Origin of the sequence: Metabacillus sp. KUDC1714 (assembly GCF_014217835.1) — a bacterium.
GTDB classification, from domain to species: Bacteria; Bacillota; Bacilli; order Bacillales; family Bacillaceae; genus Metabacillus; species Metabacillus rhizosphaerae.
The window spans coordinates 2,412,843-2,470,513 of record NZ_CP055263.1 but is presented as its reverse complement, the minus strand read 5'-3'; the positions used below and the strand labels follow the sequence as shown (position 1 = coordinate 2,470,513).

Below are 57,671 nucleotides of genomic sequence, written 5' to 3'. Positions count from 1 at the left end.
CGAGATTGGGATTATAACCTTAAAATTCGATTATTTGGTGAGGCCTTGATGAACATCACATTTTGGATGTTTTTTCCTTTTCTAACCATCTATTTTGCTGATGCATTTGGAAAAGAACAGGCTGGATTATTTCTTATCATTTCTCAAGTTTTTTCTGTCCTGGCTAATTTAATGGGTGGTTATTGTGCTGACCGCTTTGGTCGAAAAACAATGATGGTTCTTTCAGCCTTTGGACAAGGATTAGCGTTTATTATATTTGCCTTTTCAAATTCACCGTGGCTGGATTTACCCATCCTCGGGTTTATCTGTTTTTCTTTCGCTGGTGTGTTTGGTGCTTTTTATTGGCCGGCTTCACAAGCAATGGTTGCAGATGTTGTTGATGAGAAAGACCGTAGTAGTGTGTTTGCGATATTTTATACATCAATTAATATTGCAGTAGTAATTGGTCCAATTTTAGGAGCGATTTTCTATGTTCATTATCCATTTGAGGTTCTGCTAATTGCAGGTATTGTTTGTATGCTTCTTTCACTTTTATTGGCCAAACAAATTCGTGAAACTGCACCTGTTTTTCAAGCCAAGAGCAACGAAGCATCTGGAAAATGGTATTATGCGATAGTCCAGCAAATTCAAGACTATCGTATTATCATGAAGGACAGCACTTTTTTACTCTTTATTATCGCTGGTGTTCTTGTAGCCATAACCTTTATGCAGCTTGATATGATCATCCCTGTTTATATTACGGATATGGTCCACCATCAAGAAATGATTAAACTAGGGGACTGGTCGTTATCACTAAACGGCGAGCAAGCATTCGGAGTCATTCTTTCAGAAAATGGTCTGCTTGTAGCACTATTCACCATTAGTGTGACAAAATGGATGGGCAAGTATCAAGAAAGAAATGTTTTTATTCTTTCTTCAATTATTTACGGATTATCAATTATTACATTTGGTCTTTCAGGATCCATATGGGTCTTTATTGTTGCCATGGGATTATTCACTTTTGCTGAGCTAATGACAGCAGGAATTCAACAAACGTTTGTTTCAAAAATTGCTCCTGATCATATGCGCGGTCAATATTTTGCAGCTGCAAGTCTCAGGTATACGATTGGACGAACAATTGCACCGATTGCAATACCAATGTCACTGTGGTTTGGCTATCCGATTACGTTTGCGCTACTTGGAGCTTTAGCTGTTTTTAGTGGAGCACTATATTATCTAATGTTCCAGAAGGTTGAAAAAAAGACTCTTGAACATGCTGAATCTATTTAGGCAAAGCTATATGGTCACTATGCGCCATACAGCTTTGCCTATTTTATCAAAATGCAGTATGCCTTACTTTCACTAAGACTATTTTCATATTTTCCAAGGATTTTGTTATAAGTCTGACAAGCAGGGTAGAGTACTGAAAGTGAATATAAGATTGATTCTGTTCACCTTGCTAAAAATGAAATGGGGGCTTTCAGATGTTTGGCTTAGACGACTTCCTTGTGTTTTTTCGAGCCTTTTTCATTGTCTTTCCGATCGTTACACTCATTCATGTGCTTGGTCATTATCTGTTTGCTAGAATCAATGGCTGTCATGATGTTTTCATTATTATTGGGTGCGGAAAAAAGCTCTTTACCTTCCGAAAAGTTGAAGTTCGAAAGTTTTACTTTTGGTATGGTGGCTGTGAGTTATCACATATTGAGGTGAACAATAAATTTCAGTATATATTGATTTATTTTGGTGGAGCTCTTTTTAACATGTTAGGTATATTCATTGTCCACATGTTTATTAAGCTAGATCTAATAGAGGCTTCAAATATAACCTATCAATTTATCTACTTTTCCATCTATACCGTTTTCTTTGCCTTAATACCAATGGATTATCCTGATGGGAGTCCTAGTGATGGAAAAGCGATTATTCGTATATTTAGAGATGAAAAAGTTAATAAATCTACTGACTGTCATAATAAATAGAAAAGCAGGACTTAAACCATTTGCTTAAGTCCTGCCGATACTTAATTTCCCTGCTCAATCTCTTCAACGAGAAGAGATAATTCTTCCCAACGTTCGATAGTTTCCTCCAGCTTTTCCTCAATCTGCTCTTGTTCCTTATAAAACTCCTGCACCTTCCCTAGGTCACTTCCAGCAGCTGCAATTTCTTGCTCTAACTGTTCTTTTCTTTCCTCAAGGCTGGCAATTTTATCTTCAATTTGTTCCCATTCCTGTTGTTCTTTATATGAAAGACGTTTTTTCTTCTCTTTTTTATAGCTTGCTTTATCAGAGACTGTCTCTTTATCTTGCTTCAGTTCTTGTGACTTAGTTTCTTCCATATAGTCTGTGTAACTACCTTGGAAACGACTTATTTGCCCATTTCTTTCAAAAACGATTAAATGATCAACTACCCGATCTAGAAAATAGCGATCATGTGAAACAGTCAAAACAACTCCCGGAAATTGATCTAAATAATCCTCTAAAACACTTAACGTTTGTGTATCAAGATCATTTGTTGGCTCATCAAGAAAAAGAACATTTGGTTCTTCCATTAATACCTTTAATAAGTAAAGGCGTCGTCTTTCTCCACCAGATAATTTACGAATATACGTCCATTGAGCTGATCTTGAAAATAAAAAACGCTCAAGCATTTGCTCTGCAGTAATTACCTCGCCATCGATTGTATGGACGATCTCTGCTGTTTCCTTAATGTATTCAACCACACGAAGATTTTCATCCATTTCTTCATGCTCTTGTGTATAGAATCCAATTTTTACAGTTGTACCCATATCAATCGAACCTTGATCAGCCTTAATACGACCAGCCATAATATTTAGTAGCGTTGATTTCCCACTACCATTTGGACCAATAATGCCTAATCTTTCACCTGGTGTAACTAAGTAACTAAAATCATTAATCATTTTCTTTCCGTCATATGCTTTGGAAATATGTTCAAGCTCAAGAACCTTTTTCCCTAAGCGTGTAGAGCCGATTGCAAAATCAAGATCCTTACTTAAGGCTGGTCCTTTTTGCTCCTGAAGCTCTTCCACTCGACCAATTCGTGCTTTCTGCTTTGTAGTTCTTGCCTTTGCACCACGGCGGAGCCAAGCAAGTTCACGTCTTAATAGATTTTGTCTTTTCTCTTCTGAATTCTCAGCATTAATTTCTCTCTCTGCCTTCTTTTCCAGAAATACTTCATAATTTCCTGAATACGTATATAAATGCCCTTGATCCAACTCAAAAATTTGATTTGTGACACGATTTAAAAAGTAGCGATCATGTGTGATTAAGACAATCGAGCCTTTATATTGCGCTAAAAATCCTTCTAACCATTCAATTGTTTCATTATCAAGATGGTTGGTAGGCTCATCTAGTATTAATATATCTGCTGGTTGAATGAGTGCCTTTGCAATCGCAACTCGCTTCTTTTGGCCACCTGATAAATGAGTAACTGGGCTAGAAAAATCAGTTATCCCAAGCTTTGTTAACACAGTTTTCGCAATTGTATTCGCTTCCCATGCATCCTGCTGATCCATTTTTTGCTGCATATTCATTAACTGCTTTAACTTTGTTTCGTTTTCAGGATCTTTCTCAAGCTCACTTAACGCAAGTTCATACGCTCTCATTACCTGCATTATCGGTGCATCACCATAGTAGATTTGCTCAAGTACAGATAAGCCTTTAGTTAGCTCAGGGTCTTGAGGTAAATATTCAATCCGCATTGAATTTGCATGAGTGATTTCACCCGAATCCGCAGTTTCAAGACCAGCTATTACTTTTAATAATGTAGATTTCCCAGTACCATTCACACCAATTAAACCAATTCTCTGCTTTTCGGCGATAGCAAAGGAAATATGATCAAATAATATTTTCTCACCATATGTTTTATATAAATTTTCAACATGTAAAATACTCATTGTTTATCCTATCCTTTTACACAGTATTGTTCTATTGTATAGCATAACAGGACTCTATGCTAAAAAAATAGTCTATCCTATGTTTTTCTACTCTATATTTGTGGTAAATGAAAACATAGACATGAAGGTGGTGATAAGAATGAAGGCATCTAATAGAAGAAAAGAAACTGATCATCCTGAGCAATATAAAACAAAGGAAGAGACTCTATTTGACCGTTTTGAAAGTGAACAAAATGTAGACCCCATCCCAATGGAAGATCTAAAAATGGAATTACGTGAAGAAAAACAAAAACACAAAACAAAAAATAACTCATCTAGTGAGGAAAAATTCAAATAATGAATACTTTTACGTTAGTCAAGAACACATCCTTGAGGGGTTTTGCCATCAATCCTTATGAACATGGCAAAACCTTTTCCTTAAATCTTCCAATATCCCTGTATAGCTAACAAAATTATTCTTACAAAAAAAATCACTCTTATTATGCAATATCCATTTTAATTTTCTCACGATACGGTTGCAAAGAATGAAAAATAACTTCCTCAAATATACTATAGTTAATCCCAGCTAAAAGAGATTCAGCATACCGCCATGCATTTTCTTCAATTATTAAGGCAATTTTATCTCTTTCAGATTGAGTCCTGCATTCATCTAGCTGATCACATAAATCACCTAATTGCTGATCTTCTGCATGACCAATTTCATGAGCAAGTACAATTGATAGATAGTCAATGAAATATTTATTAGTAGAAAACAACTGTTCACACTGCTTTTTTATTTCATCAATGTATAAGGTAATGGTATGAGTTCCCAAGTGATATTTGCCCCCTACTAAACGTCCATCTGGAAATGTTGATTCCACTTTAACTTTAACTAATGAACAAGACCGTAGCAGTAATTCATTCACAACAGATTCAATTACTCTATGCTGCAATGTAATGATTCACACCTTTCTTTCACTAATGTATATATCCTAACCCTTCTCTTAATATCATCTCATATTCCTGACAGCCAAATGTATTATTTTTTCTAATTATTATCATTGCATTTTCCCTTTTTATCCTATACAATTTAACTGTACTAACAATATTAATACAGTTAATACAAAGGGGGTAACTTATGTTTCAATTAGATGTAAGAAGCAGGAAACCCATTTATGAGCAATTAGTCGATAAGATTAAAGAGCTTATTATTAATCGGATTCTTAAGCCTGACGAACAATTACCTTCAGTCAGAATGCTTTCTAGTCAATTAACAGTAAATCCAAATACGATTCAGCGAGCTTACCGCGAACTCGAAAACCAAGGGTACATTTATTCTATTAAAGGCAAAGGTAATTTTGTCGCAGCAATTGAGCTAAAACCCAATGAACAGAAATTAGCCGAACTTAAAACAGATTTAAAAAGGCTTATTGCAGAAGCCATTTATTTAGGTTTAACAAAAGATGATATTTATGTACTGTTTCATGAAGCACATCAACAAACAAAGGGGATAAACAGTGATGATACAGGTTCATTCCGTTAGTAAAAAATATAATAAACACTTTGCTGTAAATGATCTTTCACTGACAGTAAATAAAGGGTCAATTTATGGTTTACTAGGCTCTAATGGAGCAGGTAAAACCTCTCTTTTAAAAATGATTGCAGGAATTAACCGTCAGGATAAAGGGACGATTAAAATTGATAACATAACTGCCTATGAAAATGTAGCAATAAAAGAACGGGTTGTTTTTATTCCAGATTTGCTTTATTTTTTCCCACAAGCTACTGTTGCACAAATGGCTTCCCAATATAAAGAATATTATCCTAGCTGGAGCCAAGAGCGATTTGAACAACTTACGCCTGCATTTAATATTGAATTAAATCGAAAAGTTCACCGCTTATCTAAGGGAATGAAGCGTCAGGTAGCATTTTGGCTCGTACTATCCGCAATGCCCGATGTCTTAATTTTAGATGAACCGATCGATGGACTTGACCCTGTTATGAGACAAAAAATCAAAAACCTACTATTTCAGGATGTTGCTGAGCGGGAAATGACTGTTCTCATTTCATCTCATAACCTTCGTGAAATTGAGGATCTATGCGACCATGTTGGTATCATGCACCAGGGGAAAATCATTATTGAGAAGGAAATTGATGATTTAAAATCTGATACACATAAAGTCCAACTTGCATTGTCAGATCCTACTCATGAAGAGCACCTTTTAAATAAATTAAACATCTTACACCACGAAAAAAGAGGAAGTGTTTTGCTTCTTATTGTTAGAGGCAATGAAGAACAAATAAAAAAAGCTATACATTCTACAAGTGTTATTCTATTTGATCTATTACCATTAACACTTGAAGAGATATTCATTTACGAAATGGAGGATGTCGGATATGAAATCGAAAAAATCCTTCTTTAAGAACGGCATCATTAAACAAGACTTCAGACAGCACGGATGGATTAGTATTGTTTATTTTATCTGTCTAATGTTCGCTATACCTTTAGAGCTAATGCAGCTAGCAACCAGAGACTATGTTGTGTTCGAAGATTACAAGAACTATTTATATGTAAATACAGAACTACAAATACTTTTCCTATTCACGATCCCAGTCGCAGCAGGTTTACTACTATTCCGATATCTACAGAACGAAGCATCAGTTGATATGATTCACAGCTTACCTATTCGAAGAGTGACATTGTATGTAAGTCATATCATAAGTGGATTAATATTGTTATTGCTCCCAATTGTTCTTATGTCATGTGTGACATTTTTTGTTACACAATCAATTGAAGAATTTCACTCAATCCTGACGCCTTCAGAACTATTATCATGGACAGGTATTATCACTTTACTAACATGCATGGTGTTTTTTGCTACTGTTGCGGTCGGAATGATGACAGGTATGTCTAGTGCCCAAGCAATCTTAACATATATTTTTTTCTTTCTACCAATTGGAATGGTTGCAATGGTAAGCTATAATTTATCCTTTTTGCTCTTTGGATTCTCTTCTATATTTATTGATGAGAAACTTACCTACTTATCACCATTTCTACGATTCGTTGATATTTGGAATACAAAAGATCCGTTTTCGACCCTTGAAATTTTCATCTACATTATCATCGTCATTTGTTCCTTCTTTATTGGTTTAGGCCTTTATAAAGCAAGACAGCTGGAAAGTGCAACCGATGTAATTGCTTTTCCATTTTTAAAGCCTGTTTTTAAATACGGTGTGACATTTTGTAGCATGACTTTAGGTGGTTCATATTTTTCTGTTACAGGTACACTTAATTGGGGTTGGATCATTTTCGGTTATATTAGTGGCGCACTAATCGGCTATGTTGTAGCTGAGATGATTTTGCAAAAAACCTGGAGGATCTTTCACTTTCGTGTATTTACTGGGTTTATAGGTTACAGTATCATTTTTATAATCATCCTTTTTAGCATTAAAACTGATTTAATTGATTTTGAAAAGAAACTCCCTCGCATGGATCAAATTAGTGAGGTTTACTTTGGTGATAAATATCAAATGCAGGAATTGTTGAGTGATGATATAGAGGTTTACTCAGATTCAAAGCTCTATATTCAGGATATAAGAAATCTCCATGAATATATTATTGGTCAGCAGGATCTTATTGAAGCCCAAACTGACGAGAAATATAGACAAGATATGGTAATCGCTTATCGTTTAAACGACGGTAGAACATTTATACGTGAATATAGATTGCCAGTTGAATTGATGAAAGAAAAATTAACGCCTGTCATGGAAGCTGATTCATACAAGAAAATCCTCCCAGAGTACACACAATTACAAGAAAATATCCTTTCAATTAAAATTGTCCCTAATGGTCCTGTTGCAACGCAGGTTATGCTGACAGATCAAAAGGAAATTGAGGAATTTAGCAATGCAATTGAGAAGGATTTACTCTCACAGACATTGGATGATTTAGTTCAATCCACAAGTCCATGGGGCTATATTGAAATTTCTTCAAAAGCAACATTTGAAGAGCATTTATATGAAGGCTATCCAATTGAATGGAAGAAATCATTTGATGAAACTACTAAATGGCTTGATGAACATGGGTATTTAGACGATGCCAGAATAAATATTGAAGATCTCTTAAAAGCCGAAATTACTAAAGTGAATCTTCCAAAGGACTTGGAATACTATAACCCTGATGAACTATTCAATTCGGGAGAACAATTCTCCACAATAACAGATAAAAAACTCTTATTAAACGCACTTGAACAGTTTACTGAGTATTCGGAAGACCATACGTATTTTATTAAATTTACTTTAAAAGACGGAAATGAATGGTATGGTTCTATTCCAGCTGAAGCTATTCCGACTGATATAAAGAATAAACTTAAGTAAATTAGAAAAGCGCAAGCGCCTTGTTCAGACCCGACAGGCATAAGACGCTCAGGAATAGAAGACGTTCTTTGTCTTCAATTCCTGAGTGGCTTATGACCCCGAGGGGCTAGGCGCTGGATGTCAAAGCGCTTATACACTGTACAAGAAAATTATTATTACTATAAGAAAACAAGAGGCTGAATCGCTAAGGGACCTTAGCCTCTTGTTGTCTTATAGCTACTTCTTATTCACTTGTTTTCCACTTTTCTTTTGACTTTGATTCTTGCTGTTTCCTACTTGCATATCGCTACCAAATTCGATATCGTTTCTACCCTGCTGTTTTGCAATTTGTTGACTAGTTTGTTCAGCGTTTTGTTTACCTTGTTTAGACATTTTGAAACCTCCTCATGTTACGATCTTTCTTAATATGTACTGTTTGTAGGAATTTCTTTCAAATTTTCATTTTAAACGCAAAAATAGGTTGACCGAGATGACGGTCAACCCATTTTTTAAGATGCTTGATCTTTATCTTTTTTATATTCTGTTTCCCAATAGTCAGCATTTTTTATTCCTAAAGCTTTTGGATCAAAGACTGGATCAAGTCCTTGTTTCCTTTGTTGTTCGTAATCTTTTAGTGCGATTATCGCTGGTTTTGCAAGGATAAGAATGGCTATAACATTGAGCCACACCATAATTCCAAGTCCTACATCACCTAATGCCCATGCTAGTGATGCTGTTTTTACAGCCCCATAGTATGTTGCAGCTAAAATTACAAACTTTAATATTAACAATGACAGCTTTTTATTGCTACCACGAATTAAGTAAGTCATATTCGTTTCTGCGATATAGTAATAAGCCATAATGGTTGTAAAGGCAAAAAAGAATAATGCTATAGCTACAAATCCTGCACCGAATCCTGGAAGAACACTGTCAATTGCTGCTTGTGTGTACCCTGGACCAGCCTCTACACCTTCCAAATTATTCACAATAAATGATCCATCTGGTGCTTCAGTATTGTACATTCCAGTAAATAAAATCATAAAAGCTGTAGCAGAACATACGAATAAAGTGTCTATATAAACAGAAAATGCCTGTACTAATCCTTGTTTTGCCGGATGTGAAACTTCTGCAGCAGCCGCTGGATGCGGACCAGTACCTTGTCCAGCTTCATTTGAGTAAACCCCACGTTTTACTCCCCAAGCAATGGCCATTCCGATTAATCCACCGAAGGCAGAATCTAATGCAAAAGCACTTCGGAAAATAAGTGAAATCACCCCTGGTAACTCTTGAATATTCATTAACACTATAACAACAGATAAAATAATATATCCTAAAGCCATAAAAGGAACGATAATTTGAGCAGCATGTGCAATTCGTTTAACTCCACCGAAAATAATAAAAGCTAATAAAAGGACAATAACAGCACCCGTGATGTATTTCGGAATTCCAAATGCATTTTCTACTCCAAGTGCAATAGAATTAGATTGTACACCAGGCATTAATATTGCCATTGCGATAAGAGCTGCAAAAGCAAAAAGGACAGCAAACCATTTCCAACCAATCCCCTTTTCTATGTAATAAGCAGGCCCTCCACGATATTGTCCATCCTGTTTTACTTTATAAATTTGTGCTAAAGTTGATTCGATATATGCACTTGATGCACCGATAAAGGCAATCGCCCACATCCAAAAAACGGCACCAGGACCACCAAAAGCAATTGCGGTTGCAACACCTGCAATATTACCTGTTCCGACTCGTCCTGAAAGGGCAATTGAAAGTGCCTGAAATGATGATACACCTGCCTCGGAGCTCTTCCCTTGAAACATGAGTACAACCATTTCCTTAATATGCCTCACTTGAAGAAAACGAGTTAAAATTGAAAACAATAAACCTACACCAAGTAAGATATAGATCACTGGTGTACTCCATAAAATCCCGTTTAAACCTGTAACAAATTGCTCCAAAAACCTTACCCCCTTCTTTGAATGCAGAATTTTCTATCTTTTAAGATTATAATCAATATGTCCCTATAACACAATAGCAATGTTAGGAAATCTCACATTTTATTTTATTATAATAAAAATAAGAGGCTGAACTTTTAAAGTCCAGCCATTCGGCTCTTCTAATAAGAAGAAATCATGGTAGTTGATCACGTGAAATACCCTATATTGATATAATATTAACAAAACCTTTTCTTCTATATTAAGATAATCAATCCTATCATATTAACTAGAAAAATGACCCTTGAAGAAATTCACCTTCAAGGGTCACCTTTATTTGTTATCTAGTTACCTTGCTTTTTATTCGCGACCTCTAATGCACGATTTGTTTCTTCAGCTGCCTGATCTAACGCTTTCTTTGGGTCCATTCCTTGATATAAGCTTTCCATTGCTGATACAACCTTTTGACGTGATTCAGGGAATACAGAAATCAATGCACCTTGTGTAGCTGTACCTTTCTTAGTTTCACTGAGTTGATCAACTGTAACCTTTAACTGTGGATACTTTTTCCACTCTTCTTTTACGATATCTTGATCATAAGCAGCAGGGTTGATTGCAAAATAACCTGATTTCACATGCCATTCTGCTTGCACCTCTGGAGTTGTTAAATACTTCATAAACTCCCATGCAGCCTTTTGCTTGTCTTCATTAATACCACTAGACATCCAAACTGAAGCACCACCGATAATAACTCCTTCTCGATCAGCATCATCAGGGATTGGCAAGTATGATGCACCTACTTCAAAATCAGAATTATCAACCATCGCTTTAATACCTGCTGAAGAATCTAAATACATGGCAATTTTACCTGATTGGAACGCAGCACGCATATCATCCCAGTTTTGTCCTACATTAAAGAATGTTCCCTCTTTGTGCATGTCACTTATTAAATTAAATACGTTTAAACCTAGTTCATCATTAAACGTTGCTTTTGTTGCATTACCACTACGGCCATTTTCATTATCCACATAATGACCACCTTGCTCTGCTAGCATCTCTTCAAAGAACCAACCGTAGTTTAAGATAGAAAATCCATATTGACTTGTTTCTCCACCTTCAGTTTTTGTTAGTTTTTTTGCAGCGTTCTTCAATTCACTATAAGTCATAGGTGCTTTTTCAGGGTCTAAACCTGCTTCCTTAAATGCATCTTTGTTATATACAAGGATTGGAGTTGATGAATTGAACGGCATTGAATACTGCTCACCATCTACTGAGTAATAATTTGAAATATTTTCTTCCCATTGTGAAGTATCATATTTATCTTCATCTATAAACTTTTGGACTGGCTGTACGTGACCACTATCAATCATGTATTTTGTACCAACCTCAAAGGTCTGCATAATGGTTGGAGCATCTTCTGTACCAGCAACTGTGTTAAATTTCGTTAGAGCCTCTTCATATGTACCTTGAAAAATTGGCTTCACTTCAATATTCTCTTGTGATTCATTAAAGTCAGCAACAATATCATTTAAAACTGTCTCAAGCTCTCCACTCATCGCATGCCAGAATACAACCTCTTGCTTTCCTGCCGTTTCCTCTGTGTTTGTTCCTTCACCTTCTGCTCCAGATCCATTTGTACCAGCATTTGTACTAGAGCAAGCACCTAATATCAATAAAAGAAATGCGGATAAAACGATAAGAAATTTTTGTTTCATGGATAACGCCTCCTTTTTTTACTTAATGACTATATTTGCAAGCCTCTTTCAAAAGCAAGTTACTCTATAAGTCTTCATTTGATTGCACCTTGTGTTAGTCCTTTTTGTAGGCTTTTTTGCCCTAAAAACAATAGAATGAGAGTTGGGAGTATCACAACAACTACTGCTGCCATCACCACCCCCCATTCAGTTAAAATTTCTTGTGATTGTAACTGCTTTAAACCAATTTGTACTGTTCTCACACTTTCATTGTTTGTTACGAGCAATGGCCATAAATACATATTCCACGTTGTTAAAAAGCTATAAATTCCTAATGTCATTAAGCTTGTTTTGGAAACAGGTAAGACAATATTCCAAAAGAAGCGAAATCGACTAATCCCTGCTACCTGTGAGGCTTCAAACAATTCGTTTGGAATTGTTTTGAATTGCTGCCTCAACAAGAATGTTCCAAAAGCTAATGCGAAAAAAGGAATGGTTAAACTTGCAGGTTGATTTATCCATCCAAGCTTTTGAACCGTTAAAAAGTTAGGAACCATCGTTGCTTCCCAAGGAATCATCATCGTTGAAATGAATAAAAAGAATATAATGTCCCTTCCCCTAAACGGTATGAATACAAATGCAAATGCCGCTAAGCCTGAAATTAATAATTGTCCGATCATAACAACCATTGAAACGTAAAAGCTATTCCAGAGATAACGAACAAGCGGTACCTTTTCAAAGGCTGATATATAATTATCCATTGTCAAGTTATCAGGGATAAGATTTCCTTTTAGAACCTCCCCACCTTGCATAAAGCTAATCATAAACGTGTAGAAAATGGGGAACATCATGAACACAACAGAAATGATTAAAAGTCCATATAAAATGATTTTTTTCACTATGCTCATTGATAATGCACCTTCCTTTCTCCAAGCTTAAATTGAAGAATGGTAATAACTAATATACAGAAGAAAAGAATTGTTGCTTGAGCACTGGCTGATCCGACATTGTAATTAATGAAGGCATCCTTGTATATGGAATAAACGATGACATTTGTTGATTCTACAGGTCCGCCCTTTGTTAAGATGTCTATTTGACCAAAGGTTTGAAAGGAATTTATTAATGACACAGTGATGATAAAAAAAAGTGTTGGTGATAGCATTGGGATTGTAATCCTTCGCAGTTTATACCAATAGCTTACACCCGCAATCTCTGCATTTTCATAGAGATGCTCATCGATATTTTGTAACCCACCTAATAAAATAAGAAAAGCAAAACCAGTGTTCATCCAAATTGTTGATATCGACACTGAAATAAGAGCAAACTTTGGATCTAGTAGCCATTGAATCTCTGAAATTCCTACAGCACTAACGAGTTTATTTAAAATACCAATAGATGGGTTATACATAAACATCCAGATAACAGAAGACGCAGCAACACTCATTCCCATTGTTGAAGAAAACATTGTCCGAAAAAACCAAATTCCTCTAACCTTTTCATTTGCAATAAGCGCTAAAAATAGAGCGAGAATAACTCCCATCGGAACCGTATAAACAACAAAGAGCATTGTTGCCTTTAGGCTTTTTTGAAAGCTAGTAGATTGTAATAGATAAGTAAAATTTTCAAGACCAATGAACGTAATCGGCACCCCTTGACCATCAGTTAAGAAAAAACTTAAATATAAAGTCCGAAGCATTGGATAAAAGAGAAAAAATCCAAATAAGAAGATAGATGGTAATAAATAGAGTAGCCCTACAAGTACATTAGGCAACTCTTTTCCTTTACCTAGTGACCTTTCCTTCACCTTTATTGGAGGATTGGAGACATTTGGTAAACTACTCATAACACAGCCTCCTTAAGAGTTCGTTTATCATCACCTTTTGTTTGGTACCAAATACATTCCCCATTTTCTGGTTCAAAAAAGAATAAATCTGATTCATGAATAAATAATGGCACCTGTTCTCCAATTTCGATATTCCATTGGCCGTTCCATTTTGCAACCCATTGCTGTGAACCAACTTCAAAAGTAATAAGTGTTTCAGTGCCAAGAACTTCTACATTTACTGTGTCAGCAAAAAAGCTTTTTTGACCGTTCTTTGCAAGCTGAATGCTCTCTGGACGAATTCCCATTGTTACTTTTCGGCCCAAAGGAACCGAGCTCACAATCTCCTTATTTATCAAAATTGAGAAATTATCCTCTAGTAAAAATGAGTCCTCCACCATTTTTCCATCAGCTAGATTCATTGGCGGAGCTCCAATAAATGAGGCAACAAACGTATTAGCAGGAACGTTATAAATATCTAAAGGTCGTCCGATTTGCTGTACTTCTCCGTTATGTAAAATCATCATGCGATCTGCCATTGTCATTGCTTCAGTCTGGTCATGTGTAACGTAAATCATTGTAATTCCTAGTCTACGTTGAATTTGGCGAATCTCCGATCTCATCTTTGCACGAAGTTTTGCATCTAAATTTGATAAGGGCTCGTCCATAAGACAAATCGGTGAATGAGTAACGATCGCTCGAGCAAGTGCAACCCTTTGTCGCTGTCCACCTGATAATTGTCGCGGTTTTCTATCCAATAATTCAGTTAAACCTAACATGTCAGCTGCATCTAAACACCTTTGCTTTTGCTCCTTCTTAGCTATCTTTTTTGTATGTAATCCAAAGGTAATATTTTGTTTAACACTTAAATGTGGATACAGCGCATAATTTTGAAAAACCATAGACAAATCTCGTTGACTTGGCTGCAGATTATTTGCGACTAGATCACCGATAGACAGTTCTCCTCCAGTAACCTCCTCAAGTCCCGCGATCATACGAAGCATTGTACTTTTCCCACAACCAGATGGTCCAACTAATACAAAGAACTCACCCGGCTCTATTGTTACATCAATCTCTTTAATGACATTTTCCCTTCCATCGTAGGATTTTGAAACTCCCTTTAGCTCTACACGTTTCATTCTTTATTCCTCCTCTTAGACTGTCCTTTAAATTTAAAATAGAAATTAAATATGAGAAGGTACCATCGGAATGCAGTATCTGTCATAATAAAAACCATAAAAAAACAAGAGAGTTACGCATGTAAGTCACCTATTCCTTTTTTATGGTTTCTCATATTCACAGCCTAGTATAATTCCCCTTTTCTTCACTGCCTTATCTTACTAATGGAATATAAAGCCTGTATAAACATTATGTATATATTTGTTAATAATTTGTTTTAAATTGTAAATTTTTGTCCCATTGAAGTTAGGTAGATAAAGTGAAACATCATTTCAGTGAGGTTTTTTCGGGTGGCAATCTTACGTCCGTTAAAAATGGGATAAAAAAGGCAGTGAAATCTATTAAGATTACCACTGCCTAACTTTAAACTATTCAAATTTCACCAATTCATTTAAGATAGCGATTTTGAGTAATAACGGGTTTAGGAACCAATCTACAGTCTATTTTGAAGCTCAAAATAAAATCCTCTCTGCCGCAAAAGTTCCTTATGTGTCCCACTCTCAATAATCCTTCCATCTTTTAAAACAAGAATTTTATCCGCTTTTTGGATTGTGTTTAGACGATGTGCAATCACAAAGGTCGTCCTACCTGACATTAAACGAGTCAATGCCTCTTGAATTCGTAATTCCGTAACTGTATCTATACTACTTGTCGCCTCATCTAAGATTAATATTTTAGGGTCAGCAAGCATAGCTCTAGCAATTGCTAGGAGCTGCTTTTGTCCGTGACTAATTCCATTTCCATCATAGCTAATCATAGATTGGTATTGATGTGGCAGCTTGCGAATAAATGAATCAGCATTTGCTAGCCTAGCCGCTTCTTCCACTTCCTCATCTGTTGCATCTAGTCTTCCATAGCGAATATTTTCTAGAATTGAACCTCTAAAAAGAAATGTATCCTGTAACACAAAGGCCATTTGCTTTCTAAGACCATCACGGCGAATTTGATTAATATCAATTCCATCAACAGTAATCACTCCAGTATCAGCATCATAGAATCGTGATAAAAGATTGATTAATGTTGTTTTCCCAGCACCAGTTGGCCCAACTAAGGCAATCGTTTCACCTGGAGATGCCTTTATACTAACATGCTCTACAGTTTGTTTGTCCTCTTTCTCTTCATATGAAAAGGAGACATCTGAAAAAACAACCTCTCCTTTTATAGAAGGAAGCTGATTAGAATCAATTTTTGCATCTCTTTCTACCTTCTCATCGAGGATATCAAACACCCTCTCCGCACCGGCAATCGCAGAAAGAAGGGTATTAAATTGGTTAGCAAGGTCATTTAATGGACGAGTAAATTGTCTAGCATATTCAGCAAAGATTACGATGACCCCAATTGTTACCATACCATTAAGCGCCAACACCCCACCTATCCCCGCAATCAAGGCAAAGCTTAGATTGTTTAACATGTTCATAACCTTTGGAATAAAGCCTGATATTGTTTGTGCCCAAAAGCCTGATTGTTTAAGAGTGTTACTCTTCTCAATAAAACTAGCAATCACTTTTTCCTCTTGAGAGTATGCTTTAATCATTTTTTGTCCTGAGATGATTTCTTCAATATAACCGTTAAGTTCCCCTAAGTTTTTCTGTTGTTGCTTAAATAGTGTACCTGTTCGTTTTGTAATCCACTTCATCCCAAGGACCATTAATGGAACAATAAGCAAAGTAATCAAAGTTAATAATGGACTTAGCAAAATCATGACCGAAACTGTACCTATTAACGTTAATATACTTGAGAAGACCTGAATAACAGAGCTATTTAACGTAGAGCTAACATTTTCAATATCATTTGTCACACGGCTCATTAATTCACCATGCTGTCTTTTATCGAAATAGGAAATCGGAAGCATATGTAGATGCTGAAACAAATCTTTCCTCATTTGATTTACTGTGTACTGTGAAATGCCAATCATCCAGAAATTTTGCAAAAACAATGATAGTGAATGAAAAGCAAAGACGACAATAAGGCCACCTAACAAAAAGATGATACCTTCGCTTTCCCGAGTAACAATATATTCATCAATCGTTGTTCCGATTAGATACGGACCAAGTAAACCTAGACCTGAACTTGCCACTACCATGAATAGTACAAATGTAAATTGAGCTCGTTTTGCAGATAAATACGCCCATAATCTACGTAATGTTTTGAAACCACTTTTAACATTTACCTTTTGTTTTTGCTTAGTTTTAACATTTGTTTCTTGGACTGCTATTCTTTCATATTTAAATGGGCTAGTTAGTTGCTTTAACATCGGTTAGTTCCTCCATCATCTGAGAGTGATAGATCTTTTGATAAAGAGATGATGTTTTTATTAATTCTTCATGACTACCTTCTGCAATCAAAACACCATCGTCTAATAGCAGAATTTTATCTGCTTCCCTTGCAGAACTAACTTTCTGCGTAATTAAAAATATCGTACAAGAATAATCACGTAACGCCGTTAACAGCTTTATTTCTGTTTTTACATCTAATGCACTTGTACTGTCATCTAATAAAAGTAGCTTAGGCTTTCGAACTAATGCTCTTGCAACAGACATTCGTTGCTTTTGTCCTCCTGATAGATTTACTCCTTTTTGTCCTATCCTAGTCTCATATTTAGCAGGTAGTTTTTCAATCGTTTCATGAATCTGTGCTGCTTGAGCCGCTTCGATTATTTCTACGAAGGACGCATGCTCCTTCCCCCACGCAACGTTTTCCTTTACTGAACCGGTAAACAGGACAGCTTCTTGAGGAACAAGGCCGATTTGCCCTCGCAGGTTCTGCATATTAATAGAATCAATAGAGATATCATCAATATAGACTCTCCCTGAATCTACTTCATAAAGCCGTGGTAACAGCTGAAAAAGTGATGATTTACCAGAACCTGTCCCCCCCATTACAGCAATTGTTTCTCCTGCATTTGCAGTAAATGAAATATCCTTTAGAACAACTTGATCTGTACCTGGGTATGTAAATGAAACATGTTCAAAGGTTACTTTACCATGTTTGAACTCGTGTACATTTTCATGACTTTCAATATCAATCTTAGTCTCTAAAACCTCTGAAATCCGCGATGCTGAGGCATGAGAGCGCGAAAGAAACATAATAATAAATGAGAACATCGACAAGGCTGAAGTTATTCTAAGCCCATAATTTACAATCGCAACTACTTCTCCTACCTGAACATTGCCGTTTACAACTTGTGCTCTCCCAGTCCACAATATAAAAAGAATCGCGATATTCATGATGAACAATAAAATAGGCATTGACGTTTCAATCATCCGTAAAGCAGTAACCGTGGAATCTCTTAATGAATTAGTAGCAAGTGAAAATCTTTTTATTTCATGCTCTCTTCTGACATAGGCTTTAACTAATCTCATCCCAATTAAATTTTCGCGTAAAACATCATTTACATTATCTAACATTGATTGTACTTTATTAAATACATGGCTACCCCTTTTCATAATCCAAATAAGCATCATTATAACTACAGGAATAACAAAAGCAAAAACACTTGCTAATACTGGGTTTACGAAAAACGACATAATCACCGATCCAATAACAAGGAGAGGTGCTCTCAACATGATTCTTAGCCCCATAAATAACGTGTTTTGTAGCTGGGTTATATCATTTGTCATCCGTGTAATAAGAGAGGCTGCTGGAAAACGGCTTAAATTTTCAAATGTGAATTGTTGTACCTTAACAAAAATTTGCTTTCTAATATCAAACCCAAAGCTTTGACTTACATGTGCAGCATAAAATGAATTGATCATTCCTGAAGCAAATGCAAAAAGTGAAATCCCAATCATTACTCCGCCCCAACGTATGACAACGGATAGATCCTCTTGAAGTATACCTTCATCAATAATTTTCGCCATTAAAAGTGGATGAAGGAGTTCAACCGCTAATTCAGTAAGCATTAATAAAAGTGCGATTGACATTGATATTCGATATGGTTTAAGAAATGAGCTAAACTTTAACATATGAGTCCTCCAAGCTATTAGTTGCAGAAAAATAGTATATAAGTAAGGGCTTTCATTTTAGTGATCACATCATAAAGTTCCATTATATTAATAGTTTTCTATGTTAATAGTTTACCAGTAAATGAATTGAATGCCGAGCAGAATGCTTGGTTTCTAAAAGCATCCGCTTTTAATCCATATGTTATTTGGCTTTAAATTATTAAAGCTGTAATCGTCCACTTTTCAAGAAACGATAACAGCTTATAATCTTATATAGATATACTTACCTTCGTATGAATCGTTTTTCCAGGGTGAATCATTGTTAATTCATCTTTTTTATTTAGTTCATCGGTTTTCGCCATCCATGGCTCGACACAGACAAATCCTTGACCTTCTTCTGACCAGAGAACAATATAAGGAAATTCCTCATCATAATTCATCGATACTAATTTATCTATTTCTTCCAGTGGAAAACGAATCGACCTGATATCACTTTTTAATACATATGATTCCTTTTGGTCAATGCTGATAACTCCCTCTATTCTCTTCTTCTGCATGTCATTATAATCAAGATAATCACTTGCATCAGTTTCAAACTTAAGCTGTTTATTCTCAGTTTTAAAATAAGGATGGAAGCCAGCATAAATCGGCATATCTTTTGTAGATTTATTTAGATAAGTTTGATCAATAATTAACTCATTTTCTCGTAATATGTATGTAAATACCAACTCGAACTCGAATGGATAGACTGTTTTCGTCTCATCATTACTTTCAAGCTTTATTTTTATTAAAGCCTCTTCCTCGTAAGTATTTATTTCAACAACTTCCCAAGGCAAGTCACGAGCAAAACCATGGTTTTTCATTGTATAAGTTTTACCGTCCCACTCATATTGCCCATTTGTAAGTTGACCAGAAATCGGGAATAGAATCGGGATACCACCTCTAATGTTTTTATCTACATTATGTAATGTTTCCTCATTGATAAATAGTAACTCTTCACTATGAATCCCTAGACTCGTAATGATTCCTCCTCGCTCAGGAACCACTTTTAACCATGAAGAATTTTCTTCACTGCGAAGTTCTATAAATGTCAGATTTCCTTCTTTGTACTCTTTCTTTATATACATTTCGTTCCTACTCCTTGTCACTTTATCATTTGATTTACGTTTAACTATACAGTTATTTGTTTTCCTTATCTAGTTTGGATAAAAGATTGATTCCTATCCTTGATTGAGATATATAAAATAAGTACAACCTATAACTTGCTTTATTAAAGTTTTGTAAATTTCCTTCTCTTTGCTATGATAATAGATTTTCAACTGGTATAATTTCAATCGAAACACATTATCGGTTTCCGATATTGGATTTCGATATTAAAAGAAGGTGAGCTAATGGAAGATAAAGTATTACGAAAGCTGTTTCTCGGATTTATTCATATCCACATCCTTCATCATGCGAGGGAACATCCAATCTTCGGGTTATGGATGCTTGAAGAATTAAAGGAACACGGTTATAACATAAGCGCTGGCACTCTCTATCCTATTCTCCACACTATGGAGTCAGATGGTCTTTTAGTAAGAGAAGATAAAAATGTAGAGGGGAAAATTAGAAAGTATTATTCCACAACTGCAAAAGGAAATACAGTGTTAGTAGAAGCTAGGAAAAAAGCCTATGAACTATTCAAGGAAATAAAAGAGTAAAAGGAGCTCAAAAATGAACCAGAAAAATACAACTTTAAAAACACTTTTTGAAATACTTATTGTTTCTTCAAGACTTGGCTTCACATCGTTCGGTGGACCAATTGCTCACTTAGGGTATTTTCATGAAGAATATATTCGTAGAAGGAAATGGATGGATGAAAAAAGCTATGCAGACTTAGTTGCTCTATGTCAATTCTTACCTGGTCCAGCAAGTAGCCAGGTCGGGATCGGAATCGGAGTCATGCGGGCTGGAGTTCTAGGTGGCATCATTTCTTTTATTGGATTTACACTCCCTTCAGTTCTTGCACTTATTATCTTTGCACTCGTTTTACAAGGGTTTAATATTAGTGATGCTGGTTGGCTACACGGACTAAAGCTGGTTGCAGTCGCAGTTGTTGCCCATGCTATTTTAGGTATGTCCCAAAAATTGACTCCAGACTTAAAAAGAAAAGCAATTGCTTTATTTGCACTAGTGGCAACGCTGCTTTGGCAAACAGCCTATATTCAAGTAGCAGTTATTTTAATAGCTGCAATTATCGGATTTTCCCTTTATAAACATCATAAAAGTGAAGAAGAATCGACCATAAGTTTTCCAGTTTCTCGTCGCTTTGCAATAATCTGCTTAATCTTATTTTTTGGATTATTGATTCTACTACCTATCTTAAGTGAAATGACTTCAGTTAGTTGGATCGCAATGTTTGATAGCTTTTATCGTTCTGGTGCATTAGTATTCGGTGGAGGACATGTTGTTTTACCTTTGCTTGAGAGAGAATTTGTTCCAACTGGGTGGTTAAGCGAGGAAGCCTTTCTGACTGGCTATGGTGCTACCCAAGCAGTCCCTGGTCCATTATTTACATTTGCTGCGTATATTGGCGCAGTTATAAATGGCTGGCAAGGCGGATTATTAGCTACACTAGCAATATTCTTACCAGCATTTCTGCTTATTTTAGGTACATTACCTTTTTGGACAATTTTAAGTAAGAACCCTGCAATGAAGGGAGCATTAATGGGCGTAAATGCAGCAGTTGTAGGGATCTTAATTGCAGCATTTTATCACCCTATATGGACAAGCTCAATTTTAGATCCAATCGATTTTGCTTTTGCTGCAATTTTGTTCAGCATGCTTGTTTTTTGGAAGCTTCCACCTTGGGTAATTGTAGCATCTGGTGCTGTTGGTGGTTGGCTGCTTTCATTCATTAATATGTAATTTGGTTGCTCAGATGATTAATCGAAAATATCAACTTCCGATAGACTGTCTTTTATTGGTATTTACTAATAAAGACAGTCTTTTTTTAGTATTTTCAAACCCTCTCAACTAATACCTTTGCAAATTATGATTATATTTACATTTATTTAACAAAACAAGAACCTTGCCTTTACCTAGTCTTAATAATAAATCAATAGACTAGTAACTACAGGAGGTAAGTAGCAAAAGTAAATGTACATACCCTTTCCATTTTTTACTATTCAAGATCAAAACTGAAACTTCACCATTTCTAGGAGGGAACTAAACATGATCACAATCAAAAAAACATTCAGCTTTGTAATCATTTTTTTATTTTTAGTAGCTTGTAGTAGTAATGATTCAGAACCAACAGGGGCTGAAGAAGGAACTGAAAACAACGAGCAAACAGCAATTGAAGGAGATTTATCTTTTTATACTTCACAGCCTGACGAAGATGCTCAAAAACTTGTAGATGCCTTTAAAGGAAAATTCCCTGATGTAAATGTAGAGATTTTCCGCTCTGGCACTGAAGAAGTAATAAGTAAAATCCAAGCAGAAAATCAAGCTGGTGAAGTACAAGCTGATGTTCTATTAGTAGCAGATGCTGTAACATTTGAGAATTTAAAAAGCGAAGACCTATTGTTATCTTATAAATCCGAAGAAACAAGTGAGATTCCAGAAACTTTTGTAGATAAAGATGGAATGTATACAGGAACAAAAGTTATGGCAACGGTTTTAGCGGTAAATACAGAAAAGGTTACAGACTTACCAGATTCATGGAATGTTTTAACTACTGAAGAAGCTAAGGGACAAAGTATTATGCCTAGCCCATTATACTCTGGTGCTGCTGCTTATAACCTAGGTGTTTTTACTAGGAATGACGAATTCAATTGGGATTTTTATGAGAAATTAAGAGAAAATGAAGTAATGATAACAGAAGGAAACGGTGCTGTTCAACAAGCTGTAGCAGCTGGAGAAAAATCATATGGAATGGTTGTTGACTTTATTATCGCTCGTGCAAAAGCTGAAGGATCACCAATCGATCTTATTTACCCTAAAGAAGGTGTACCGGTTATTACTGAACCTATTGCAATTATGAAAAATACTAGTAATGAAGCTGCTGCGAAGGCATTCGTAGACTTCGTACTTTCTGAAGAAGGGCAAAAACTAGCAGCAGAAATAGGCTATACACCTATTCGTAAAGGGGTAGATGCTCCTGAAGGACTTAAATCGATTGAAGAAATGGACGTTTTAGAAGCAGAATTATCCGATTTATATCAAGCACGTGAAACAGATAAAGAAGAGTTCAACAGCATGTTTGGTGATCAATAGAATGAAATGAGGCGTCAAGAATGGTTCGTTCAGCAACAAATACGGGGAATCGTCTTTTTATGTATTCCCCTTCTTTTTTGAAAATAATTGGTTTTATTGTCGTTATACTTATCTTTTTCATCCCAATTGTTAGGCTAATATTTTTAAGCTTCACATCTGAAGGCGGCTTGAGCTTAGAACACTATTATGAGGTTTTACATAGTCCTGTGACATGGAGAACACTCTTTAATACCCTTATAATCGTTACCGGATCTACGATTCTTTCAGTTATACTAGGTTTGCTAACAGCCTGGTTGGTCGCTTATACAAATATCCAAAATAAAAAGCTATTGCAGGCTTTTATTTTTTTACCCTTTGTCATTCCATCCTACATAACAACATTAGCCTGGACGCAATTTATGGGGGTCAATGGACCAGTAGCTTTACTACTAAATAGCCTTCCTGGCAACTTAGAACCTATGAATTTATATAGTCTTACAGGAATAATTCTAGTAATGGGATTTTCTCATTACCCTTTAGTGTATTTACTAACAATTAGTGTACTCAGAAAAATCCCAAGAGAACTTGAGATGGCAGCTAAAGTTTCTGGTGGTTCGAGATTCACTTCATTTCGAAAAGTCACGATGCCACTAGCACTTCCAGGGATTGCAAGTGGTGGGTTATTAGCCTTTCTTGCAAGCCTTGATAACTTTGGAATCCCCGCTTTTTTAGGAATTCCCGCTAATATCCGTGTTCTAAGCACCTATATTTATGAACAAATCATTGGATTCGGCCCATCAGCTTTTGCAAAAGGAGCTACACTTTCTGTTATTTTAGGGATTTTCGCGATCATCGGAACGCTTATTCAATGGCTGCTGCTTAGACGTTCAAAGCAATTTGAAACATCCAGAGAAGACCATGAACCTCGCATCATTCTATCTACGAAAAAAAGAGTAATAATTGAAAGTGGGTTATGGTTTTTCTTAATTTCAACAAGTCTTGTCCCTCTTTTATCTATGACTTCTACATCATTAATAAAAGCATACGGATTAGACTTTTCATTACAAAATATTAGTTTTAAACATTATGAATTTATTCTATTTTCTAGCACCAAATCACAAGAAGCTATTCAAAACAGCCTAAAACTTGCGTCAATTATCACACTAGTAGGCTTATTCATTGGTACATTTATTGCCTATTTACGTGTTAGACAGCCTTCCTTTTTCAATAAAACGATAGAAGGTATGATTAGTATTCCATATGCACTTCCTGGGACTGTTTTGGCATTAGCTATGATCTTCACATGGTTAGAACCTTTACCTGGCTGGAATCCTGGTATATATGGGTCAATTTGGATTATGTATATCGCTTATTTCACTAGATTTCTCATTCTGCAAATTAGAGGAAGTGTAACATCTCTTTTACAGATCGATGTATCAATGGAAGATGCAGCAATGACAAGTGGAGCTTCTTCTTATATTAAGTGGAGGAAGATTCTAATTCCACTCATATTACCAGGTGTATTAAGTGGGGCATTTCTTGTATTTCTGACTGCCTTAACTGAACTTACTGTATCGTCTCTATTATGGTCTAGTGGTTCAGAAACAATTGGCCTCGTGATTTTTAATTTTGAACAGGCCGGATACACAACACATTCAACCGCCTTTTCGACGATTATTTTATTACTTATCCTCGTAGGATTTTTAGCTATTTTCCTCATTCAAAAGCTTTGGGAAAGAAAGGTGTTTCATAATGGCAACAGAGATTAAAAATATAACTAAGTTTTTCGGGAAAACACAAGCATTAAAAACAATAAATTTATCGATTAAAGATGGTGAATTTATCGCAATACTCGGACCCTCTGGATGTGGAAAAACAACATTACTTAAACTTTTGGCAGGATTTGATTCACCAACTGATGGGATTATTATGATTGATCATCAAAATGTAAGTGAGAAAAACAATTCAACACCTCCAGAGAAACGTAATATTGGTATGGTATTCCAGTCCTTTGCATTATGGCCGCATATGACCGTGAAGGATCATATAAAATTCCCTTTGCTTCACCATCAATTTTTAGCAAACGATCTAAAAAACAACATTGAAAAGAGAATTGATGAGGTATTAAACATTGTTGAGCTACAAACTTATGCAAATAGAATGCCACATGAATTATCAGGTGGTCAAAAACAGCGGGTTGCATTAGCAAGAGCAATTGCTCCAAAACCAGCCCTGCTTCTAATGGATGAGCCTTTAAGCAGTTTAGATGCAGAATTAAGAATGGAAATGAGAAGAGAAATCCAAAGTCTCCATAGAATGACTGGAGCCACAATTGTTTATGTGACACATGATCAAGAAGAAGCCCTTGCGATGGCAGATCGAATTGTTGTCATGAACAATGGACAAATTCAACAAGTAGGTACTCCTAGAGAAATTTACCGTAAACCGAATACTGAATTTGTTGCCAAATTTGTAGGCAAAGCAAACCTTATTCATGGAAAATGGTTGAATGAGGTTACATTCAAGCCTTATTCAGTTTCGATCCAATCAAACTGGATGAATATTGAAGTTTCATCAGATTTAAGAGCTAAAAATCTTTGTCCAATTAGGCCAGAGCAATTCTCTTTATCCTATACAGGTGAAGGAATTGAAGGAGAAATTATGAACGTACAATTTCAGGGTAAGGAAATCCATTATACTGTAAATATTGGTTCTGACCTCATCGCCATTCATGAAGATTCTCAAAATAAACCTTTTTATATTGGTGATACGGTCTATGTTAACCTTAACCAGAAAAATAATGCCCCCTCCCTAATCACTATTTAACCTTAGATAGAGCTTGTAGACCTGTTAAAAAAGACAGATTTACAAGCTCTTTTCTCCCTTAAAAACAAAAAGAGATCGATCTATAAACATTAATTTCCCCTTTTAATCTAATATTCTCATAATTCACTTGAATTTTTTCCTGCTAATGACAATAATATGACTATTAGAGTATTTCGAGGATCGAAACAACTATTTACTACGAGGGAGAAGAATATACTATGTCAACTGCTTCTATTCCAAAGCAACCTGCACCCTATCAAAAAGATACAGGAACTGTCTATAATATATTATTCATTATTGGCCTCTGTCATCTTTTAAACGATAGCATCCAATCGGTTATTCCTGCAATGTTTCCAATTTTAGAAAAATCAATGGGCCTTACCTTTACCCAGCTTGGTCTGATCGGATTTGCGCTAAATATGGTATCCTCTGTCATGCAACCAGTTGTAGGACTGTATACTGATAAACGTCCAATGCCATACGCTCTTCCGATTGGATTAACATGCAGTATGCTCGGTGTTTTAGGATTGGCATTTGCACCATCCTTTTTAACAATCCTGCTTTCCGTTGTATTTATTGGTTTAGGGTCAGCGGTTTTTCACCCAGAGGGTTCGCGAGTGGCCTATATGGCTGCAGGCAAACGACGCGGCTTGGCACAATCCATTTACCAGGTTGGCGGTAACAGTGGTCAGGCACTTGCCCCGATTATTACGGCATTAATTCTTGTACCACTTGGTCAATTTGGTGCGATCTGGTTTACGATTGTAGCAGCACTTGCAGTTGCATTTTTGATTTATATCGCAAACTGGTATTCTAGCAAATTAAATTATATAAAACCTACTACTAAATCAAAGCCAAAAGCCCAAATGAAAAATCAATCATTTTCTAAAGCGATTAGGAATGCACTATTAATCATTATTTTTCTTATTTTTGCTCGTTCTTGGTATGTAAGTGCTATTTCAAACTTTTATACATTTTATGCAATCGAAAAATATGACTTAACAATTGCCGGATCACAAGTTTATATTTTTTGCTTTTTATTAATGGGTGCCGTCGGTACATTTTTTGGTGGACCTTTAGCTGATAAATTCGGGAAACGAAACGTTATTATTGTTTCCTTACTTGCAACAGCACCACTCACTTTATTATTACCATTTGTCGGTTCTACTATATCTCTTATTGTCTTAGCACTAATTGGATTAATTTTAATGTCAAGCTTTTCGGTAACAGTTGTTTACGCTCAAGAACTTGTTCCTGGAAAGATTGGTACAATGTCAGGTCTAACAGTAGGGCTAGCCTTTGGTATGGGAGCAATTGGCTCGGTTGCGTTAGGAGCTATGATTGATTTTATCGGCTTAACACCTACTATGATTGGTGTCGCGCTATTACCTTTAATTGGAATTCTTGCATTTTTATTACCAACAGATAGAAAATTATACGAGTGGCAACAAGAGAAATAATAGAATAATAGGAAAAAATTTCCGGAAAATTTAATCTATTTGTAACCTACACAACCCCCTTTCTATGTTATAACTAGTAAGACGAGAAAGGGGTTGCTTTATGCGAGCTTTAAAGCGAACGCTTGCCACACTTGGTATCCTTCTATTATCTTTACCTATTTCTTATGTGGCAAACGCAGAATCTACTAAAGACACTTTACATAGTGCTGAAGAACAGCTAGAGCAGAATCAACAAACCATTCTTCAAAAGGAAAAAGAACAGCAAGCTGTTCATGAAGAAGTTAAAAGCATTCAAGAAAATGTACAAGCTTTAGAAAGTGAAATTTCACAAAATCAACAAAGCTTAATACAAGTTGAAGGTAAAATTAATGAAATTCAACAAATCATCCAACAAAAAAAAGAAGAGATTGTGCTCTTACAGGACAAGGTGTATGCGCGTGAAGGAATTATGGAAAAGCGACTAGTCGCTCTCCAACACCACGACCATACAACAATTGTGATTGAAACACTTATCAACTCTGAAAATATCGGAAATTTCTTTGAACGTATTGGCGCAGTTACTACACTATTAAATGCCGATAAAAAAATATTAGCTGAACAAGAAGCTGACTTAAAGCAAATTGAGGAAGATAAACAAGAAATCGATAAACAAGAACAACTCCTTATTAGTCAGCAAGCAGACCTTGAAACCCAAAAGGCAAACCTTGAAGAAAATCGTGTGAAAAGAAATCAAGCACTAGTTGCGATGCAGGATAAATATACAAAGCTAGCATCTGAAATTAGTCTTGCCGAACAGAAAAAAAATAATATCCAATCACAAATAAAAACGATTCAATCTCAGATTGAAAAAGAGGAAGCTGCTGCAAAAGCAAGAGCAATTGAGCTTGCTAAAGCTAAAAAAGCGAAAGAAGAAGCTGCTGCTGTAGAAGTAGCTGTTGCACCTCCTCCTTCAACTAAAAATAAATCAACTTCTACTTCTAACAAAAGTGAAACACCTAAGACAAATAATAAAGAAATGTACGTTACTGCAACAGCCTATAGCCACGAGGATACCAAAAGCGATCTAACCTATTTAGGTTATAATATTAAAAAGAATCCTAACATGAAGCTTATTGCTGTTGACCCTGGTGTAATTCCACTTGGATCAAAAGTTTGGGTAGAAGGTTATGGCACTGCTATTGCTGGTGATACTGGTGGTGCAATTATTGGCCATAAAATCGATGTATTAATGCCTTCAAGCGCACGCGCAAAGCAATGGGGACGTAAAACAGTAAAAATTATTATCTTAGATTAAATTCACAGATGTTCAAATAAAGAGTATATGTAACGAAAGGATAGATAAACCAGATTACATCTGGCTTATCTATCCTTTTGTTGTTTAGGAACAAAAGCGCAAGCGCCTTGAACAGCCTCAGGCAAATAAGATGATTTAGAATAGAAGGCGTTCTTTGCCTTCAATTCTAAATTAGCTAGACCCTAGAGGGGCTAGGCGCTGGAGCTGGATGTCGTGCGTTTATCCACAGTTCAAGAATTTTATAATTTTTTTAAAACGATAAAAAACAAGTTTGCAATTTTTTACCTAGGAATAGTTTTTGACCATATACGTTATCTTAAGAGTATCCAGTTAAAAGGAGATGAAATCATGGATAGAAGAAACCTACATTCTGAGGTAACACCTCATCCTGATGGTGAAAAGGAATCAATCATTAATGATCCTTTATCTACTGCTGGTTCGCAGATTGGAATAAAACTTGATGCTGATCCAGAGTTTACTCAAGAAAAGAACCCGTTTGATCATCAATTTAAACCGAATCCAACTATGGCTCCATTCGAAAAGCTAATGAGCGGTAAAAAAGTGGAAGAATAAAGTGAGGTGATGATGAATGTCAGATTGGAATGAACAAGCTGCACCTAATAACAATTTACCAGCTAAAAGTATTCGTTCCTCAAAAATGCTATTAAGTAGGCAGAATACTTTTAAAGGCAGATCATTAAAAAATTCTTCTGAAAACAAAAGATAACTTCAAAAAAAGGCTGACTCACTATGACAATAAAGGTTTCCGATTTGAGGTGCTTTTATGAAATTTCAAATCGAAACGACAGTCGTTTTGACATAGCTAAGGGTATATAAAAAAGCAAAACTCGCCGCTGTATTAGCGAGTTTTCTTTAATTTAGTTTTCTGGATCTTTAATCAACTAAAGCACCGCGTTGGTTGAACAAGCGACCTTCTTTTCTATCGCAAATAATGTTCATACCTTTCATTAATTAAGGATTTGCATGTTTACCGCACTTTATTCTCCAGCTCTTGCACCAGTTAATTGAAGAAGGAAAACAACTTTTTCAATATACCAGCACCCGAAAACAGAACCCTTTAACTATGATCATCAGCCTCTATCATTTTGTTTAAACTGGTAAAACAATATCAATTACGGTTCCTTTCCCAACTTCACTTGAAATACTCATCTTACCTTTGTGATTTTCGATAATATTGAAACTAATCATAAGCCCCAACCCTGTTCCATTTTCCTTCGTTGAATAAAATCGTTTACCCAATCGCTCAAGTTCTTCCTCTGGAATCCCGTTCCCTTCGTCAATAAAAGAGATGTGAACATCATTATTTAACCTCTTAACCTTTATGTACATTTTTCCTTCTATTTGCATTGCTTCAATTCCATTTTTCAAAATATTAATAAACACTTGCTTTAATTTATTCTCTTCACAGCTAATATTTAACTGTTGCACTTCATCATCGATCTCAGTTATGATCTCAATGTTGTATAAGATTGCCTGTGTATTAACAATTGTTACGACAGTCTTTATTAACGATAAAAGATGACTGGGTTGAAAAACCATCTCCTTAGGCTTGGACAAAAGCAGCAATTCTCCTACAATTAAATTAATTCGATTAATTTCTGACAGCATGATATTATTGTATATCTCTCTATTTTCCTTTGTACCTATAGAAAGCTGTAAAAAACCTTTTAAGCTTGTTAAGGGATTTCGAATTTCGTGAGCAATACCTGCAGCAAGCTCCCCAAGAACTGAAAGCTGTTCAGAATGCTGGAGCTTCTTCTCACTTTCAATATATTCACTAATATCCTTTATTACATAGCATATTCTTCCATCCAGTTCATTAGTGCGGTCACCGCTAAGGAGTTCTATATCGAGTACTCTGCCATTCATGCAATTTATTTTCCCTTTTATACTTAACTGAGCATGTTGAAAATCTTGGACATGTAAAGATTTATGCCCTCTTTCTCGAAACGTTATAAACTCATTAACAGCTCTTCCAATTAATTCATTTTTATTTTTTGCACCAATCATTAATACTGTAGCTGTATTTAAATCTAGAAGTTTCTCATTGTCTGTTATTATGACAGGCAATGGGATATCATCTATGATCACTTTCTGTGCGGTCTTAGACCTTTGTCTATTTATATCAAGAATAAGAACCAATTGTATAACCATGATAATGACAATCAAGATTGCAATAGAAATTCGGATTTGAAGTAATAAACCTACTATACCTATCAATCCAGTCAAGCAAGTTGAAAAAATCAGAAACTTATTTTGATCCTGAAGCAATTTTCCTAATAGCATAAAGTACCTCCTAGGTTCGTCTAATTAAGAACATGACTTACTATATAAAATATGCGATCTTTGCTTGCTTCGAGATGGGATCGAAGGCTTGGTCCTCCTCTCTAGACGATTAATTATTTTTAATAAAAAAGGCCTAACCTCTGATTAATGTCAGAGGCTAGGCCATATGTGACTTTCATCATTTAAAAAATGACTTATTCACATTATTTACCTATTATGTATAATAAAGCCCATTAAGGATTTATCTTCTTTAAGATTCCAATCAATAAAAATATCAACAACACTTTGTTTAAACATTTCATCAAATCTACCCTCACGATGAAAATACTTCTTTTCAAGTTCATCCTTTGCCAATCTAAGTTCTTCATCAAATCCTTTCGCAATGAGAGCCTTTTCGATTGGAACTAAGATTCCTTTTCTCTCTACTAGTAGAATCTGTCTAGATATAGGATAAAGAATGATTCGATCAGGTATCTTTTGAACAAGGGCACTGAGTCTAGAAATCTCGGCTTCAAACACATTAGTGTCTAGCTGGATGTGTTCATTTTCTTGATTTATTGGATTATTTAAGACGAACATTAAGATCCCTGAATTATTCGGGATATTCCAATCGTGGTAGAAATCGCAAACTTCTGATTGAATCGTTACTTGAATGACACCCTTTAATTCTTCTAATACAGACTTAATAATAGCAATTCTAATTAGATCTATCATATCATTTTTACCTTGGCTTAATAAAACTTCTTCCATCGGCGACAGAAATCCACGGATATAGATCACTAAATGATTTTGGTTTACTGTAGCCTGACACGATTGAGGTCCTCTTCCGAACTTTTGCCTTAGCAATTTGCTCGTGTACCCGCTAATATAACTTAATTGGTCCTGAATTTGCATAGAAACACTTCTTTCAAATACGGGAACTGAAAATAATTAATGCCTATAAAACATTAACCTTGTTTATGGTATCACAGGAACTTATTTACAGTAAAGTGATATATGTCCCTATTTTACGTCAATTTATGCCGTTTCCCTTTTTATAGTAAGTGTTTCTATAACTTAGTTTTTTTATAATGTTTTTAAAGAAAATTTTTTCATCCAAAAACAATCACCTTTGAACTATCATTACTAGTCTTGATGATATAGCATTTGTCATTTCACATAAAAAATGATTGTACCGCGATCATGTTCATAGTCCATTATGGTAAAGATATCTTCAATAGAAGCATTTAAACATGTTTCAAACAAGCGTTTGTTTTTTCTATAAGTCTTTTTAACCTCATTACTCCAATCAATCAGTAAATCAACGTACCCTTTCGTATAGAGGACATGTTCAATTCGCGACTTAAAACCGGAGTATTCTATATAATAGATTGAAGGTGTGGCATTCACAATATTTATTTGATCTGGCAGCTTATGTACCTCTGAACATATTTTTTGAATTTCACTATACATTTGATCACATTTTAGAGTAAATTTGTTTAAATTAAGTGTCGAATCCTTTTCTAATAACAAGATTCCAGTATTATTATAAAAATCCCAATCATGCTGTATTGAAGTAAAAACAATCCCCAATACTTTCTTTATTTCATCCTTTATCTCGTCAAAAATTGATTCGAAAACTACTGAACGTGTTTTATAAGCTAAGTGAAGTTCATTCTTTTTAAATAAAACCTCTTCAGCTGGTGTAATAAAATGCTTCATATAAATAAACATTTTATCGTTTGTGAGTGATGTAAAGCAGGTTGCTGGTCCCTTACCGAAATTTCTTTTTAAAACCTTACTAATATAACTGTTTAAATATGTGATATCCTCATGATTGTTCCTTGTTTTTATCATATATCCAATTCCCCCAATCCTATCAACCAGAATACAGGACACAATTCTAAGTGCATTTTAGCCTTTAGATAGCTTCCTAAGAAAGCAAAAATGGCCTAACCTCAAAAGATGAAGTTAGGCCACGGATAGACTTATTTTAATTCTTCCATTTACCAATGTATTATTTGATTTTTATAGTTACATAGATATTGAATGTCCTATTATTGTATAAATAGATTGATTAGCAAAAATTAATGACTGCTAGACATTAATCGACATTATTCTATCACATTCTACTATTGAAAACAAATGTCAGTTTTGTTAATGGAAGCTATCAATTAGGGCATTTAAGAATGTTAATCCAAACCTAACATTTTAAATCTCATCTTATTAATACCCTTTTAAAAAAACACGAAACTTAAATTTATGAGTTACTTTTAATTAATTGAAAAATTTCTTCCTTTGTTGGCAAAGCAGAGATGGCTCCCTTACCAGTTGTCGTTAAAGCACCACTTGCATTAGCATAGGAAAGAATATCCTGATTTTCTTCCTGTAAGATTGTACTTAATCGAGACACAGTTGCATTTTTCTCTAATAATTTATATAAAAAACCTCCGATAAATGCATCACCTGCTCCTGTTGTATCTTGTACAGAAACACGATAGCCAGATGAACAATAGCGTTCTCCATTGACATAAAGATCTGCACCTTCAGAGCCTCTAGTAAAAATAACTCCTTTTACATCTCCCACAAATAATGATTGAATGGCTTCTGTTTCATCATTCAATCCCGTAATAAACGCTAACTCTTCATCTGAAATTTTTATAATATGTGCCTCAGGGATAAACTGAAGAATCGTTTTACGACAATCTTCTGGATCCTCCCATAATGGTAACCGGACATTTGGATCAAAGCTAATGATTGCACCTTTTTCTTTGGCGGAACGAATAGCCTTTATGTGAGCTTGCTTCATAGGGCTTTCTACTAAATCAACCGAACAAAAGTGAAGAATATCTCCAGCATCAAACCAGTTCGAGTCAATCTCATCCTCATTTAAGAGTAAGTCTGCAGAAGGCTTTCGATAAAAGGAAAAGTCCCTTTCCCCGTCCTCTTTCAATGAAACAAAAGCTAATGCAGTGTTTGCTTCGTTTGTTCTGAGTACATGTTCAGTGTTTACGCCAACATTGTTTAATGTCTCTACTAAAAAATCACCAAAGCCATCGACACCAAGCTTTGTAATCATTGAAGCTTTTCCTCCAGCCTTTGCTACTGCTGCTGCAACATTTGCAGGTGCCCCACCTGGTGCTCGTTCAAACGAAACCACATCTTTTAACGCCTTACCTTTTTGTGCCGGAATAAAATCTATTAGCACTTCTCCAATCGAAAATAACTTTGCCATTACCATTCACCTCTCCTTTATTAATCCCATTTTTCAGCAATGAAGTTGCACTACCCCCATTCAGCCTCAACAAGTGACATCCCGTCAATAAACAAGTCTTGTACTGTTAATAGGTTGTTGATCCCCAATCAGAAAACCACCAGCAACAATCGTATTCATGAAAATAAAGACGCAGGGTAACAAAACCAAGCGTCTTAACTTCAACTTTATATCATTTTAGTCTTTTTACACTGGAACAGCTACAAAAAACTCATTATAAAGTGCTTGTACAGCACGTTTTTCCTGAGGCTCTTTAACTCCAAACATCATACTTACCTCTGAAGAGCCTTGGTTGATCATTTCTATGTTTACGCCTGCATCTGCAAGTGCTTTGGAAGCTCGAGCTGTTGTACCTACATTATGGCGCATTCCTTCTCCAACGACCATAATAAGTGCTAAGTTATGCTCAATAATGACTTCATCTGCTTGTAATTCTGTCATAATCCGTTCAATTATTGATTCTTCAATCCTGTTATCCATTTGATTTTGTCTTAAAATAACAGTTATGTCATCAATTCCAGAAGGTACATGCTCATACGTCAAACCATTATCCTCTAAAATTTGTAGGAGTTTTCGACCAAAGCCGATTTCTCTATTCATTAAGTATTTGCTTACATAAATACTGCAAAAGCCTTCGTCACTAGCAATTCCAATGACAGGACCGTTCGAATTTGCGCGTTCATTTACAATTAGTGTTCCTGGAGCAGATGGGTTATTTGTATTTTTTACATTCACTGGGATTCCGGCACGGAATGCTGGTATTAGGGCTTCATCATGAAAAACTGAAAAACCAGCGTAGGAAAGCTCACGCATTTCGCGATACGTTAGTTCACGGATTTCCTTTGGATTCTGCACAATCGTAGGATTTACTGAGTAAACAGCGTCTACATCTGTAAAGTTTTCATATAAATCAGCTTTAATTCCATTAGCAAGAATTGAACCCGTAATATCAGATCCGCTCCGTGAGAAAGTTAAAACTTCTCCACTTTTACTGTAGCCAAAAAACCCTGGAAAGACGATAATTCCTGATCGGTCACGTAGCTTATATAATTTCTCATATGATTCAGGTAAGACTTGTGCGTTACCTGGTTCATCAGATACTAACAAACCAGCTTCCTTTGGACTAACATACTGTGCGTCTACACCGCTATGCTGAAAATAAGCAGCAATGAGCTTTGCGTTATTATCCTCACCACTTGCCTTTACTGCATCTAAATAGCTTTCTGGTTTGCTTTTATCACCATTAAGTAAATTCTTTAAATCACTTGAAATCGTCTCAACAACTTCTAAAGAAATCCCTAATTCCTTAGCAATACTTGCATATCTATCAATGATGACTTCAAAAACTTCCCCAGCCTCTTCATTTGCTAAGTGCTTCCCCGCACATTCTATTAATAAATCTGTTACTTTAATATCATCTGAATAACGTTTCCCTGGAGCAGAGACAACGACTACCTTTCTTTCCGGGTCTGATACAACGATTTGTAAAACCTTTTTAAGTTGTTCTCCAGATGCTAAAGAAGAACCCCCAAACTTTACGACCTTCATTTCCACAACTCCTACTATTTAAAATTTTCAGTCAAATTTTAGTTTTTATTATCTCTTGTTTTCACTAAATAATCAAGGGTTTTCTTCCAGAGAAACACATTTGTATTTTTATAAAGGACATTAGAAAAGCGCAAGCGCCTTGATCAGACTAAGGCAGGCATAAAACGCTCAGGAATAGAAGACGTTCTTTGTCTTCAATTCCTGATTGGCTTATGACCCCGAGGGGCTAGGCGCTGGAGCTAGACACCAAAACTGAGTAAGAGAAGTTATAAATTCTGATATTAGAACAAATTGGAGACTAACCACTATAGTCTCCTTTTTCCTCTTTTAAGTATGTGCTATCTCCTTATAATAATAAGTAAAAATTCGAATTAGAAAAGCGCAAGCGCCTTGTTCAGCCTCAGGCAAATAAGGCGATTTGGAATAGAAGGTGTTCTTTGCCTTCAATTCCAAATTGACTTATGACCTCGAGGGGCTAGGCGCTGGAGCTAGACACCAAAACTAAGTACAAAATTTTATACTTTCTTATCTTTTTATAAAACCTTACTCAAAAAGGCTTTTGTTCTTTCTTGTTGCGGTTGATCAAATAACTGTTGTGGTTGATTTTCCTCTACAATATAACCACCATCCATAAAAATAACACGATCCCCCACTTCTTTTGCAAAACCCATTTCATGCGTGACGACCACCATTGTCATTCCCTCTCTAGCAAGCTGCTTCATAACCTCTAATACCTCACCGACCATTTCTGGGTCTAAAGCTGATGTTGGCTCATCAAATAACATGATTTTTGGTTCCATTGCCAAAGCTCTCGCGATGGCTACCCGTTGTTTTTGTCCGCCTGATAATGAATTAGGATAGGCATAGGCCTTTTCCTCTAATCCTACCTTACGAAGCAGTGATAAGCCCTTTTCCTTCGCTTGCTCTGCATTCAGTTTCTTCACTTTAATCGGGGCTAAAATAATATTTTCAAGAACAGTCTTATGTGGAAATAGATTAAATTGTTGAAAGACCATTCCAACATCCTCACGAATCTTATTTATATTTGTTTGTTTATCCGTAAGGTCGATTCCATTGATGATAACTTGACCACCTGTAATCGATTCAAGTAAATTAAGACAACGTAAAAACGTTGATTTTCCAGATCCAGAGGGTCCAATAACAACAACAACCTCTTGAGGTTTAATTTCTACATTGATATCCTTTAGGACTTCATTTGCTCCAAATGACTTTTTCAATTGTTTTACGGTTATCATTCAGTCTTCAGCCTTCTTTCAAGTAAATTAAGCAGGAAGCTTAGTGATAGAGTTAGTACTAAATAGATCAGTGCAACCGTAATATATGGCTCCCATACACGGTAATATTGACTTGACATTGCTCGTCCCCAATACATGATTTCTGGTGCCGCAACAACAGATATCAAAGATGAGTCTTTTATTAGAACGATAAACTCATTCCCAAATGGAGGAATCATACGTTTAATCGCTTGAGGTAAGATAACATGTGTCATTGCTTGAACATGATTCATCCCCAGTGAACGCGCTGCTTCCATCTGCCCTCGATCAATCGATTGAATTCCACCTCTAAAAATTTCAGCAATATAAGCTGCTGCGTTTAATGAAAGCGCGATAATCCCTGCAGCTATTCCATTTGTTTCACCAGTAAATAATGGCACCACACCAAAGTGGACAATTAAAATTTGAACAAATAATGGTGTTCCTCGAAAGAAAATAATGTACCATTTAAAAGGAAGCGCTAGCAATTTGTTATTCAGCATTTTACCAAGACCAATCCCAAGTCCAAGAACCATGCCTATAATAATCCCTGCAAGAGATAAACCTATCGTTAATAATGTCCCTTTAAGTAAAAACGGAGCATATTCAATAATAATATCAAAGCGAAAGTCCATTTAATCTCCTCCTCATACGAAAAGCAAAAGCACCTTGAATCAGCTCTGAAAAAATAAAACACTCATCAATTGAAGATGTCTTTACCATCAATTCATGAGTGGCTTATGACCCGGGTGAGCTAGGCGCTGGAGCTAAACACAAGAAATAATTTTCAAAAATCATCAATTCCTTACTTTAAGGAAAAAAATTGCGTAGCACCTTATTAAGGATGGTACGCAATTTATATTATCCTTTATTGCTGTGCCTTTAAGTTTTCAACATCTGGATCAGAACCAAACCATTCATTGTATATTTCTGTATATTTTCCATTATCTAATACTTGATTAATAGCCTCATCGAATTCTGCTTTCAATTTGCTTCCTTTAGGAAACATTAATCCGTAGTATTCTGCATCAAAACTATCTTCATCTTCAACAACAATTAATTTTTTGTCAGGATTATTTTTAACATATTCTTCAACTACAGTATTATCTGCAACAACTGCATCTGCTCCACCACTATTAAGCTCCATTATTGCTAGATTATTATTTTCAAATTTTTTAACTTTAGGATTATTCTCTCCTACAATACTATCAACAGCTTCTTGACCAGTTGTTCCTGTTTGAACAGCAATTACTTTGTCCTTTAAATCGGCCGCAGTCTTAATATCACTACCTTCAGGCACTAGAATTTTGTTTGTTGATAAGAAATATGGTACTGAAAAGTCATATGTTTGCTTACGGTCATCATTTATTGTTATTGCAGATAAACCTATATCTGCTATCTCATCTTTCACCTCTACGAATAATGGATCCCAACCTACATTTACTACTTCGACTTCATAACCAGCTTCTTTTGCAACAGCTTGAATAAAATCAATATCAAAGCCTACGACTTCTCCCTTATCTTGGTATTCAAATGGTGCATAATTTGCTTCTGTTGCAACTCTTAGTACCTTTTTCTCTTCTTTAGAATCGCTTCCCTCTCCACCTGAAGTCTCCTGACTTGTTCCACAAGCAGATAAAATCATCATAAATGCAAGTACCAATACAAATGTAAACAACCCTTTTTTCAAACTAATTTCCCCCTTTGTTATTATTGTAATTTAATAATTCAGAAAACTATAATTGCTATGTACCCTTACTCTGATTCATAGTAAACAACTTTTCATTTATTACATTTGTTATCACGTGTCATGATATAACATATGCTTGTATGAAGTATATCAGTATATGTATTTAAATACAATATAATGTATAAAAATCTTTTATTAGAATAGGGTTTATTTTCAATCTATTATTTAAAAACTTCAACTTTCCCTCTAATTTTAAGAATTTGTAGAAAACTGTCAATCTATTTGTGAGTAAACCTGACGCTAATTTTTATCAAATAATAAAAAACCAATGTTATAAAATCACTAATATTTATGCACGTTAAAAATGTATATTCCATAGTTCACTAGGAGCTAGATGACAAAGCGCTTATTCACAGTACTAGATTTTTATAGTTTCCTGCTTCATTCAAAAAGGCTGCTGGCTAAAATGCCAACAACCTCTTTTGCGTTATCTCCACAGCAAATTTACTGCTAGATATTCGATAATGCCCGTTTATTTTGTTTTATAATACGTAAGTGCCAGTGCAAACGCAAGTACTGTACCTTTTACAATATCCATTGCATAATATGGTACTGACATCATAACTAAGCCATTTTGAAGTATCCCAATTAACACTGCTCCAATAAATGTACCAAACGCATTTGGTTTTCCCGCCCCTAATACTGAGAAACCAATAAATGCTGCAGCAACAGAGTCCATTAAGTACGGGGAACCAGCATTAATTTCTGCTGTCATAACACGGGAAGCTAGAACGATTCCACCAATTGATGCAAAAAGAGCAGATAATAGATAAGCTGCTATCTTATACTTATTAACTGGAATCCCAGATAATCTTGCCGCTTCGATATTTCCACCAATCACATACATGTATCTCCCATGCTTTGTAAAGTTAAGAAAAACGTGTACAACCACCACAACAATGACCATGATCAAGATAATCCAAGGAACCTGACCAATTTTTTCAAATATCGGGCTAATGATTCCTGTTGAAAACGTTCCATCAGGCATCACCATATTTTGCGAAACAGTTGCACCCTTTGTGTATGTGAGTGCAATTCCTTGTACAATAAACATTGTCGCTAATGTAATTAGCATATCAGGAACCTTTAGTTTCACAATAATAAATGAATTTAACACTCCTACAAGTAATGATGCGACAATTGCGGAAAATATCGCAATAAACGTATTTTGAGAAAACCACACAAACATTGAAATAACAATTGCATTTGATAATGAAGCCACTGATCCAACTGACAAATCAAAACCATTTACTGATAACGAGATCGTAATTCCAATTGCGATAATCGTTACAATAGAAATAGAACGTAATATATTAATAAGATTATTGCCTTGAATAAACGTTGGATTAGATATAGCGAAAACTATAATAAGAATGAAAATTGTTAAAATTGTCCCATATTTATATAAAAATTGAAAAAGATCAAATGTCCTTTTTGAAGGATTACTCGCTTGTACAGGATTTGATTGATTCATCCTTAGTTGCCTCCTGTTGAATAAAATAATAGCTCTTCTTCATTGGTTAAGTCCGTTTCTAATTCTTTTGCAACCTGTCCATCATATAAAACATATAATCGATTGGTAATCCCCATTATTTCTGATAACTCAGAGGAGGCATAGATAATTGCCTTTCCTCTTTGTGCCAGCTCACATATAAGCTCAAAAATATCTTTTTTCGCTCCGACATCCACGCCTTTAGTTGGCTCATCAAAGATATAAACGTCTGCATCAGCTATTAACCATTTTCCTATGGCAATTTTTTGTTGATTACCACCAGACAGATTTTGGACTCTAGCTTCTTCTGAAGGTGTTTTAATCCCTAGACTGTCAATAAGCTCTAATGCCTTTTGCTTTTCTGCCTTACGATTTAAGAAACTAAAAGGCCTTGTAAAAGCACCCAGATTTGCTGCGGTTAGATTTGTTGCAACTGACTCCATAACAAGAATACCTTCTTTTCTTCTTTCCTCAGGTACTAATGCGATTCCTTGTTTTACTGCTTGATATGGATTTGATAAAGTTAACACCTTACCTCGTAGTTTTACCTCACCTGACTTTATTTTTGCTTCTCCGAATAAAGCTTTACAAAATTCCGTTTTACCAGCTCCAACTAAGCCTGCAATCCCAACAATTTCACCCTTATGAACTGACAGAGAAATATTTCTTATTTTATCCGTATCTGAAAGAGTGTTTACTTCAAAGATCTTTTCACCAATTTGAGAAGGTTTTTTCGGGAATTGTTCTTGCAATTCCCTACCTAGCATTTGTTCCACTACCTTACCTGTCGTGGTATCAGCAACAAACTCATGTGAAACTAACTTACCGTTCCTCATAATTGTAATTTCATCACAGATTTCAAAAATTTCTGGGAGCCGGTGGGAAATAAAGATGATTCCTACATCCTTCGCTTTAAGCTCTTGCACGATCCTGAACAACTCTTTTGTTTCTGAATGGCTAAGCGGGGCTGTTGGTTCATCTAATATAAGAAATTTACAATCTGTCGAGACTGTTCTAGCAATCAGTACCATTTGTTTTTCTGCCAAGGTTAACTCGCTAACTAATTTTTTGGAGGAAACATGAATGTTTAGGCTGTTCAAAATAACTGTTGCTTTTTTATGAAGATCCTTCCACCTTACAAATTGTCTTTTCCCCATCCCATTAACAGTATTTGATAGCATAATATTTTCCCCTACTGTTAAATTTGGTATGAGCGCAGTATCTACCTCTTGGTGAACAATTTGAATACCACAGCCTTGTGCTTCCTTTGGGGTACGGATATTTGTTTTATGATCATCAATTAAGATCTCACCAGTGTAATGGTCATAGGTACCTGATAAAACCTTCATTAACGTTGATTTCCCAGCACCATTTGCTCCAATTAGAGCATGGGTTGTACCACTTTTCATTGTAAAATCTACAGAATCTAATGCCTTCACACCAGGAAATTCGATTGAGACTTCTTTCATTTTTAATACTGTATGAATCATCATTTACCTCCTCTGATGTTAATGGAGAAAATTTTGCTATTATTCTATCAAAACCAATTTTTCATCTGTGGAGATTTCTACCAGTATATGGAGGATAAAAGCAAACACCCTCTTATACTAGACCAAGAGAGTGTTCGCTCATTTTCTTCATAGAATAGTTCTTACTTTTTATAATACTCTTTTAATCTCTTCATCCATTCCTCTTCAAATGCGGTAGACTGCCCCCAACCTTCAACAGTATCTGCAAGATTTACCATATTAATAGGCTCGTCTGATTTCCCTAATACTTCACCAGAAATAAGTGATGCTTCAAGGTTATACGTTGCTGGCGTTTCTTCACCAGCTAGCTTTTTAGCTAACAATCTCATGTCAACTGCTCCAATTAACTTTGGATCAACTGCTGCCGTATATTTCCAAGAGCTACTCTTATCTTGCATTTCTTGAAGATCTGCATTCGATACATCAATACCGTAAATCTTAATTTCATCTCTACCAGCTTCTTTAATTGCACGTGCTGCACCGATTGCAAATGCATCCCATGTCGCGAAGATTGCATCAATTTCACCTTTAGGATGTTTATTAAGCATTGCTGCTACAGCATTTTGCGTTTTTACAGAAGTATCAGCTGCTGCCACTCCAAAACGCTCAATTTCTTTAATACCAGAGTTACTAGCCAATTTCTCTTGGTAAACTTGATTACGTCTAACCATCGGAGGAAAGCCATCTACCCAAAGATACACAATATTTGCTTCACCATTAGTATCTTTAATAAGTTGGTCTAATGCTAATGTTGCAAGTGCTTCATCATCCTGAGATGTTAATGTTACATTTTCAATTTGTGCTAATTTTTCCGTTGAATCAAATGTAACAACACTTTTCCCAGCATCAACTAGTTTTTGAACCGCATTAACAGTTGCAGCGTCATCTCCGTGAGAAATAATAAATCCATCATAATCTTCTTCTAGTCCTTGTGCTATGGCATCATGAAATTTTGCCGTGTCTCCATTAGCTGTAAATACATCTACTTGAAAGCCTAATGCTTCTCCTTCTTCCTTCGCACCAGCTAAAAATTGTGCTGTATGATCATCTCCACCGATTTTACGGATGACTTTAATCTTTGCCCTCTCACCACCAGCAAAGCGTTCTGGAACATTCTCTAATGAAACATCTGGGTTGCCTTTCCTTTTTTCAGGTTCAGTCGTTTCTCCACTATTTGAAGCACAACCTGTTAGTAATAGTGTAAATACTAGAATAAAAATAAATGCAGAGTGAAAAATTTTGTTATTCATGATTGTAAACTCCCCTTTTTCTTTTTTTGTATATTTTTACTTTATAAACACAAAAAACCTCTCTAAGATAGAGAGGTTTCGCCACAAGAATATATAGGAGTCTCCTCTCTTATCTTTCAAAACCGTAACGGTTTTGCAGGATTTAGCACCAATTCTATAATAGAACGGTTGCCGGGCGTCATCGGGCCAGTCCCTCTGCCACTCTTGATAAGAGATCGAATATGCAATTAAGTAAAGATAAGAATATGTATACTTTAATAGTGTATAGCATTAATGTCAACTATTATTTGAATATTTATATTAAATGATTTTTTAAAAAAATACCTCTTATTATGTTATAGGAAAATAATAATGTATCCATTTGATTATTACTCCCATTTACAGTTTTAATGCTTTCCCCCACAGACACAGGTGGTAAATCTCAGTTTGTTAAATTAATTATTTGATAAATTTTTTTGATAGTAACTGTAAATACCAAGGGAAGAAGAATCTAAAAAGTGTAAAATAAACAGGAATTCCATACCATGTATTCCAATCGTTATTTACCATGTATCCAGACTTAACTAATCCTAATTCTAAGACAAAACATAATAATGTAAAAACAAAAGCAAAAACCCATTTCTTCTGAGGTTTATAAAAATTAACATAAATAGTAGCAATGCTCGCAGGTACAAAGCTAATTAACATAGAATCACTTGGCTCGATTGTTTGTTTTTTTGCTAGGTCAAATAAATCAAATACTGCCCCTGCAATGCTATCAGAAATCCAAGAAAACCCACTTAAGAAAACAATAGTAATAAATATACCGACCCATGTTAGATTTTTTTTTGGCATGATTAATACGAATAATATTGTTGTTATTACTAAGGTCCATACATACCATTCACCTTCATACTTCATTAATTCCATTAAATCACCTTATTATCATTTATTTTCAAATCAATTATCTTTTATGTTTATCTTGATATAATTAGTTGGAAAATATACCAATTCTTCCTCATCTCCCTTTAAGCCTATGTTAATAAGGATAAAAGTAAAGAGGTTGTATAGAATAATGATGTGCAAAAGGAGGTGGAAGAATGCCAAATCGAAATGATAACAAATTTAGAAAAATTGAATCTGAAAGCGCGAAACAAGGGAAATCTCAAGAAGAGTATGCTGCTGAGCTTGAGAGGAACCGTGCGAGAAGTCAAGGAAAAAAATAATTGTATACTTAATGTTAAAGGTGAGCATTTTACTGTGCTTGCCTTATTTTATTTGCAGAATATAAGGGATCTAGTCCACTAAGTAAAAGAGGCTGGGACAAAAGTATTTCAGCCAAAGAAAAACCCGAACTATCATGCGAAATTCTAATTTAGAGTTTCGTAATAGTTTGGGTTTTTTATTTATATCGCTTAATTAAATTAAAAATTATTCGGCTTTAAGAATGGTCAATTTAGTTATGTCCCAGCCTCTAGAGACCTCTAAGCGATCAAATCCTATACATTAACTTTTACGCGCTTTTTTATAGATCGGTCAAGAACAAGCGGCAGAACAAGAATAACTCCAATGACCATGCAAACAGCTGATACCTGATATGAAATCCCCAGACCAACCTGTTGTTTTAAGATTCCCGCTAAACTCATCATCAGCACCATCGCGCCCATAAAAAGAGGTGTCATGATCCCGTTTACTCTCCCTACAAAAGATTCCTCAGCATTTTGAAGAATCATTGTATTAATACTAATTTGAATAGCTGGCATCATTAATCCTGTGAAAAACTGGGCTATTAAAGTTAGCCATAAAATCTCCGAGAACCCAATGACTGAAATCATTAGGGCATTTACAAACATACCCGCTGCGAGCATTCGAATCGGTGTTACTTTCTTTGATAAAGCTAACGCGATTCCACCTCCAATAATCATAGCAATTCCGTTTATCGCCATAAACCATTGGACAAACTCCTTATCCATTTGAAGCTGTTCTGTCACAATAAAGATACCTAATGGTTGTATTAAACCAACAGCCAATCCTGCTACGAAGAAATTAGCACCTAGGATGGTGAGAAATCTATTTTTCATAACATACTTAAATCCTTGCACAAATTCTTCTAAAACTGTTGTTTGCTCATCAGTTTTTTCTACCAACTTATCGGCAGGTAAAAACATAAGCGCTACTGCTGAAAGTAAAAACATGACACCTGTGATTGCAATAGATACTTCTATCCCATATTGCTGAAATACAACTGTTCCAATAACAGGTCCAATAATCATAAATAAAGCAAACATCGTTTGATAAATTGACATTCCCATTTGCAGTTGTTTTTCAGGAACATGCACCTTAAATAACTTCATACCTGAAGGCTGAGAAAACTGAGAGAGAATTGAGGAAATAAGCATCGCAAAAAAGACGACCTTCCAAGTTGCGAATATTAATGTTAGTAAAACAGCAAAAACAGAAATAGCACTTAAAATATCACACCAAACCATCGTTTTCTTAGGCTTCCACCTGTCTGCAAATGTCCCGCCAATGATTGAGAAAATAAAAATCGGAGCAAACTCTGCAACTGAAATCATTGAAACCGCAAATGGATCTTCATTTGTTTGCTCCATGACAAATAATAAAACAGAAAAATTTCTTACCCAAATACCAAGCTGCAAGAATAAGCCAGAAAGTAATATCGCTCTTACAAACCGATTTCCCAAAAACTCCTTAAAGCTTGTTTCTTGTTTCATCCTTTTTATCCTCCACTATTCAGCAATCTAAAAATGAATTCACGCACCATATATAATAATTCCACATATCCCAAATAATTCCTTTTATATGATGAAGTTTCAATTATTTTATCGTTAATCCCGTATACAGATTAAGTATTCATGTAAGTATATATACTATTATGACGAAATTAACTTAGTAAATTAACCTTTTGCCTTTCTATTGGTATAATGGAAGACAGAACTTATTTTTACATATAAAAGAAAGGTTTGATCTGACTTGGAACACAATTCCTCAAACTTTATAAGAAGTATTATTACAGAGGATCTTGAAACTGGAAAACGTGATAATGTCTACACACGTTTCCCGCCAGAGCCAAATGGCTATCTCCATATTGGTCATGCAAAATCAATCGTGATTAACTTTGGACTAGCAGATGATTTTAATGGTAAAACAAACTTAAGATTTGATGACACAAATCCATTAAAAGAAGATACAGAATACGTTGAAGCAATTAAAGAAGATGTAGAATGGCTAGGCTATGAATGGGATGGCATGTTTTTTGCTTCCGATTATTTTGAAGAAATGTATAATCGCGCAATACTCCTCATAAAAAAAGGAAAAGCATATGTTGATGACTTATCTGCTGATGAAATCAGACAATATCGTGGGACATTAAAAGAGCCTGGGAAAGAAAGCCCTTATCGAAACCGTTCTATAGAAGAAAATATTGATTTATTTGAGCGCATGCGTAAAGGTGAATTTGAAAATGGAACAAAGGTGCTTCGTGCAAAAATTGATATGTCATCACCAAACATAAACTTGCGTGATCCAGTTATTTACCGCGTATCACATACGACACATCATAATACTGGTGATGCTTGGTGTATCTATCCGATGTATGCTTTTGCACATCCACTGGAAGATGCAATTGAAGGAATAACACATTCTTTATGTACAACAGAATTTGAAGATCAACGCCCACTTTATAACTGGGTAATTGAAGAATGTGAAATGGAGCATAAGCCACAACAAATTGAATTTGGTCGTTTAGGCATCACAAATACAGTAATGAGTAAGCGTAAATTAAAGCAGCTTGTTGATGAAAAGTTTGTTGATGGCTGGGATGACCCTCGCATGCCAACAATTTCAGGTTTACGCAGAAAAGGGTACACACCAGAATCCATCCGTGAATTTGTTAAAGAAACTGGTGTATCAAAAGGGTCTGGAACAGTTGATGAGGCAATGCTTGAGCACTTTGTGAGAGAAGACTTAAAGCTAAAAGCACCACGTACGATGGGGATATTAAAACCATTAAAGGTAGTTATTACAAATTATCCTGAAGATCAAGTGGAAATGCTTGATGCTGAGATCAATCCTGAAGTTCCTGAGATGGGTACAAGACAAATTCCATTTTCACGTGAAATTTATATTGAACAGGAAGACTTTATGGAGGATCCTCCAAAAAAATACTTCCGTCTCTTCCCTGGTAATGAAGTGCGTTTGAAACACGCATACTTTATAAAATGTGAAGATGTGATTAAAGATGCTGATGGAAATGTCATTGAAATTCATTGCACTTATGATCCTGAAACAAAGAGTGGTTCAGGGTTTACAGGAAGAAAAGTAAAAGGAACGATCCACTGGGTCGACGCTAAACATGCGTTACCAGCTGAATTTCGTTTATATGAACCACTTATTCTTGATAAGCTTGAGAATGAAGAGGACAGTACGGAACAAGTAAGCTCTGAAGAAAAAACATTCCTTGACTTTGTTAACGATCAATCATTAGAAGTTCTACAAGGCTTTGTTGAGCCTAATATGAAGGAAGTAGCAGCTCACGATAAATTTCAATTTTTCCGTCATGGTTACTTCAATGTAGATCCTAAGCATTCTACTAATGAAAAAATCGTGTTTAATCGTATCGTTTCGTTAAAGAGCTCTTTTAAATTGAAGTAATATAACAAAAGCGCAAGCGCCTTGATCAGCCCCGACAAGCATAAGATGATTTAGAATAGAAGGCGTTCTTTGCCTTCAATTCTAAATTAGCTAGACCCTAGAGGGGCTAGGCGCTGGAGCTGGATGTAGTGCGCTTATCCACAGTACAAGAATTTTAAAATTTCTAACGATAAAAAAGCAGATTCCCTACTAGATATAAGTGGAATCTGCTTTTTTTACTCTTTTTTAGGTAACGGTAAGTGAATTAGAAAGGTTGTGCCAGAGTCAGATGTTTCAAACAAATCAATACTTCCTTGGTGGTTTTCAACAATTCGTTTTACAATCATTAACCCTAATCCTGTGCCGCTTTCCTTAGAACTTGAGAAAGGATCGTAGATCGTTTTCAACATCGAAGGAGAAATCCCTGTACCACAATCCTTTAAAAAGACCTGATAGTCCTTTTCAGTCACCTGTGAATAAATGTCGATTACTCCTTTTCCGCCCATTGCTTCAATGCTGTTTCGAATCAGATTATGGAATACCTGTTTTATCTGTTTTGCATCTACATACAACGGTGTACGTTCCAATTTTATGTTAAATTCAATCTCCTCTGTGGACTGAATAATAAGCGGCAAAAACTCAGCTAAAATATCTTCAAGATACGCTTCCTTCTTAATCGGTGCTCCAGGTTTTGAAAGCAGTAGCATTTCTTCAATAATCACATTGATACGTTCTATTTCCTTCATGATGAGCGGCATATGATATTGATTTCTATGTTGTACTGAAAATGACTGATTCATTAATGATAAGAAACCATGTACAACCGCTAACGGATTACGAATTTCATGTGCTGCACCAGCAGCCATTTCTCCTACAACAGCCAACTTTTCCGACTGATGTATTCTTTTTTCTAATTCGTCTGTTTCCGTTATATCAATAAAATTCATTATCCAACCAATGACGCAGTGATGCTGATTTAATAGCTCTGTTTTAGAGACTAATAAAAATCTTTGACCGCCTGGTGTGCTAAATGGAACCTTAGTATGCTTACAAGCCTTCTTCGATGACAAAATCCGCCAAAACTCTTCATTGACTTCATCACCTTGAATAGAAACAAGCTCTTTTACCTGTTCTTTATTCTTATTAAGCAGTTTGATTGCTGATGTATTCAATGAAATTTCTGAGGTTTTATCATTGATCGTAATAATACCTACTGGCAATGAATTTAATATTTGCTCTCGATAAATTTTATCATTCATTATTGTGTTAAATGATTCTTTAAGTCGTCTGGACATTTGATTAATCGAAAGTGTTAAATGCTGAAGCTCTAACTGATTCGTTGAGTGAAGTGTTAACCCATATTGCCCATTAGCAATACGATCTACTTTACCTATCATTGTTTCAATTGGATTTGTTAAGCTAGCACTAATCCGATACGAGACTAAAATCGATAACCCAATCGCTAAAGTAGTTACAAACATCAATAGCCATAGTGAACCCTTAATTATATCGGTAAACGTATTAGAATGCCCATTTAATTTTGAATAAGATGCTTCTTTTGCTGCTTGTATCTCTTGCTGTAGCTTAGTGAGCTGTGGGAGGAAATTAAATTTAATATATTCTTCTGCTCCCTTTTTATCATTGTAGTTAAGAAGTCCTTGAACATTGTTAACAATCACAAAATCAAGTAAGTCCACTCTTTTATTAAAGTTATCAAGGGATTTTGGTAATGAATTCTCTTCTAACTCTTCAGAACTTTGTGCTTCATAATTCTGATAATCCTCTACCAAGTTACAGCACATATCATTGTCAATAACACTTTCAACAATATATTCCTTTACATCTAACTCCTCTTCTATCTGAGAAAGCCAAAAAAGCTCTGGAATGTTTGTCCCCTTAATCTTATTACTTACTTGAGTTATATCCTCAATCGACTGGACTAGAATAAGAGAAAATCCGCTAAAAATTAAAGTAAATATAAGGAGAATTGTGAGAATTTTGCTCCGAAAAGACATATCTCTTATTATTTTTTTCATCACAATTTCCTTACCTCCTTCTAAGGAAACGTTAGTTCCCCACTACTATATCTCTTCATTTCAGCTTCAATATACTTTATATCTTGTGCAGAAAACATTGGCCCAAAAGGAGCCAAGCTATATACTCCGTGGCTCTCATTTAGAATTACTTTTCCTGATGGCATACCAGACCCGCTAAAATAATCTTCCATTACGGCCACATATGCTTGTGAAACATCATTCATCACACTTGTTAAAACTTGTTCTTTCCCCATATATGATTGATCATCAAGGTAACCAATGACATACACATTCTCTTTTTTTGCCAAATCTATGACATCTCGATTGAATGAATTACCTTTACTATAAATAACATCTACACCCTCTGCAATTAACTCCTTCATAAGTTGAGTTGCCTTGACACCATCATCTCTACTTCCAACCGCTTTATAGTAAGATTTTGAATTAGGAGAATAATAGGCTAAACCTCTCTCAAATTCAGAAATGTTTTCCTTTGGTTCAAATGGATAAAGTACCCCAACCTTATTGGTTTTAGTTTTTAGAGCAGCAGCTAGTGCTGCAAAGTATTCAATTTCACCTTGATCAAACGTATAAACGGTTTGATTAGGATATTTTGATGACCCATGAATTGTAACAAATTGAACATCTGGATGACTTAGTGCTGTTGCAGTAAAAACATCAGAAAACTCCCGACCATGTCCTATTATTAGTTTTGATCCTTCGTTAATTGCAGCAGTTATTGTTTCACTCATCAATTTATCTGTTTCTATCTCACTATAAAGCTTAACATCAACTGGGTACTGTTCCTCTATCTTTAATTGCCCTTTATATGCTAAACTACCCCAACTTTGATCTGCAACGATATCTGAAGTAATAATTGTTACCTTTGTTTTTTCTAATCTATTGCCAGAGCTAGTTTCGGCCTCCAACATAATCCCTTTTGTTTGAAGGATAATTGTTCCTACTATTACAATAACAACAATCAAGGTGATAAACCCTATTATTCTTAGTTGTTTGGATTGTTGCAACTTTTTTCTCCCCTAACTATAGTACTATTCTCCTTCAAACATTATAACGAACCAAACACAATCAATCTACAAATATCTAAAAATATCTACACAATTCGACAAAACCTTCACAAAACTAAGGGTCAGTCCCCAGCTTTGAGCTCGCTGAAGAGACTGACCCTCATAAATATTGTTCTATTAACCAATCTCTTAGTTCAGCTTTCAACTGTATGTGAATTGGAGCTGTTGCCTCTTTCTTGTATTGCTTCATTAGATTTAATATCGTTTTTTCACCCTTATACTCTTTAAGCATATGATCCATGTTCTTTATTACGACTGTCTTTGCATCTAGCTTTCCAAGATCATCCACTCGCTTTAAATCCTCTGAATTCGCTTGGACATCCTTGTCACCTGTTATAGCCAATATTGGACAATTTGCCTGTCTTAAAGCGTCAAGAACGTTTTCTAAACGATATAAAAAGTGCTCTCTAAACCATTTGGCAGGCATTTTTTTCAGCTTAAACCTAATCGTATCACCTTCAGAGCCTTCCATTTTAATAAAAAGTTCTTCTGACTGCTTTACTATTTTATGTTCTTTTACAAGAAACCTTAACAGCTTGCCTTTAATCCCTTTTAGTCGTTTAATTTCCTCAAGTGTTTGACGATTTTGATACATCATTGGCTCTTTTAAATTGGTTGCTGCCCCACCAATCAGAACTAATCCTGAAACAGGTGTTGTTTCATTTACCTTTGTGGCTAGAATACATCCTTCACTGTGTCCAAGCAAAATGATCTTTTCACTATTAACTTTACTATGCTGCTTTAAAAACGAAATTGTACTATTTACGTCATTAGCAAGGTCCAGCATTCCAATTCTGATCGGATCGCCTTCACTTTCTCCAACAGACCTCTTATCATAACGAAGTGTGATAAAGCCCAAATTCGTTAAAAAGTGGGCAAGTTCCTTATATAAATTTGTAACAAGTGCCGGCTTTTTCATATTCCCATCTCTGTCTGCACTACCTGAACCGTTAATGATGACAATAGCTGGATACTGATCAAGATCAGTGTTCGGCAATGCCAGTGTTCCTTTTAATATTACATCACTTTTGATACTAACTAATTCTTCTATTATAGAGTTCATAAGTGACAATCTCCTTTTGTTTTCATTATCAATAATGATAACATTAATCCTGAGAAAGTTATAGACTTTTTTTGTAAATTTTTCTTTACAAGTTTCTAATTAATCCTCATCTTTGACATCTATATCCTCTGGTATTGGCTCTTTCATATATTCATCATATAACATTTTATATTTCTCAACTTGTTCTAAGTGTGATTGAAACTGATTTTTATAAATTAAGTATTCTTCACCATCATATAGGGATCTAATTTTCTTTTGGAGAACTAAGCTTTTTACAAGTTCCTCTGGTAAAGACAAGTAATCAGCTGTCTCTTTAATCGTTAAATACATTTTTATCATTCCTTTAGAAATACTGAAGTATATTTTGAAACACCTTGAAATATTACAATGCACAAACAAAAGCCTTCCCTAAAAAGATTATAAGGAAAGGCTTAAAAAGTAAATATTTTTTCTCGTTTATTCTATTTCACCAAGAAGTTCAAATGCTTCTTTTTCTGATTGAGCTGCTAACAATTGATCTCTAAAAGTATCATCCATTAACTTACGTGAGAGCATTTGCAGAATTTTTAAGTGTGCATCACCTTGACCCGTTTTCGGTACAGCAATCATGAAAATTAGTTTTGCCTCTGTACCATCAAGACTTTTCCAGTCTACACCATCTTGCTTAATTCCAAATACAACCCTTGGCTTAGTAACTGCATCTGATTTTCCATGAGGGATCGCGATGTTCATTCCAATACCAGTTGAACTTTCATTTTCACGATTAATGATTGCTTGTTTGAATTCTTCTCTTGAAGTTAATGCACCTTCACTATCTAGCTTTGCAATCATTTCATCAATGATCTCGTCACGTGTATTTCCTTTTAATTTCGTATTAATAAGGTCGAGACTCGTAATATCAGTTAACTTTTTGACCTCTTCAACTACTACCTCTTTGTCCTTTTCTCGTTGTTGCTCAAACTTTTCCTCGGTATCTACTAGTTCTGCTCCTGTTGAGGCCTCCATCAAAGCGACATCTTTCTTTAAGAAGTTAACAATAATAGCTGCAACAAATGCTCCAGCTGCAATGGCTACAAAGAACATTAACACATTATCTACTGCACCAAGTACAGCAACAATTGGACCTCCATGTGCTACACGGTCTCCAACATTCCCCATCATTGCAATAACAGAACCTACCATAGAACCTGCCATAATACTTGGAATAACTCGAAGTGGATCCTGGGCAGCGAATGGGATCGCACCCTCTGTTATTCCGAATAATCCCATCGTAAAGGATGCTTTACCAGCTTCCCTTTCAGAAGGTTGAAATTTCTTTTTGTTTAAAAATGTTGCAAGTCCCATTCCAATTGGTGGGATACAGATCGCAGCTGCAATTGGACCCATGATTTCATAATTTCCTTCACCAATCATTGCCGATCCGAAAAGGAAAGCAACTTTATTTACGGGTCCCCCCATATCAAAGGAAACCATTGCACCTAGAATAAGAGCTAAAAGAATTGAGCTTGAGCCTTGCATACCTGCCAACCAAGCTGTTAATGATTCAAACACTTGTGCAACTGGTGCACCAATAATAAATACAAATGCTAAACCTACAATTAATGAAGCTATAACGGGAATAATAATGATTGGCATGATTGGTTGAATAGCTCTAGGAACCTTCATCTTCTTAATAGCAAAAGCAACATACCCTGCAAGGAAACCAGCTATGATCCCTCCAATAAAACCTGCACCTGCTTCACTTCCATAAAAACTGCCATTGGCTGCAATATAACCACCGATCATACCTGGTGCAAGTCCTGGTCTATCAGCTATACTATAGGCAATAAAACCAGATAAGATTGGAATCATGAATGTAAATGATGCTGCACCTAGCTTTTCAATTGTTTTCCAGAAAGAATCATCTGGAATCACTAGGCCACCAGGAGTTTTTTCTCCACCAAGTGTTAAGGCAACGGCAATTAATAATCCACCAATTACGATAAATGGGATCATATAAGATACTCCATTCATTAAGTGCCGGTAAATTGGATTTTGTTTATCCTTCTTTGAGCTATTTTCATCACTAGCTTTATTTGATCCACCTTGAAGAACTGGAACTTCACCATTCATATGCTTTTTGATGAGCTCATCAGGCTTACGAATTCCGTCTTGAACCCCGACAACTAATACCTTTTTCCCTACAAAACGATCTTTATTAACAGTTTTATCAGCCGCAATAATAATTCCATCAGCTTCAATAATATCCTTTTCGGTAAATTCATTTTCTACTCCAATGGAACCTTGAGTTTCAACTTTCATTGAAACACCTATTTTATCTGCTGCTTTTTGTAAATTTTCAGCAGCCATATACGTATGTGCAATCCCGTTCGGGCATGATGTAATCGCTAATAGCTTCATGAAATAACCTCCTTATGTGTTTATGAATCGCTTACATATACTATACTTCATGAATTCGACAAAAAAAGATAAGATTTTTACCGCAGCTACGGAAAATGAGAATTTAACATTTCACCTTATTGGTTAGGTTTCTTTTTTATGGAATCTTTATTCTCAAATTTTCATTTAATTTAAAAAGTTCTCCGCCCGATTGAATTACTTTGAATCACTTCATCATGCTTTTGAAACTGAACTCTATTTAACCTCTATTTGTTGACAGTTGAACCACTTTTCTATTTTTTTGAACCGGTTCGCTCTTGGATTGAATCACTTCATACAGTTATTGAACCACTTCACCATGATTTTGAACCTAACCCCTACTTTCAACCTCTATTTGTTGACTTTTGAACCACTTTTTAATTTTTTTGAACCGGTTCGCTCTTGGATTGAATCACTTTATACGGTTATTGAACCACTTCACCATGATTTTGAACCTAACCCCTACTTTCAACCTCTATTTGTTGACATTTGAACCACTTTTCTATTTTTTTGAACCGGTTCGCTCTTAGATTGAATCACTTCATACGGTTATTGAACCACTTCACCATGCTTTTGAACCAACACCTATTTATAAACCTCTTTTAATGACATTTAGACAATCTTTTTAATCTCGGACTAAAAAAAGCACCGTTCAAATTTCGAACGGTGCTAAACCTTGCTACTATATGCTACCATTTTTCAACCTTCACTAAATCAAAAATCAAAATTGTCTGGATCTGGGCCAACTCTTATATTTTGATTTAAACCATCAATTCGTTTCATATCTTCTATTGATAGTTCAAAATCAAATACATTCGCGTTTTCAACTATACGATTGCTTTTCGTTGACTTAGGTATCGTGACAACACCATTTTGTAAGTCCCAGCGCAAGATAACTTGAGCAATCGATTTTTTATATTTATCGGCAATTTCTTGTAGTTCTTGATTATCTAGTAATTGACCTTGCATTAAAGGTGACCAAGCCCCGAACTGGATTCCATGCTTTTGACAAAATGCTTGTAGTTCCTTTTGTGTCAAACGTGGATGGTACTCAACTTGATTTACCATTGGTTTTACTTTAGCATCTTTGATTAATTCTTCAAGATGGTGTACCTGGAAGTTACTTACTCCAATAGCTTTTACTTTCCCTTCATTATAAAGAGTTTCTAACGCTCTCCATGCCTCTTTATACTTACCTTCTACAGGCCAATGAATGAGATATAGATCTAAGTAATCCAAACCAAGTTTTCTTAAACTAGTTTCAAAAGCTGCAATCGTAGATTCGTATCCTAAATCTGCATTCCAGACTTTTGATGTAATAAATAATTCTTCTCTAGTAATGCCCGTTTCTTTCAAAACTTCTTGAACAGCTTGTCCTACACCTTCTTCATTCTCATAGATCGCTGCTGTATCGATACTTCGATAGCCATGTTTAATCGCTGTTTTCACAGCATTTACTAACTCAGGGCCTTCCTCTACTTTAAATACCCCTATACCAAACCAAGGCATTTTTACCCCGTTATGCAAAGATGTTGTATCTTGTAAATGATTAACCATTCTATATAAACCTCCTATTTTAGCTACGTTTTTTCAAAATATTTTCTAACTAAAGAAGAATTACCTCCTTTTAAAAAAACATTTCCCACAAATTCCTACGCCGCCTTACTTACCTGATCCTTTCGTTCAAGAGCTCGACTATAGCCAGTTAGAATTGCGGCTATTAAAACCATCATCGCACCGATCCATGAAGTATGAATGAGTCCAATAGAATCTGTAATCAATCCACCCAGATACGAGCCGATTGCAATGCCTGCATTAAATGCAGCAATATTAATTGCAGAGGCCACATCAACCGCACTTGGTACAAAACGTTCTGCTAAAATCACGACATATACTTGTAGGCCTGGTACATTCATGAAAGCTAGTAACCCCATTAAAAGTATCGTAATAAGACCAGCTAATTTAAATGGTGCTGTGAACATCAAAATAACAAGAACAATAGCTTGGACAATAAACATATAAAACAATGAACCAAGTGGATTTCGGTTAGATAACTTTCCACCAATCATATTCCCGATTGCTATTGCAATTCCGTAAACTAGCAAAATAATCGCAACTGTTTCACTCTTAAAGCCAGTAATCTCTTGTAATAATGGCGATAAATACGTAAATACAACGAATGTTCCGCCATAGCCTAATGCAGTAATAATAAATAGTAGTAATAAACGACCGTTTGTCACAAGTTTGATTTGATCTCGAAGGCTTGTCGGAAGTCCTTTTCGTAAATCAGATGGAATAAGGATGCTGTTGGCAATAAATGCAATAATACCAATGACAATAATCGCGAAAAAGGCAAATCTCCAGCCGAATTGTTGCCCGATATATGTTCCAAATGGAACTCCTGTAACCGTTGCAACTGTAAGTCCTGTAAACATAATTGAAATAGCACTAGCTCTTCGATTCTCTGGTACTAAATCTGCTGCAATTGTCGAGCCAATGGACATAAACACACCGTGTGACAAGGCCGAAATGATCCGAGCTACTAGTAAGACACCAATACTTGTTGCACTAGCAGCTAAACTGTTACCTATAATAAAAATCACCATAATCCAAAGCAATAAGGATCTACGCGACATGCTTGATGTTAAAGATGTTAAGATAGGTGCTCCAACGGTCACTCCTAACGCATATAAAGAAACAGTTAACCCTGCAGTGGTCACAGGAATATTTAAATCTTCAGCTATTAGTGGTAGTAATCCTACACTAATAAATTCTGTCGTCCCAATGGCAAATGCACTTACTGCTAATGCAAGCAATGCCAGAGTACTACGCTTTTTATCTATCGACATAATTTCTCCTCCTATTTTTCGTTTAAATTACTAATAATAGAAACAAACGATAAAATGAATAGTAGCTATCGGCTTGCAAATGTTATTATGAATTATGGAAACTCAATTGGAAAGTACGCACTTTTTTGTGCTGAAGGCACCTAAAAGTTATATAGGTACTTTTTAGTACCTATATTTAGGAGGGGTTATATGGAGAAAAAGAAATACAATATATCAGTCGAAGCAACGCTAGAAGTTATCGGCGGCAAGTGGAAATGCGTCATTCTTTGCCATCTCACACATGGAAAAAAACGTACAAGTGAATTAAAACGTCTTATGCCAACGATTACACAGAAAATGCTAACTCAACAATTACGTGAATTAGAGCAAGATGGGGTTATTAATCGCATTGTTTACAATCAAATCCCGCCAAAAGTTGAATATGAACTAAGTGATTATGGAAAGAGTTTAGACAGTATCTTGTCATCCCTATGTGATTGGGGAGAAAAACATATCACAAAAGTGTACGGAGATAAATCTACTGTTTTAGAAGAGAGCGTTTTAAATAATTAACTACTGAA

General features: G+C 35.5%; 48 protein-coding genes, 2 pseudogenes and 1 riboswitch (1 of these 51 only partly in view). Of the genes and pseudogenes, 18 read left to right on the top strand and 32 right to left on the bottom strand.

Annotated elements, in window-relative coordinates; genetic code table 11:
• Window positions 1–1,269: the 3' portion of an MDR family MFS transporter gene (locus tag HUW50_RS11685; protein ID WP_066328177.1), read on the top strand. 9 nt of this gene lie to the left of the window's left edge; the window shows 1,269 of its 1,278 coding nt (coding positions 10–1,278); the start codon falls outside the window, past its left edge; its stop codon occupies window positions 1,267–1,269.
• Window positions 1,270–1,463: 194 nt separating this feature from the next.
• Window positions 1,464–1,958, top strand: coding sequence for a site-2 protease family protein (locus tag HUW50_RS11680; protein WP_066328176.1), 495 nt, complete (start codon window positions 1,464–1,466; stop codon window positions 1,956–1,958).
• Window positions 1,959–1,999: 41 nt separating this feature from the next.
• On the opposite strand, the gene HUW50_RS11675 is transcribed toward HUW50_RS11680, so the two are convergent.
• A complete protein-coding gene (locus HUW50_RS11675; RefSeq protein WP_066328175.1) occupies window positions 2,000–3,892 on the bottom strand; it encodes an ABC-F family ATP-binding cassette domain-containing protein in 1,893 nt (630 codons plus the stop codon).
• Window positions 3,893–4,013: 121 nt separating this feature from the next.
• On the opposite strand from HUW50_RS11675, the gene HUW50_RS11670 reads away from it, so the two are divergent.
• Window positions 4,014–4,229 carry a hypothetical protein gene (locus HUW50_RS11670; protein ID WP_066328169.1) on the top strand — a complete coding sequence of 72 codons (216 nt, stop codon included), beginning with the start codon at window positions 4,014–4,016 and terminating at the stop codon, window positions 4,227–4,229.
• A gap of 142 nt (window positions 4,230–4,371) precedes the next feature.
• Here HUW50_RS11670 and HUW50_RS11665 read toward each other — a convergent pair whose 3' ends face one another.
• Window positions 4,372–4,824, bottom strand: coding sequence for a hypothetical protein (locus HUW50_RS11665; protein ID WP_185653933.1), 453 nt, complete (start codon window positions 4,822–4,824; stop codon window positions 4,372–4,374).
• Between the two features lie 185 nt (window positions 4,825–5,009).
• Between HUW50_RS11665 and HUW50_RS11660 the strand changes: the two genes are divergently transcribed.
• The 3 genes from HUW50_RS11660 to HUW50_RS11650 are packed head-to-tail and all read left to right on the top strand — an operon-like array spanning window position 5,010 to window position 8,248.
• Window positions 5,010–5,414 carry a GntR family transcriptional regulator gene (locus tag HUW50_RS11660; RefSeq protein ID WP_066328165.1) on the top strand — a complete coding sequence of 135 codons (405 nt, stop codon included), beginning with the start codon at window positions 5,010–5,012 and terminating at the stop codon, window positions 5,412–5,414.
• Complete coding sequence (locus tag HUW50_RS11655) at window positions 5,392–6,294, top strand: ABC transporter ATP-binding protein (RefSeq protein ID WP_185653932.1); 903 nt, start codon at window positions 5,392–5,394, stop codon at window positions 6,292–6,294. The genes HUW50_RS11660 and HUW50_RS11655 overlap by 23 nt, the downstream gene beginning before the upstream one ends.
• Window positions 6,269–8,248 carry a hypothetical protein gene (locus tag HUW50_RS11650; RefSeq protein WP_185653931.1) on the top strand — a complete coding sequence of 660 codons (1,980 nt, stop codon included), beginning with the start codon at window positions 6,269–6,271 and terminating at the stop codon, window positions 8,246–8,248. Before HUW50_RS11655 ends, HUW50_RS11650 begins: the two co-directional genes overlap by 26 nt.
• Before the next feature lie 216 nt (window positions 8,249–8,464).
• Here the strand turns inward: HUW50_RS11650 and HUW50_RS11645 are convergent, their stop codons facing one another.
• The 9 genes from HUW50_RS11645 to HUW50_RS11605 all read right to left on the bottom strand — a co-directional run bounded on the left by HUW50_RS11645 (window position 8,465) and on the right by HUW50_RS11605 (window position 19,933).
• A complete protein-coding gene (locus HUW50_RS11645) occupies window positions 8,465–8,620 on the bottom strand; it encodes a hypothetical protein (protein WP_185653930.1) in 156 nt (51 codons plus the stop codon).
• Between the two features lie 116 nt (window positions 8,621–8,736).
• Complete coding sequence (locus HUW50_RS11640) at window positions 8,737–10,191, bottom strand: alanine/glycine:cation symporter family protein (protein WP_066328152.1); 1,455 nt, start codon at window positions 10,189–10,191, stop codon at window positions 8,737–8,739.
• Window positions 10,192–10,511: 320 nt separating this feature from the next.
• Window positions 10,512–11,882 carry an ABC transporter substrate-binding protein gene (locus tag HUW50_RS11635; RefSeq protein ID WP_185653929.1) on the bottom strand — a complete coding sequence of 457 codons (1,371 nt, stop codon included), beginning with the start codon at window positions 11,880–11,882 and terminating at the stop codon, window positions 10,512–10,514.
• A 74-nt stretch (window positions 11,883–11,956) separates the two neighbouring features.
• Window positions 11,957–12,769, bottom strand: a complete 813-nt coding sequence (locus HUW50_RS11630; protein WP_185653928.1) for a carbohydrate ABC transporter permease — start codon at window positions 12,767–12,769, stop codon at window positions 11,957–11,959.
• Complete coding sequence (locus HUW50_RS11625; protein WP_185653927.1) at window positions 12,766–13,704, bottom strand: carbohydrate ABC transporter permease; 939 nt, start codon at window positions 13,702–13,704, stop codon at window positions 12,766–12,768. Before HUW50_RS11625 ends, HUW50_RS11630 begins: the two co-directional genes overlap by 4 nt.
• Window positions 13,701–14,822, bottom strand: a complete 1,122-nt coding sequence (locus HUW50_RS11620) for an ABC transporter ATP-binding protein (protein ID WP_185653926.1) — start codon at window positions 14,820–14,822, stop codon at window positions 13,701–13,703. Before HUW50_RS11620 ends, HUW50_RS11625 begins: the two co-directional genes overlap by 4 nt.
• A 473-nt stretch (window positions 14,823–15,295) precedes the next feature.
• Window positions 15,296–17,116, bottom strand: coding sequence for an ABC transporter ATP-binding protein (locus tag HUW50_RS11615; protein WP_185653925.1), 1,821 nt, complete (start codon window positions 17,114–17,116; stop codon window positions 15,296–15,298).
• Window positions 17,097–18,827, bottom strand: a complete 1,731-nt coding sequence (locus HUW50_RS11610; protein ID WP_066328135.1) for an ABC transporter ATP-binding protein — start codon at window positions 18,825–18,827, stop codon at window positions 17,097–17,099. The genes HUW50_RS11615 and HUW50_RS11610 overlap by 20 nt, the downstream gene beginning before the upstream one ends.
• 248 nt (window positions 18,828–19,075) lie before the next feature.
• Complete coding sequence (locus HUW50_RS11605; protein ID WP_066328127.1) at window positions 19,076–19,933, bottom strand: aldose epimerase family protein; 858 nt, start codon at window positions 19,931–19,933, stop codon at window positions 19,076–19,078.
• 264 nt (window positions 19,934–20,197) lie between these two features.
• Here HUW50_RS11605 and HUW50_RS11600 point away from each other — a divergent pair, with 264 nt between their 5' ends.
• The 9 genes from HUW50_RS11600 to HUW50_RS11560 all read left to right on the top strand — a co-directional run bounded on the left by HUW50_RS11600 (window position 20,198) and on the right by HUW50_RS11560 (window position 29,349).
• Window positions 20,198–20,506 carry a PadR family transcriptional regulator gene (locus HUW50_RS11600; protein ID WP_066328123.1) on the top strand — a complete coding sequence of 103 codons (309 nt, stop codon included), beginning with the start codon at window positions 20,198–20,200 and terminating at the stop codon, window positions 20,504–20,506.
• Between the two features lie 13 nt (window positions 20,507–20,519).
• Entirely contained in the window at window positions 20,520–21,713 is a 1,194-nt protein-coding gene (locus tag HUW50_RS11595; RefSeq protein ID WP_066328113.1) for a chromate transporter, read from the top strand.
• A gap of 306 nt (window positions 21,714–22,019) precedes the next feature.
• Window positions 22,020–23,063, top strand: a complete 1,044-nt coding sequence (locus HUW50_RS11590; protein WP_185653924.1) for an ABC transporter substrate-binding protein — start codon at window positions 22,020–22,022, stop codon at window positions 23,061–23,063.
• Between the two features lie 20 nt (window positions 23,064–23,083).
• On the top strand, window positions 23,084–24,811 hold the full coding sequence (locus HUW50_RS11585) for an ABC transporter permease (RefSeq protein ID WP_066328107.1): 1,728 nt from the start codon (window positions 23,084–23,086) through the stop codon (window positions 24,809–24,811).
• Window positions 24,795–25,868: an ABC transporter ATP-binding protein gene (locus HUW50_RS11580; protein WP_185653923.1), complete on the top strand. Its 1,074-nt coding sequence runs from the start codon at window positions 24,795–24,797 to the stop codon at window positions 25,866–25,868. The genes HUW50_RS11585 and HUW50_RS11580 overlap by 17 nt, the downstream gene beginning before the upstream one ends.
• A 218-nt stretch (window positions 25,869–26,086) precedes the next feature.
• Window positions 26,087–27,328, top strand: coding sequence for an MFS transporter (locus HUW50_RS11575; protein ID WP_066328094.1), 1,242 nt, complete (start codon window positions 26,087–26,089; stop codon window positions 27,326–27,328).
• 100 nt (window positions 27,329–27,428) lie between these two features.
• The gene (locus HUW50_RS11570; RefSeq protein WP_066328086.1) at window positions 27,429–28,622 is read left to right on the top strand and encodes a 3D domain-containing protein; all 1,194 of its coding nucleotides are present in this window, start codon (window positions 27,429–27,431) and stop codon (window positions 28,620–28,622) included.
• 348 nt (window positions 28,623–28,970) lie between these two features.
• Window positions 28,971–29,195, top strand: a complete 225-nt coding sequence (locus HUW50_RS11565) for a hypothetical protein (protein ID WP_157094306.1) — start codon at window positions 28,971–28,973, stop codon at window positions 29,193–29,195.
• Window positions 29,196–29,211: 16 nt separating this feature from the next.
• Window positions 29,212–29,349: a hypothetical protein gene (locus HUW50_RS11560; RefSeq protein ID WP_157094305.1), complete on the top strand. Its 138-nt coding sequence runs from the start codon at window positions 29,212–29,214 to the stop codon at window positions 29,347–29,349.
• Between the two features lie 383 nt (window positions 29,350–29,732).
• Here the strand turns inward: HUW50_RS11560 and HUW50_RS11555 are convergent, their stop codons facing one another.
• From HUW50_RS11555 to HUW50_RS11500, 12 genes are all read right to left on the bottom strand, one after another.
• Entirely contained in the window at window positions 29,733–30,929 is a 1,197-nt protein-coding gene (locus HUW50_RS11555; RefSeq protein WP_066328082.1) for an ATP-binding protein, read from the bottom strand.
• Between the two features lie 207 nt (window positions 30,930–31,136).
• Window positions 31,137–31,823 carry a Na-translocating system protein MpsC family protein gene (locus HUW50_RS11550; RefSeq protein WP_066328075.1) on the bottom strand — a complete coding sequence of 229 codons (687 nt, stop codon included), beginning with the start codon at window positions 31,821–31,823 and terminating at the stop codon, window positions 31,137–31,139.
• Between the two features lie 255 nt (window positions 31,824–32,078).
• Window positions 32,079–32,765 (bottom strand): Na-translocating system protein MpsC family protein, encoded by a 687-nt coding sequence (locus HUW50_RS11545; protein ID WP_066328073.1) that lies wholly within the window; start codon window positions 32,763–32,765, stop codon window positions 32,079–32,081.
• Window positions 32,766–33,168: 403 nt separating this feature from the next.
• Window positions 33,169–34,143 carry a carbohydrate kinase family protein gene (locus HUW50_RS11540; protein ID WP_066328466.1) on the bottom strand — a complete coding sequence of 325 codons (975 nt, stop codon included), beginning with the start codon at window positions 34,141–34,143 and terminating at the stop codon, window positions 33,169–33,171.
• A gap of 225 nt (window positions 34,144–34,368) precedes the next feature.
• The gene (locus HUW50_RS11535) at window positions 34,369–35,730 is read right to left on the bottom strand and encodes an aspartate kinase (protein WP_066328067.1); all 1,362 of its coding nucleotides are present in this window, start codon (window positions 35,728–35,730) and stop codon (window positions 34,369–34,371) included.
• 533 nt (window positions 35,731–36,263) lie between these two features.
• A complete protein-coding gene (locus HUW50_RS11530) occupies window positions 36,264–36,986 on the bottom strand; it encodes an amino acid ABC transporter ATP-binding protein (RefSeq protein WP_066328065.1) in 723 nt (240 codons plus the stop codon).
• Window positions 36,983–37,639 carry an amino acid ABC transporter permease gene (locus HUW50_RS11525; RefSeq protein WP_066328057.1) on the bottom strand — a complete coding sequence of 219 codons (657 nt, stop codon included), beginning with the start codon at window positions 37,637–37,639 and terminating at the stop codon, window positions 36,983–36,985. Before HUW50_RS11525 ends, HUW50_RS11530 begins: the two co-directional genes overlap by 4 nt.
• A gap of 233 nt (window positions 37,640–37,872) precedes the next feature.
• Window positions 37,873–38,694 (bottom strand): basic amino acid ABC transporter substrate-binding protein, encoded by an 822-nt coding sequence (locus tag HUW50_RS11520; protein ID WP_066328051.1) that lies wholly within the window; start codon window positions 38,692–38,694, stop codon window positions 37,873–37,875.
• A 532-nt stretch (window positions 38,695–39,226) separates the two neighbouring features.
• On the bottom strand, window positions 39,227–40,228 hold the full coding sequence (locus HUW50_RS11515; protein ID WP_066328046.1) for an ABC transporter permease: 1,002 nt from the start codon (window positions 40,226–40,228) through the stop codon (window positions 39,227–39,229).
• 2 nt (window positions 40,229–40,230) lie between these two features.
• Complete coding sequence (locus HUW50_RS11510) at window positions 40,231–41,736, bottom strand: sugar ABC transporter ATP-binding protein (protein WP_185654057.1); 1,506 nt, start codon at window positions 41,734–41,736, stop codon at window positions 40,231–40,233.
• Between the two features lie 161 nt (window positions 41,737–41,897).
• Window positions 41,898–43,025, bottom strand: a complete 1,128-nt coding sequence (locus HUW50_RS11505) for a sugar ABC transporter substrate-binding protein (protein WP_066328035.1) — start codon at window positions 43,023–43,025, stop codon at window positions 41,898–41,900.
• Window positions 43,026–43,131: 106 nt separating this feature from the next.
• Window positions 43,132–43,239: riboswitch (SAM riboswitch) on the bottom strand.
• A 224-nt stretch (window positions 43,240–43,463) separates the two neighbouring features.
• The gene (locus HUW50_RS11500) at window positions 43,464–43,934 is read right to left on the bottom strand and encodes a hypothetical protein (RefSeq protein WP_066328026.1); all 471 of its coding nucleotides are present in this window, start codon (window positions 43,932–43,934) and stop codon (window positions 43,464–43,466) included.
• Between the two features lie 170 nt (window positions 43,935–44,104).
• On the opposite strand from HUW50_RS11500, the gene HUW50_RS27075 reads away from it, so the two are divergent.
• On the top strand, window positions 44,105–44,230 hold the full coding sequence (locus tag HUW50_RS27075) for a hypothetical protein (protein ID WP_260445676.1): 126 nt from the start codon (window positions 44,105–44,107) through the stop codon (window positions 44,228–44,230).
• 273 nt (window positions 44,231–44,503) lie between these two features.
• Here the strand turns inward: HUW50_RS27075 and HUW50_RS11495 are convergent, their stop codons facing one another.
• Window positions 44,504–45,739, bottom strand: coding sequence for an MFS transporter (locus HUW50_RS11495; protein WP_066328024.1), 1,236 nt, complete (start codon window positions 45,737–45,739; stop codon window positions 44,504–44,506).
• Window positions 45,740–45,998: 259 nt separating this feature from the next.
• Here HUW50_RS11495 and HUW50_RS11490 point away from each other — a divergent pair, with 259 nt between their 5' ends.
• Window positions 45,999–47,678: a glutamine--tRNA ligase/YqeY domain fusion protein gene (locus tag HUW50_RS11490; protein WP_185653922.1), complete on the top strand. Its 1,680-nt coding sequence runs from the start codon at window positions 45,999–46,001 to the stop codon at window positions 47,676–47,678.
• A gap of 215 nt (window positions 47,679–47,893) precedes the next feature.
• Here HUW50_RS11490 and HUW50_RS11485 read toward each other — a convergent pair whose 3' ends face one another.
• The 8 genes and pseudogenes from HUW50_RS11485 to HUW50_RS11455 form a co-directional block, all read right to left on the bottom strand.
• Window positions 47,894–49,693 carry an ATP-binding protein gene (locus tag HUW50_RS11485; protein ID WP_066328464.1) on the bottom strand — a complete coding sequence of 600 codons (1,800 nt, stop codon included), beginning with the start codon at window positions 49,691–49,693 and terminating at the stop codon, window positions 47,894–47,896.
• A 20-nt stretch (window positions 49,694–49,713) separates the two neighbouring features.
• Window positions 49,714–50,721, bottom strand: a complete 1,008-nt coding sequence (locus HUW50_RS11480) for a BMP family ABC transporter substrate-binding protein (RefSeq protein ID WP_066328013.1) — start codon at window positions 50,719–50,721, stop codon at window positions 49,714–49,716.
• A 160-nt stretch (window positions 50,722–50,881) separates the two neighbouring features.
• Window positions 50,882–51,844 carry an alpha/beta hydrolase gene (locus tag HUW50_RS11475; protein ID WP_066328004.1) on the bottom strand — a complete coding sequence of 321 codons (963 nt, stop codon included), beginning with the start codon at window positions 51,842–51,844 and terminating at the stop codon, window positions 50,882–50,884.
• A 99-nt stretch (window positions 51,845–51,943) separates the two neighbouring features.
• Complete coding sequence (locus HUW50_RS11470; RefSeq protein ID WP_066328002.1) at window positions 51,944–52,174, bottom strand: excisionase family DNA-binding protein; 231 nt, start codon at window positions 52,172–52,174, stop codon at window positions 51,944–51,946.
• 126 nt (window positions 52,175–52,300) lie between these two features.
• Window positions 52,301–52,762, bottom strand: a pseudogene (locus tag HUW50_RS27535) (PTS sugar transporter subunit IIA); the annotation flags it as partial.
• Between the two features lie 92 nt (window positions 52,763–52,854).
• Window positions 52,855–54,244: pseudogene (locus tag HUW50_RS11465) on the bottom strand (PTS fructose transporter subunit IIC); the annotation flags it as partial.
• A 732-nt stretch (window positions 54,245–54,976) separates the two neighbouring features.
• A complete protein-coding gene (locus HUW50_RS11460; protein ID WP_066327997.1) occupies window positions 54,977–55,819 on the bottom strand; it encodes an aldo/keto reductase in 843 nt (280 codons plus the stop codon).
• Between the two features lie 95 nt (window positions 55,820–55,914).
• Complete coding sequence (locus HUW50_RS11455; RefSeq protein WP_066327981.1) at window positions 55,915–57,111, bottom strand: MFS transporter; 1,197 nt, start codon at window positions 57,109–57,111, stop codon at window positions 55,915–55,917.
• Between the two features lie 189 nt (window positions 57,112–57,300).
• Here HUW50_RS11455 and HUW50_RS11450 point away from each other — a divergent pair, with 189 nt between their 5' ends.
• A complete protein-coding gene (locus tag HUW50_RS11450; protein ID WP_185653920.1) occupies window positions 57,301–57,663 on the top strand; it encodes a winged helix-turn-helix transcriptional regulator in 363 nt (120 codons plus the stop codon).
• The last annotated feature ends 8 nt before the right edge of the window (window positions 57,664–57,671 follow it).

Coding starts and splice junctions, on each gene's coding strand:
- HUW50_RS11560 (WP_157094305.1), top strand. CDS start 29,212: ATGTCAGATTGGAATGAACAAGCTGCACCTAATAACAATTTACCAGCT.
- HUW50_RS11635 (WP_185653929.1), bottom strand. CDS start 11,882: ATGAAACAAAAATTTCTTATCGTTTTATCCGCATTTCTTTTATTGATA.
- HUW50_RS11655 (WP_185653932.1), top strand. CDS start 5,392: ATGATACAGGTTCATTCCGTTAGTAAAAAATATAATAAACACTTTGCT.
- HUW50_RS11645 (WP_185653930.1), bottom strand. CDS start 8,620: ATGTCTAAACAAGGTAAACAAAACGCTGAACAAACTAGTCAACAAATT.
- HUW50_RS11565 (WP_157094306.1), top strand. CDS start 28,971: ATGGATAGAAGAAACCTACATTCTGAGGTAACACCTCATCCTGATGGT.
- HUW50_RS11575 (WP_066328094.1), top strand. CDS start 26,087: ATGTCAACTGCTTCTATTCCAAAGCAACCTGCACCCTATCAAAAAGAT.
- HUW50_RS11505 (WP_066328035.1), bottom strand. CDS start 43,025: ATGAATAACAAAATTTTTCACTCTGCATTTATTTTTATTCTAGTATTT.
- HUW50_RS27075 (WP_260445676.1), top strand. CDS start 44,105: ATGCCAAATCGAAATGATAACAAATTTAGAAAAATTGAATCTGAAAGC.
- HUW50_RS11455 (WP_066327981.1), bottom strand. CDS start 57,111: ATGTCGATAGATAAAAAGCGTAGTACTCTGGCATTGCTTGCATTAGCA.
- HUW50_RS11625 (WP_185653927.1), bottom strand. CDS start 13,704: ATGAGTAGTTTACCAAATGTCTCCAATCCTCCAATAAAGGTGAAGGAA.
- HUW50_RS11540 (WP_066328466.1), bottom strand. CDS start 34,143: ATGGCAAAGTTATTTTCGATTGGAGAAGTGCTAATAGATTTTATTCCG.
- HUW50_RS11515 (WP_066328046.1), bottom strand. CDS start 40,228: ATGAATCAATCAAATCCTGTACAAGCGAGTAATCCTTCAAAAAGGACA.
- HUW50_RS11595 (WP_066328113.1), top strand. CDS start 20,520: ATGAACCAGAAAAATACAACTTTAAAAACACTTTTTGAAATACTTATT.
- HUW50_RS11620 (WP_185653926.1), bottom strand. CDS start 14,822: ATGAAACGTGTAGAGCTAAAGGGAGTTTCAAAATCCTACGATGGAAGG.
- HUW50_RS11510 (WP_185654057.1), bottom strand. CDS start 41,736: ATGATTCATACAGTATTAAAAATGAAAGAAGTCTCAATCGAATTTCCT.
- HUW50_RS11475 (WP_066328004.1), bottom strand. CDS start 51,844: ATGAACTCTATAATAGAAGAATTAGTTAGTATCAAAAGTGATGTAATA.
- HUW50_RS11460 (WP_066327997.1), bottom strand. CDS start 55,819: ATGGTTAATCATTTACAAGATACAACATCTTTGCATAACGGGGTAAAA.
- HUW50_RS11670 (WP_066328169.1), top strand. CDS start 4,014: ATGAAGGTGGTGATAAGAATGAAGGCATCTAATAGAAGAAAAGAAACT.
- HUW50_RS11550 (WP_066328075.1), bottom strand. CDS start 31,823: ATGCAAATTCAGGACCAATTAAGTTATATTAGCGGGTACACGAGCAAA.
- HUW50_RS11530 (WP_066328065.1), bottom strand. CDS start 36,986: ATGATAACCGTAAAACAATTGAAAAAGTCATTTGGAGCAAATGAAGTC.
- HUW50_RS11630 (WP_185653928.1), bottom strand. CDS start 12,769: ATGAGCATAGTGAAAAAAATCATTTTATATGGACTTTTAATCATTTCT.
- HUW50_RS11500 (WP_066328026.1), bottom strand. CDS start 43,934: ATGGAATTAATGAAGTATGAAGGTGAATGGTATGTATGGACCTTAGTA.
- HUW50_RS11450 (WP_185653920.1), top strand. CDS start 57,301: ATGGAGAAAAAGAAATACAATATATCAGTCGAAGCAACGCTAGAAGTT.
- HUW50_RS11610 (WP_066328135.1), bottom strand. CDS start 18,827: ATGTTAAAGTTTAGCTCATTTCTTAAACCATATCGAATATCAATGTCA.
- HUW50_RS11545 (WP_066328073.1), bottom strand. CDS start 32,765: ATGATAAAAACAAGGAACAATCATGAGGATATCACATATTTAAACAGT.
- HUW50_RS11680 (WP_066328176.1), top strand. CDS start 1,464: ATGTTTGGCTTAGACGACTTCCTTGTGTTTTTTCGAGCCTTTTTCATT.
- HUW50_RS11580 (WP_185653923.1), top strand. CDS start 24,795: ATGGCAACAGAGATTAAAAATATAACTAAGTTTTTCGGGAAAACACAA.
- HUW50_RS11585 (WP_066328107.1), top strand. CDS start 23,084: ATGGTTCGTTCAGCAACAAATACGGGGAATCGTCTTTTTATGTATTCC.
- HUW50_RS11555 (WP_066328082.1), bottom strand. CDS start 30,929: ATGCTATTAGGAAAATTGCTTCAGGATCAAAATAAGTTTCTGATTTTT.
- HUW50_RS11650 (WP_185653931.1), top strand. CDS start 6,269: ATGAAATCGAAAAAATCCTTCTTTAAGAACGGCATCATTAAACAAGAC.
- HUW50_RS11495 (WP_066328024.1), bottom strand. CDS start 45,739: ATGAAACAAGAAACAAGCTTTAAGGAGTTTTTGGGAAATCGGTTTGTA.
- HUW50_RS11615 (WP_185653925.1), bottom strand. CDS start 17,116: ATGTTAAAGCAACTAACTAGCCCATTTAAATATGAAAGAATAGCAGTC.
- HUW50_RS11675 (WP_066328175.1), bottom strand. CDS start 3,892: ATGAGTATTTTACATGTTGAAAATTTATATAAAACATATGGTGAGAAA.
- HUW50_RS11535 (WP_066328067.1), bottom strand. CDS start 35,730: ATGAAGGTCGTAAAGTTTGGGGGTTCTTCTTTAGCATCTGGAGAACAA.
- HUW50_RS11525 (WP_066328057.1), bottom strand. CDS start 37,639: ATGGACTTTCGCTTTGATATTATTATTGAATATGCTCCGTTTTTACTT.
- HUW50_RS11570 (WP_066328086.1), top strand. CDS start 27,429: ATGCGAGCTTTAAAGCGAACGCTTGCCACACTTGGTATCCTTCTATTA.
- HUW50_RS11470 (WP_066328002.1), bottom strand. CDS start 52,174: ATGTATTTAACGATTAAAGAGACAGCTGATTACTTGTCTTTACCAGAG.
- HUW50_RS11605 (WP_066328127.1), bottom strand. CDS start 19,933: ATGTATATAAAGAAAGAGTACAAAGAAGGAAATCTGACATTTATAGAA.
- HUW50_RS11485 (WP_066328464.1), bottom strand. CDS start 49,693: ATGAAAAAAATAATAAGAGATATGTCTTTTCGGAGCAAAATTCTCACA.
- HUW50_RS11600 (WP_066328123.1), top strand. CDS start 20,198: ATGGAAGATAAAGTATTACGAAAGCTGTTTCTCGGATTTATTCATATC.
- HUW50_RS11590 (WP_185653924.1), top strand. CDS start 22,020: ATGATCACAATCAAAAAAACATTCAGCTTTGTAATCATTTTTTTATTT.
- HUW50_RS11660 (WP_066328165.1), top strand. CDS start 5,010: ATGTTTCAATTAGATGTAAGAAGCAGGAAACCCATTTATGAGCAATTA.